The sequence below is a fragment of the Streptococcus nasisuis genome (assembly GCF_040836615.1).
GTDB lineage: Bacteria > Bacillota > Bacilli > Lactobacillales > Streptococcaceae > Streptococcus > Streptococcus suis_V.
The window spans coordinates 2,245,964-2,302,306 of sequence record NZ_CP162268.1 but is presented as its reverse complement, the minus strand read 5'-3'; the positions used below and the strand labels follow the sequence as shown (position 1 = coordinate 2,302,306).

Annotated in this window: 58 protein-coding genes and 4 pseudogenes (2 of these 62 only partly in view); 46 read left to right on the top strand and 16 right to left on the bottom strand. The window is 45.4% G+C overall.

Going from position 1 to position 56,343, the window contains the following annotated elements; genetic code table 11:
- From ilvC to AB1F57_RS11675, 4 genes are all read left to right on the top strand, one after another.
- Positions 1 to 541, top strand: partial view of a ketol-acid reductoisomerase gene (gene ilvC / locus AB1F57_RS11690; protein WP_105111536.1) — the 3' portion only. Its footprint begins 482 nt before the window's first position; the window shows 541 of its 1,023 coding nt (coding positions 483–1,023); its start codon lies beyond the left edge, outside the window; the stop codon is at positions 539 to 541.
- Between the two features lie 372 nt (positions 542 to 913).
- Positions 914 to 2,164, top strand: coding sequence for a threonine ammonia-lyase IlvA (gene ilvA / locus AB1F57_RS11685; protein ID WP_105111537.1), 1,251 nt, complete (start codon positions 914 to 916; stop codon positions 2,162 to 2,164).
- A 40-nt stretch (positions 2,165 to 2,204) separates the two neighbouring features.
- Complete coding sequence (locus AB1F57_RS11680) at positions 2,205 to 3,083, top strand: SPFH domain-containing protein (protein ID WP_105137729.1); 879 nt, start codon at positions 2,205 to 2,207, stop codon at positions 3,081 to 3,083.
- Between the two features lie 86 nt (positions 3,084 to 3,169).
- Positions 3,170 to 3,379: a hypothetical protein gene (locus AB1F57_RS11675; RefSeq protein ID WP_024391394.1), complete on the top strand. Its 210-nt coding sequence runs from the start codon at positions 3,170 to 3,172 to the stop codon at positions 3,377 to 3,379.
- Positions 3,380 to 3,728: 349 nt separating this feature from the next.
- Here AB1F57_RS11675 and AB1F57_RS11670 read toward each other — a convergent pair whose 3' ends face one another.
- Together AB1F57_RS11670 and AB1F57_RS11665 are read right to left on the bottom strand one after the other, a co-directional pair.
- Complete coding sequence (locus AB1F57_RS11670; RefSeq protein WP_105111539.1) at positions 3,729 to 4,469, bottom strand: amino acid ABC transporter ATP-binding protein; 741 nt, start codon at positions 4,467 to 4,469, stop codon at positions 3,729 to 3,731.
- Complete coding sequence (locus tag AB1F57_RS11665; RefSeq protein WP_170239360.1) at positions 4,462 to 6,027, bottom strand: ABC transporter substrate-binding protein/permease; 1,566 nt, start codon at positions 6,025 to 6,027, stop codon at positions 4,462 to 4,464. The genes AB1F57_RS11670 and AB1F57_RS11665 overlap by 8 nt, the downstream gene beginning before the upstream one ends.
- A gap of 292 nt (positions 6,028 to 6,319) precedes the next feature.
- On the opposite strand from AB1F57_RS11665, the gene AB1F57_RS11660 reads away from it, so the two are divergent.
- The 9 genes from AB1F57_RS11660 (at position 6,320) to sufB (ending at position 15,089) form a co-directional block, all read left to right on the top strand.
- Positions 6,320 to 7,156, top strand: a complete 837-nt coding sequence (locus AB1F57_RS11660; RefSeq protein WP_367985770.1) for an undecaprenyl-diphosphate phosphatase — start codon at positions 6,320 to 6,322, stop codon at positions 7,154 to 7,156.
- Between the two features lie 118 nt (positions 7,157 to 7,274).
- On the top strand, positions 7,275 to 7,982 hold the full coding sequence (gene mecA / locus AB1F57_RS11655) for an adaptor protein MecA (RefSeq protein WP_167785190.1): 708 nt from the start codon (positions 7,275 to 7,277) through the stop codon (positions 7,980 to 7,982).
- A complete protein-coding gene (locus AB1F57_RS11650) occupies positions 7,979 to 9,160 on the top strand; it encodes an MraY family glycosyltransferase (protein WP_167785191.1) in 1,182 nt (393 codons plus the stop codon). The genes mecA and AB1F57_RS11650 overlap by 4 nt, the downstream gene beginning before the upstream one ends.
- A gap of 168 nt (positions 9,161 to 9,328) precedes the next feature.
- Entirely contained in the window at positions 9,329 to 10,102 is a 774-nt protein-coding gene (gene sufC, locus AB1F57_RS11645; RefSeq protein ID WP_105111544.1) for a Fe-S cluster assembly ATPase SufC, read from the top strand.
- A 16-nt stretch (positions 10,103 to 10,118) separates the two neighbouring features.
- A complete protein-coding gene (gene sufD / locus AB1F57_RS11640) occupies positions 10,119 to 11,381 on the top strand; it encodes a Fe-S cluster assembly protein SufD (protein WP_167785192.1) in 1,263 nt (420 codons plus the stop codon).
- A gap of 1 nt (position 11,382) precedes the next feature.
- Complete coding sequence (locus AB1F57_RS11635; RefSeq protein ID WP_167785193.1) at positions 11,383 to 11,922, top strand: GNAT family N-acetyltransferase; 540 nt, start codon at positions 11,383 to 11,385, stop codon at positions 11,920 to 11,922.
- A 17-nt stretch (positions 11,923 to 11,939) separates the two neighbouring features.
- On the top strand, positions 11,940 to 13,160 hold the full coding sequence (locus tag AB1F57_RS11630; protein WP_170238718.1) for a cysteine desulfurase: 1,221 nt from the start codon (positions 11,940 to 11,942) through the stop codon (positions 13,158 to 13,160).
- On the top strand, positions 13,147 to 13,581 hold the full coding sequence (sufU, locus tag AB1F57_RS11625; protein ID WP_105137665.1) for a Fe-S cluster assembly sulfur transfer protein SufU: 435 nt from the start codon (positions 13,147 to 13,149) through the stop codon (positions 13,579 to 13,581). Before AB1F57_RS11630 ends, sufU begins: the two co-directional genes overlap by 14 nt.
- 92 nt (positions 13,582 to 13,673) lie before the next feature.
- Positions 13,674 to 15,089 carry a Fe-S cluster assembly protein SufB gene (gene sufB / locus AB1F57_RS11620; RefSeq protein WP_024379508.1) on the top strand — a complete coding sequence of 472 codons (1,416 nt, stop codon included), beginning with the start codon at positions 13,674 to 13,676 and terminating at the stop codon, positions 15,087 to 15,089.
- Positions 15,090 to 15,531: 442 nt separating this feature from the next.
- On the opposite strand, the gene AB1F57_RS11615 is transcribed toward sufB, so the two are convergent.
- Positions 15,532 to 16,272, bottom strand: a complete 741-nt coding sequence (locus AB1F57_RS11615) for a PHP domain-containing protein (protein ID WP_105137664.1) — start codon at positions 16,270 to 16,272, stop codon at positions 15,532 to 15,534.
- A gap of 399 nt (positions 16,273 to 16,671) precedes the next feature.
- Between AB1F57_RS11615 and hisC the strand changes: the two genes are divergently transcribed.
- From hisC to hisE, 11 genes are all read left to right on the top strand, one after another.
- Positions 16,672 to 17,724, top strand: a complete 1,053-nt coding sequence (gene hisC / locus AB1F57_RS11610) for a histidinol-phosphate transaminase (protein ID WP_170238717.1) — start codon at positions 16,672 to 16,674, stop codon at positions 17,722 to 17,724.
- The gene (locus AB1F57_RS11605; RefSeq protein WP_174852606.1) at positions 17,721 to 18,695 is read left to right on the top strand and encodes an ATP phosphoribosyltransferase regulatory subunit; all 975 of its coding nucleotides are present in this window, start codon (positions 17,721 to 17,723) and stop codon (positions 18,693 to 18,695) included. Before hisC ends, AB1F57_RS11605 begins: the two co-directional genes overlap by 4 nt.
- Positions 18,696 to 19,343, top strand: a complete 648-nt coding sequence (gene hisG, locus AB1F57_RS11600) for an ATP phosphoribosyltransferase (protein ID WP_174852605.1) — start codon at positions 18,696 to 18,698, stop codon at positions 19,341 to 19,343. It abuts the gene before it with no gap.
- Positions 19,340 to 20,623, top strand: a complete 1,284-nt coding sequence (gene hisD / locus AB1F57_RS11595; RefSeq protein ID WP_174852604.1) for a histidinol dehydrogenase — start codon at positions 19,340 to 19,342, stop codon at positions 20,621 to 20,623. The genes hisG and hisD overlap by 4 nt, the downstream gene beginning before the upstream one ends.
- The gene (gene serB / locus AB1F57_RS11590; protein ID WP_174852603.1) at positions 20,610 to 21,257 is read left to right on the top strand and encodes a phosphoserine phosphatase SerB; all 648 of its coding nucleotides are present in this window, start codon (positions 20,610 to 20,612) and stop codon (positions 21,255 to 21,257) included. The genes hisD and serB overlap by 14 nt, the downstream gene beginning before the upstream one ends.
- Before the next feature lie 71 nt (positions 21,258 to 21,328).
- Entirely contained in the window at positions 21,329 to 21,913 is a 585-nt protein-coding gene (gene hisB / locus AB1F57_RS11585) for an imidazoleglycerol-phosphate dehydratase HisB (RefSeq protein ID WP_125266140.1), read from the top strand.
- A 1-nt stretch (position 21,914) separates the two neighbouring features.
- Positions 21,915 to 22,523, top strand: a complete 609-nt coding sequence (gene hisH, locus AB1F57_RS11580) for an imidazole glycerol phosphate synthase subunit HisH (RefSeq protein WP_174852602.1) — start codon at positions 21,915 to 21,917, stop codon at positions 22,521 to 22,523.
- A gap of 11 nt (positions 22,524 to 22,534) precedes the next feature.
- Complete coding sequence (gene hisA / locus AB1F57_RS11575; protein WP_174852601.1) at positions 22,535 to 23,254, top strand: 1-(5-phosphoribosyl)-5-[(5-phosphoribosylamino)methylideneamino]imidazole-4-carboxamide isomerase; 720 nt, start codon at positions 22,535 to 22,537, stop codon at positions 23,252 to 23,254.
- 2 nt (positions 23,255 to 23,256) lie between these two features.
- Positions 23,257 to 24,012: an imidazole glycerol phosphate synthase subunit HisF gene (gene hisF / locus AB1F57_RS11570; protein WP_167785203.1), complete on the top strand. Its 756-nt coding sequence runs from the start codon at positions 23,257 to 23,259 to the stop codon at positions 24,010 to 24,012.
- A gap of 1 nt (position 24,013) precedes the next feature.
- Positions 24,014 to 24,328 carry a phosphoribosyl-AMP cyclohydrolase gene (gene hisI, locus AB1F57_RS11565; protein ID WP_167785204.1) on the top strand — a complete coding sequence of 105 codons (315 nt, stop codon included), beginning with the start codon at positions 24,014 to 24,016 and terminating at the stop codon, positions 24,326 to 24,328.
- Between the two features lie 14 nt (positions 24,329 to 24,342).
- Positions 24,343 to 24,657 carry a phosphoribosyl-ATP diphosphatase gene (gene hisE, locus AB1F57_RS11560; RefSeq protein WP_174852600.1) on the top strand — a complete coding sequence of 105 codons (315 nt, stop codon included), beginning with the start codon at positions 24,343 to 24,345 and terminating at the stop codon, positions 24,655 to 24,657.
- Between the two features lie 50 nt (positions 24,658 to 24,707).
- Here the strand turns inward: hisE and AB1F57_RS11555 are convergent, their stop codons facing one another.
- Together AB1F57_RS11555 and AB1F57_RS11550 are read right to left on the bottom strand one after the other, a co-directional pair.
- The gene (locus AB1F57_RS11555) at positions 24,708 to 25,349 is read right to left on the bottom strand and encodes an HAD family hydrolase (RefSeq protein ID WP_174852599.1); all 642 of its coding nucleotides are present in this window, start codon (positions 25,347 to 25,349) and stop codon (positions 24,708 to 24,710) included.
- A 36-nt stretch (positions 25,350 to 25,385) separates the two neighbouring features.
- Complete coding sequence (locus AB1F57_RS11550) at positions 25,386 to 26,345, bottom strand: asparaginase (RefSeq protein ID WP_105137652.1); 960 nt, start codon at positions 26,343 to 26,345, stop codon at positions 25,386 to 25,388.
- Between the two features lie 70 nt (positions 26,346 to 26,415).
- Here AB1F57_RS11550 and AB1F57_RS11545 point away from each other — a divergent pair.
- Positions 26,416 to 27,778 (top strand): annotated as a pseudogene (locus AB1F57_RS11545) (HAD-IIB family hydrolase).
- A 33-nt stretch (positions 27,779 to 27,811) separates the two neighbouring features.
- On the opposite strand, the gene AB1F57_RS11540 reads toward AB1F57_RS11545, so the two are convergent.
- A complete protein-coding gene (locus tag AB1F57_RS11540; protein ID WP_170238711.1) occupies positions 27,812 to 28,264 on the bottom strand; it encodes a universal stress protein in 453 nt (150 codons plus the stop codon).
- A 312-nt stretch (positions 28,265 to 28,576) separates the two neighbouring features.
- Here AB1F57_RS11540 and AB1F57_RS11535 point away from each other — a divergent pair, with 312 nt between their 5' ends.
- The gene (locus AB1F57_RS11535) at positions 28,577 to 29,791 is read left to right on the top strand and encodes a pyridoxal phosphate-dependent aminotransferase (RefSeq protein WP_105137648.1); all 1,215 of its coding nucleotides are present in this window, start codon (positions 28,577 to 28,579) and stop codon (positions 29,789 to 29,791) included.
- A gap of 145 nt (positions 29,792 to 29,936) precedes the next feature.
- Here the strand turns inward: AB1F57_RS11535 and AB1F57_RS11530 are convergent, their stop codons facing one another.
- Entirely contained in the window at positions 29,937 to 31,292 is a 1,356-nt protein-coding gene (locus AB1F57_RS11530) for an aspartate kinase (RefSeq protein ID WP_174852596.1), read from the bottom strand.
- A gap of 145 nt (positions 31,293 to 31,437) precedes the next feature.
- Here AB1F57_RS11530 and AB1F57_RS11525 point away from each other — a divergent pair, with 145 nt between their 5' ends.
- The 14 genes from AB1F57_RS11525 (at position 31,438) to AB1F57_RS11460 (ending at position 43,351) form a co-directional block, all read left to right on the top strand.
- Positions 31,438 to 32,082 carry an HAD family phosphatase gene (locus tag AB1F57_RS11525; RefSeq protein ID WP_174852595.1) on the top strand — a complete coding sequence of 215 codons (645 nt, stop codon included), beginning with the start codon at positions 31,438 to 31,440 and terminating at the stop codon, positions 32,080 to 32,082.
- 149 nt (positions 32,083 to 32,231) lie between these two features.
- Positions 32,232 to 33,023 (top strand): enoyl-CoA hydratase, encoded by a 792-nt coding sequence (locus AB1F57_RS11520; protein WP_105111599.1) that lies wholly within the window; start codon positions 32,232 to 32,234, stop codon positions 33,021 to 33,023.
- A gap of 240 nt (positions 33,024 to 33,263) precedes the next feature.
- Positions 33,264 to 33,698, top strand: coding sequence for a MarR family winged helix-turn-helix transcriptional regulator (locus tag AB1F57_RS11515; RefSeq protein WP_105137645.1), 435 nt, complete (start codon positions 33,264 to 33,266; stop codon positions 33,696 to 33,698).
- Positions 33,695 to 34,672, top strand: coding sequence for a beta-ketoacyl-ACP synthase III (locus AB1F57_RS11510; RefSeq protein ID WP_167785951.1), 978 nt, complete (start codon positions 33,695 to 33,697; stop codon positions 34,670 to 34,672). Before AB1F57_RS11515 ends, AB1F57_RS11510 begins: the two co-directional genes overlap by 4 nt.
- A 61-nt stretch (positions 34,673 to 34,733) precedes the next feature.
- Positions 34,734 to 34,958 carry an acyl carrier protein gene (locus AB1F57_RS11505; protein WP_105111570.1) on the top strand — a complete coding sequence of 75 codons (225 nt, stop codon included), beginning with the start codon at positions 34,734 to 34,736 and terminating at the stop codon, positions 34,956 to 34,958.
- A gap of 163 nt (positions 34,959 to 35,121) precedes the next feature.
- Positions 35,122 to 36,087 (top strand): enoyl-[acyl-carrier-protein] reductase FabK, encoded by a 966-nt coding sequence (gene fabK / locus AB1F57_RS11500; RefSeq protein ID WP_167785956.1) that lies wholly within the window; start codon positions 35,122 to 35,124, stop codon positions 36,085 to 36,087.
- Between the two features lies 1 nt (position 36,088).
- Positions 36,089 to 37,009 (top strand): ACP S-malonyltransferase, encoded by a 921-nt coding sequence (gene fabD, locus AB1F57_RS11495; RefSeq protein ID WP_367985769.1) that lies wholly within the window; start codon positions 36,089 to 36,091, stop codon positions 37,007 to 37,009.
- A 9-nt stretch (positions 37,010 to 37,018) separates the two neighbouring features.
- On the top strand, positions 37,019 to 37,753 hold the full coding sequence (gene fabG, locus AB1F57_RS11490; protein WP_170238706.1) for a 3-oxoacyl-[acyl-carrier-protein] reductase: 735 nt from the start codon (positions 37,019 to 37,021) through the stop codon (positions 37,751 to 37,753).
- Positions 37,754 to 37,915: 162 nt separating this feature from the next.
- Positions 37,916 to 39,151, top strand: a complete 1,236-nt coding sequence (gene fabF, locus AB1F57_RS11485; RefSeq protein ID WP_367985768.1) for a beta-ketoacyl-ACP synthase II — start codon at positions 37,916 to 37,918, stop codon at positions 39,149 to 39,151.
- Positions 39,152 to 39,619 carry an acetyl-CoA carboxylase biotin carboxyl carrier protein gene (gene accB / locus AB1F57_RS11480; RefSeq protein ID WP_167785947.1) on the top strand — a complete coding sequence of 156 codons (468 nt, stop codon included), beginning with the start codon at positions 39,152 to 39,154 and terminating at the stop codon, positions 39,617 to 39,619. It abuts the gene before it with no gap.
- Positions 39,616 to 40,038 (top strand): 3-hydroxyacyl-ACP dehydratase FabZ, encoded by a 423-nt coding sequence (gene fabZ / locus AB1F57_RS11475; RefSeq protein WP_367985767.1) that lies wholly within the window; start codon positions 39,616 to 39,618, stop codon positions 40,036 to 40,038. The genes accB and fabZ overlap by 4 nt, the downstream gene beginning before the upstream one ends.
- Positions 40,039 to 40,326: 288 nt before the next feature.
- Positions 40,327 to 41,700, top strand: coding sequence for an acetyl-CoA carboxylase biotin carboxylase subunit (locus tag AB1F57_RS11470; protein WP_170238704.1), 1,374 nt, complete (start codon positions 40,327 to 40,329; stop codon positions 41,698 to 41,700).
- 14 nt (positions 41,701 to 41,714) lie between these two features.
- Positions 41,715 to 42,581: an acetyl-CoA carboxylase, carboxyltransferase subunit beta gene (gene accD / locus AB1F57_RS11465; RefSeq protein WP_367985766.1), complete on the top strand. Its 867-nt coding sequence runs from the start codon at positions 41,715 to 41,717 to the stop codon at positions 42,579 to 42,581.
- Positions 42,578 to 43,351, top strand: a complete 774-nt coding sequence (locus AB1F57_RS11460; protein WP_367985765.1) for an acetyl-CoA carboxylase carboxyl transferase subunit alpha — start codon at positions 42,578 to 42,580, stop codon at positions 43,349 to 43,351. The genes accD and AB1F57_RS11460 overlap by 4 nt, the downstream gene beginning before the upstream one ends.
- Before the next feature lie 81 nt (positions 43,352 to 43,432).
- Here AB1F57_RS11460 and AB1F57_RS11455 read toward each other — a convergent pair whose 3' ends face one another.
- Positions 43,433 to 44,689, bottom strand: coding sequence for an ISL3 family transposase (locus AB1F57_RS11455; RefSeq protein WP_174853283.1), 1,257 nt, complete (start codon positions 44,687 to 44,689; stop codon positions 43,433 to 43,435).
- A gap of 200 nt (positions 44,690 to 44,889) precedes the next feature.
- Here AB1F57_RS11455 and AB1F57_RS11450 point away from each other — a divergent pair.
- The 4 genes from AB1F57_RS11450 to AB1F57_RS11435 all read left to right on the top strand — a co-directional run bounded on the left by AB1F57_RS11450 (position 44,890) and on the right by AB1F57_RS11435 (position 47,678).
- A protein-coding gene (locus tag AB1F57_RS11450) for an IS630 family transposase (protein WP_367985596.1) occupies positions 44,890 to 45,736 on the top strand; the annotation gives its coding sequence in 2 pieces (ribosomal slippage) (positions 44,890 to 45,197 and positions 45,196 to 45,736; 849 coding nt in all).
- A complete protein-coding gene (locus AB1F57_RS11445) occupies positions 45,733 to 46,209 on the top strand; it encodes a GNAT family N-acetyltransferase (protein WP_367985764.1) in 477 nt (158 codons plus the stop codon). The genes AB1F57_RS11450 and AB1F57_RS11445 overlap by 4 nt, the downstream gene beginning before the upstream one ends.
- Positions 46,202 to 46,834 (top strand): hypothetical protein, encoded by a 633-nt coding sequence (locus tag AB1F57_RS11440; protein WP_170238701.1) that lies wholly within the window; start codon positions 46,202 to 46,204, stop codon positions 46,832 to 46,834. Before AB1F57_RS11445 ends, AB1F57_RS11440 begins: the two co-directional genes overlap by 8 nt.
- Positions 46,835 to 47,012: 178 nt before the next feature.
- Positions 47,013 to 47,678, top strand: coding sequence for a lysostaphin resistance A-like protein (locus tag AB1F57_RS11435; RefSeq protein WP_367985763.1), 666 nt, complete (start codon positions 47,013 to 47,015; stop codon positions 47,676 to 47,678).
- 79 nt (positions 47,679 to 47,757) lie between these two features.
- Here the strand turns inward: AB1F57_RS11435 and AB1F57_RS11430 are convergent.
- A pseudogene (locus AB1F57_RS11430) lies at positions 47,758 to 48,222 on the bottom strand (site-specific integrase); the annotation flags it as partial.
- On the opposite strand from AB1F57_RS11430, the pseudogene AB1F57_RS11425 reads away from it, so the two are divergent.
- A pseudogene (locus AB1F57_RS11425) lies at positions 48,223 to 49,155 on the top strand (type I restriction-modification system subunit M); the annotation flags it as partial.
- Between the two features lie 199 nt (positions 49,156 to 49,354).
- On the opposite strand, the gene AB1F57_RS11420 reads toward AB1F57_RS11425, so the two are convergent.
- The 7 genes from AB1F57_RS11420 to AB1F57_RS11390 form a co-directional block, all read right to left on the bottom strand.
- Positions 49,355 to 49,570 (bottom strand): PspC domain-containing protein, encoded by a 216-nt coding sequence (locus AB1F57_RS11420; RefSeq protein ID WP_170238700.1) that lies wholly within the window; start codon positions 49,568 to 49,570, stop codon positions 49,355 to 49,357.
- Positions 49,571 to 49,588: 18 nt separating this feature from the next.
- On the bottom strand, positions 49,589 to 50,863 hold the full coding sequence (gene serS / locus AB1F57_RS11415) for a serine--tRNA ligase (RefSeq protein WP_367985762.1): 1,275 nt from the start codon (positions 50,861 to 50,863) through the stop codon (positions 49,589 to 49,591).
- 216 nt (positions 50,864 to 51,079) lie between these two features.
- Positions 51,080 to 51,454: a DUF956 family protein gene (locus AB1F57_RS11410; RefSeq protein ID WP_105137625.1), complete on the bottom strand. Its 375-nt coding sequence runs from the start codon at positions 51,452 to 51,454 to the stop codon at positions 51,080 to 51,082.
- Between the two features lie 91 nt (positions 51,455 to 51,545).
- Complete coding sequence (locus tag AB1F57_RS11405; RefSeq protein WP_105137624.1) at positions 51,546 to 52,457, bottom strand: PTS system mannose/fructose/sorbose family transporter subunit IID; 912 nt, start codon at positions 52,455 to 52,457, stop codon at positions 51,546 to 51,548.
- A gap of 21 nt (positions 52,458 to 52,478) precedes the next feature.
- On the bottom strand, positions 52,479 to 53,282 hold the full coding sequence (locus tag AB1F57_RS11400) for a mannose/fructose/sorbose family PTS transporter subunit IIC (protein WP_105137623.1): 804 nt from the start codon (positions 53,280 to 53,282) through the stop codon (positions 52,479 to 52,481).
- A 42-nt stretch (positions 53,283 to 53,324) separates the two neighbouring features.
- Positions 53,325 to 54,317: a mannose/fructose/sorbose PTS transporter subunit IIA gene (locus tag AB1F57_RS11395; RefSeq protein WP_367985761.1), complete on the bottom strand. Its 993-nt coding sequence runs from the start codon at positions 54,315 to 54,317 to the stop codon at positions 53,325 to 53,327.
- 249 nt (positions 54,318 to 54,566) lie between these two features.
- Positions 54,567 to 55,379, bottom strand: coding sequence for a Cof-type HAD-IIB family hydrolase (locus tag AB1F57_RS11390; protein ID WP_170238696.1), 813 nt, complete (start codon positions 55,377 to 55,379; stop codon positions 54,567 to 54,569).
- Positions 55,380 to 55,623: 244 nt separating this feature from the next.
- Here AB1F57_RS11390 and AB1F57_RS11385 point away from each other — a divergent pair.
- Positions 55,624 to 56,343, top strand: a pseudogene (locus AB1F57_RS11385) (NCS2 family permease); it runs 742 nt beyond the window's last position.

Below are 56,343 nucleotides of genomic sequence, written 5' to 3'. Positions count from 1 at the left end.
TAAACACATCGCTATGGACTGGGCAAAAGGTGTTGGTTCAGCCCGTGTTGGACTTTTGGAAACAACCTTTAAAGAAGAAACAGAAGAAGACTTGTTTGGTGAGCAAGCAGTGCTCTGCGGTGGTTTGACAGCTCTTATGCAAGCAGGTTTTGAAGTCTTGACTGAAGCTGGCTATGCACCAGAATTGGCTTACTTTGAAGTATTGCACGAAATGAAACTCATCGTTGACCTTGTTTACGAGGGTGGTTTCAAGAAAATGCGTCAGTCTATCTCAAACACTGCTGAATACGGTGACTACGTATCAGGTCCACGCGTGATTACTGACCAAGTTAAAGAAAACATGAAAGCTGTATTGGCAGACATCCAGTCTGGTAAATTTGCTAACGACTTCGTCAACGACTACAAGGCTGGTCGCCCACAAATGGAAGCCTTCCGTAAAGAAGCTGAAAACCTTGAAATCGAAAAAGTCGGTGCAGAACTCCGTAAAGCAATGCCATTCGTAGGCCGCAACGACGACGATGCGTTTAAGATTTATAATTAAAATAGTCCGGGGGACTATTTTAACCCGAGCTTGACAACAAGAGAGCGAGGTTAGCCTACGGATAGGCTATTCTAGCCCTCGCTTAGAAACTAGAAAGCGAGGACAGGGGAAGTTTGTCTACCGACAAACCCTATCTCCAACCTTCAACAGTTCCCCAAACTGTTGAAGCTCAATCTCGAAATCGTAGAGTTAGGTAACTCTACTTGAATTAGAAGTTTCGGGATTCTGTTCAAAGAATAGTAAAGAGCTGGCTTGCCAGCTCTTTTGACCATTCTGAAAAAATAAAAAATATTTGTGAATTTTGATTATAAATCCTATGTTTATTTCAGGATTTTTGGTACAATATTTATAATAGAAAGAAATAAGTGCAATATGATTTCAGCAAAGAATATCGAGCAGGCCTATTCTGTTCTCAAAAATGTGGTGGTTAAGACACCGCTAGATTATAATCGTTACCTGTCAGAGCGTTATGGAGCCGATATTTATATCAAACGGGAAAACGAGCAGCGGGTCCGTTCCTTCAAGATTCGAGGGGCTTATTACGCTATTTCCCAATTGACGGATGCGGAAAAAGAGCGAGGGGTTGTCTGTGCTTCAGCGGGCAACCATGCCCAGGGAGTAGCCTATACCTGCCAGGAAATGCAGATTCCTGCTACAATTTTCATGCCCATTACAACGCCGCAGCAGAAGATCGGTCAGGTCAAGTTCTTTGGTGGGGAATTTGTGGACATTCGCTTGGTGGGTGATACTTTTGATGAATCGGCTCAGGCTGCTCAAGACTATACCCAGGAAAGTGGAAAAACCTTCATCGATCCCTTTGATGATGATAATGTTCAGGCAGGTCAGGGGACTGTTGCCTACGAAATCTTGGACGAGGCCCAGGAACAATCGATTGATTTTGATCAGATTTTGGTTCCCGTTGGTGGTGGTGGTCTGATTGCAGGTGTTTCGGCTTATTTGAAGGAACAGGCACCAGGCATCAAGATTGTAGGTGTTGAGGCTAGCGGAGCACGTTCGATGAAGGCTGCTTTTGATAAGGGAAGACCTGTTAAGCTGGCTGAAATTGACAAGTTTGCGGACGGAATTGCTGTTCAAAAGGTCGGTGCAAGCACCTACGAAGTTGCTCGTAAACATGTAGATAAGCTGATTGGTGTTGATGAGGGGTGGATTTCAGAAACCATTCTGGACCTCTATTCTAAATTGGGAATTGTCGCTGAACCGGCTGGTGCTGCGACAATTGCTGCACTTGAGGTTGTCAAGGACCAAATCAAGGGGCAGACCATCTGTTGTATCATTTCAGGTGGTAACAATGACATCAACCGCATGCCAGAAATGGAAGAGCGAGCTCTGATTTACGAGGGAATCAAGCATTATTTCGTCGTCAATTTCCCCCAACGGCCGGGTGCCCTGCGCGAATTTGTAAACCATATTCTCGGACCGAATGATGACATTACACGGTTTGAGTATATCAAGCGGGCCAATAAGGGAACAGGTCCAGTTCTCATCGGGATTGCTTTGGGCGATAAGAATGACTATGCGGACTTTATTCAGCGCTTGGAAGATTTTGACCCACAATATATCAATTTGCACGAAAATGATTCACTCTATAAAATGTTGGTGTAAGATGCTAGCTTAGGAGGTTATTATGGCACCTATATTGTTTATGTTTACTCTCTTATTCGTCCTGCTTCTGGTCTTGATTTTGATTATTTCTGGCCTCTATGTGGTCAAGCAGCAGACGGTGGCTATTGTCGAGCGGTTTGGTAAGTACCAAAAAACGTCTACCTCAGGGATTAACTTTAAAATTCCTTTCGGTGTGGATGTCATTGCAGCTCGTATTCAGCTTCGGATGTTGCAAAGTGAAATCGTGGTTGAGACAAAGACCCAGGATAACGTATTTGTGACTATGAATGTGGCGACCCAATACCGGGTCAATGAAAATAACGTCACAGATGCCTACTACAAGCTCATGCACCCAGAGGCTCAAATCAAGTCCTATATTGAGGATGCCCTGCGCTCATCTGTGCCTAAATTGACTCTGGATGAATTGTTTGAGAAAAAAGATGAGATCGCCCTGGAAGTGCAGAAGCAGGTGGCAGAAGAGATGTCCACCTACGGCTACGTCATTGTCAAGACCCTGATTACCAAGGTTGAGCCAGATGCAGAGGTCAAGCAATCCATGAACGAAATCAACGCAGCCCAGCGGAAACGGGTTGCGGCACAAGAATTGGCAGAGGCAGACAAGATAAAAATTGTCACTGCTGCAGAGGCAGAAGCTGAAAAAGACCGCCTGCACGGTGTGGGTATTGCCCAACAGCGTAAGGCTATTGTTGACGGCTTGGCAGATTCTATCCGTGAATTGAAAGATTCCAACGTCAGTATGTCAGAAGAGCAGATTATGTCTATCTTGTTGACCAACCAATACTTGGATACCTTAAATAATTTTGCACAAGGAGGTAATAATACAATCTTCTTACCGGGCAATCCGGAGGGTGTTGAAGACATTCGCACTCAAATATTGTCAGCTCTTTCTGTCAAATAATTGGTAAAAACCGAATACTTTACTTGACAAAATGAGCATAGCTGTATTATACTTAATTGCACGAATAAAAAGGAAAGGGGTTTCTCATGACTAGTTACGAAAAAGTTGCCGCAGTTGTAAACTGGGTACGTGAAAAGAAAATCACTGGTTACCGTATCAGTAAAGAGACCAACGCTCGTGAAATGTCAGTTATCGCTCTTGCACAAGGACGTGCAAAAATCGACAACATCTCATTCGCGACAGCTTTGGGCTTGATTGATTTTTACGACAAAAACCATAAAAAATTTGAAAACTAATCTAGGTAAACTTACCTAGACAAACAAGGGAGAGAGGTCTATGCCTCTCTTTTTTATTTGAAAAGCAGTAAAAAAGCGCAAAAAATCACCACCTGTACTATACTGTTATTGAAATTTTTAAAGTTTAGGTGCTAGAACTGTTGCCTCAGTCCTAGCGCCTTTTCTTTTTGATTTTAGTTGAGTATAATACCGCAATCGGAGGAGTAGAGTAGGATGGAAAAAGTGGGTCAACAAGATGTGCCCTGAAGGCAGTGACTCCCAGGCTTCATACTGTGGCAACAGGGGCCTGGTTTGCTTTTGAAGTGTATAGAGCCCAAAAAAAAATACCAGCTAGAGCTGGTATAAAGGTTTAACCGAGGAAACGTTTCAAGAATTCTTTGGTTCGTTCTTCTTTTGGATTTTCGAAGATTTGTTGAGGTGTGCCTTCTTCGGCGATGACGCCCTTGTCCATGAAGATGACACGGTCTGAAACGTCGCGGGCAAATTCCATTTCGTGGGTCACGATGACCATGGTCAAGCCAGACTCGGCCAATTCTTTCATGGTTTTGAGAACTTCACCCACCATTTCTGGGTCAAGGGCAGAAGTTGGTTCGTCGAAGAGAATAACTTCTGGATCGACTGACAGGGCGCGTGCAATGGCTACCCGTTGCTTTTGTCCACCAGAGAGCTGGCTTGGTTTAGCGGCCCAGTATTGCTCAGTCATGCCGACCTTGTTGAGGTTGGCTTTGGCAATTTTCTCTGCTTCAGCGCGGTCACGTTTGAGAACGGTCGTTTGGGCCACGATAGCATTTTCCAAAACATTGAGGTTGTTGAAGAGATTAAAGGATTGGAAAACCATGCCTAATTTCTCACGGTAGGTGGTCAGGTCATAGCCCTTGGCCAAAACGTCTTGACCGTGGTAGAGGATGGTGCCTTCCGTCGGTGTTTCCAAAAGGTTGATAGAACGGAGGAAGGTTGATTTTCCAGAACCGGAAGAGCCGATAATGGAGATAACCTCGCCTTTTTCAACGGTTACTGAAATGTCCTTGAGGACTTGGTTTTGACCGTAGGATTTTTTCAGATTCTTGATTTCCAGGATGGTATTAGACATGTGGAACCTCCTCTATTTGCATTTGGTTGGCACCTGTCGTGTAATTGTCCATATCGAAACGTTTTTCAACAGAACGCAGGATGCGGGTTACAGTGAAGGTCAAGATGAAGTAGATAATGGCAATCACAGTAAAGGTTTGGAAATATTGGTAAGTCTGGGTCGCGACAGTATTTCCTGAAAAATAAAGCTCAACCACAGAGATAACGTTGAGGACAGATGTATCCTTGATATTGATGACAAATTCGTTACCAGTAGCTGGGAGAATGTTGCGGATAACCTGTGGCAAGACAATCTTACGCATGGTTTGGTTGTGGGTAAATCCAAGCGCAGTTGCTGCTTCAAATTGCCCCTTGTCAACAGCGAAGATACCACCGCGGACAATCTCACTCATGTAGGCACCAGTGTTGATAGAAACGATGAAAATAGCTGCCAGAGTGCGGTCTAGGTTAAGCCCAAAGGCCTGGGCGGTACCGTAGTAGATAACCATAGATTGTACAATCATTGGGGTACCACGGAATACCTCGATGTAGATATTAATCAGCCAACCGAGAACTTTTTGTCCCATAGCAGCGACCTTGTTTTCAGCTTTTGGAGCAGTGCGGAAAACACCAATCAAAAGACCAATCAGCGTACCGATGATGGTACCCAAGATGGAAATCAAGAGGGTCATACCAGTTCCGCGTAGGAGTTGTTGCCAGTTGTTGACGATGATGTTCCAGACCTGTGTAAAGAAGCTTGGTTGCGCGTCGGTTGCTTCTTCGACCGGCTGATTTTCAATCATATTGTCCATCAATGCAACTTGGTCGTCTTCAGAAATGGTCGCAAGGACTTGGTTGACCTGTGCAATTCGTGCATCATCCTTACGCATACCGACTGCAATGGTCACGTCCTCGGCATTGGTTTCAAAACCTTCTGAAAGCTCGACCATCTTGAAAGCCTTATTAGCAGCCTCAGCGGTACGGCCTTCCGGACGCTCAGACACGTAGGCATCAATAATACCAGCCTCCAGAGCCTGACGAATTTGCGAGAAATCCCCCATGGCTGTCTGCTTGTTTGCGCCTTCGATCTGGTCAATCAGGTCGTAGAGGTAGACACCTTGTTGCGCAGTGATTTTTGCACCTGCAAAGTCAGCCAGTTTGCTGGCTGTTGCATATTGACTATCTGCACGAACGACCAATGTCGGAGTGGAAGTGTAGTAGCTGTCAGAAAAGGCGATTTCTTTCTTGCGCTCTTCTGTTGGGCTCATCCCGGCGATGATCATGTCAATCTTACCAGAAGTCAATGCTGGAACCAGACCTTCCCACTTGGTTTTGACGACCAAGAGTTCCTTGTCCATGGATTCTGCAATCTTTTTGGCGATTTGCACGTCGTATCCGTTAGCGTATTGGTTGGTCCCTTCGATAGGAGCAGCACCGTTACTGTCGTCTTCCTGGGTCCAGTTGAAAGGTGCATAGGCAGCTTCCATCCCGACACGCAGGTATTCATCTGCACGAACGCCTGTAGTGACTGAAAAAACAGCCAGCAGGGTCAGCAGGAAAATACTGAGTTTATGTTTCATAATATCTCCTTATAAAATGTATTGTACCATTGTATAAAAAATTCTGAAAAATTTCAATACGATTGCTTTTTTATTCACAATTATTGTATAAATGTTCTTTGAGCGATAGCATCAAACTATATTTGGCTCTTTATTTCTCTCATCTTTCGTGGTATAATGTCTAAAGTATTTAGAGCATGATTGGTTTTAAAAAATTAAAAGTATCTTTTATAAAAAAGTCCCTGGCGAGCAAGTTATCTCTTTCCTACGGTATCACTCGCTGGTCAATGCAGGTTATTAAAAGGAGTATCCAATGTTTATCGAATTATTGAAAGCCATTTTTTTAGGCATTGTTGAAGGAATTACGGAATGGTTGCCAGTTTCCTCTACTGGTCATTTGATTTTGGTCCAGGAATTTATTAAGTTCAACCAGTCGGATAGCTTTGTGGAGATGTTCAACATTGTTATCCAGTTGGGGGCGATTTTGGCTGTTATGACCATCTATTTCAATCGCCTTAATCCTTTTCAGCCTGGCAAAAGCAAGCGTGAGATTCAGTTAACCTGGCAGCTATGGGCCAAGGTTGTCATTGCTTGTATTCCATCCATCTTGGTGGCCCTGCCCTTTGATAGCTGGTTTGAGGCCCACTTCAACTTTATGGTGCCCATCGCCATTGCCTTGATTGTCTATGGTATTGCCTTTATCTGGATTGAAGAGCGTAATAAGAGAGTCCAGCCTACAGTGACGGACTTGGCGTCCCTGCCTTATAAGACGGCTCTGTTTATCGGTCTCTTCCAGGTTTTGGCCATTATTCCAGGGACTAGCCGTTCTGGGGCGACGATTTTGGGGGCCATTATTCTTGGGACCAGTCGTTCGGTGGCGGCCGACTTTACCTTCTTCTTGGCTATTCCCACCATGTTTGGCTATAGCGGGCTCAAGGCGGTCAAATATTTTATCGACGGCAATACGCTCAACTTTGAACAGGTCTTGATTCTCTTGGTCGCATCGGTAACGGCCTATCTTGTTTCTGTCGTTGTCATCCAGATGCTGACAGATTATGTGAAGAAACATGATTTTACAGTGTTTGGTTACTATCGGATTATCCTGGGGGCCATTCTATTGGTTTATTCTTTCTTGAAGTTTATTTCCTAAAAGCAGGCTGTCCTGCTTTTCTTTTGTTTTTCCGACGGCAATTTAGTATAATGGTGAGAGATTTGTATGAGAATGTGGCCTATTTGTTGGAAAATCTAGGCAGATGTATGAGGTAAGTATGAAAGTAAAACAAATTAGTGATTCGACCTTGAAAATCACTATTCTATTAGATGATTTGGAAGAAAGAGGCATGGAGATTGCGGATTTTCTTATGCCTCATGAGAAGACGGAGGAATTCTTTTATTCTGTTTTAGATGAATTGGAGTTGCCCCTGACATTTCGAGAAAGTGGCATGCTCAGTTTTCGCGTAACGCCCAAGCCTGACAAGGTCGATATTTTTGTAACCAAGTCAGAGATTGATAAGCACATCAACTTTGAGGACTTGGCTGACTTTGACAATCTCGATGAGGTCAGTCAGATGACGCCGGCGGATTTTCTTCAGTCTTTGGAGAAAAACCTGAAAGATAAGAGCGCCTATGACAAGGATGCGGTACGGCGTCTGGCAGATATAGAGGCTGAAGAAGAGGCAGAACCCTATATCTACTACGTTCTGCACTTTGATCATTTGCACGAAGTGGTTCAATTCGCCCAGGCCATCGATGTGGATTTTGAAGAATCAGAGCTCTACAAGATGAACGATGACTACTTTATGACTGTCCTCTTGGATGTGAGTAACCGTTCCGCAGATTATCCAGATTACCTCCTGTCTAGAATGTTGGAGTACACGGACGACTCTACCGTGACCCGTCCTGTTCTGCAGGAGCATGGCCAGGTCTTGTTGTCTCTGGCCGCTGTTGAGGAATTGAAGAAGGTAAGTCTTGCATGATGCCTTTTGCTTTGAAATATGTCCTCATCCTGATTGGAACCTTGATTACCTCGGTCATTCTGACGCCTTTGATCCGTTTTCTGGCTTTTAAAATTGGGGCGGTGGACCATCCAAATGCCCGCAGAATTAATAAGGTACCCATGCCAACGGCTGGTGGCCTAGCTATTTTTATCACCTTTTCGGCTGCGGTTCTCTTCTTTCTACCGCAAATCGTTACCTATGTGAGCTATAAGGGAACCTATTTTGACTACGTTCTTCCTCTTGTTCTTGCAAGTGGTATGGTGGTGGTGACAGGGTTAGTGGATGATATCAAGGAGCTCAGTCCTTTGCCTAAATTCCTTGGGATAACAGCTGCGGCCCTGGTCATTTGGTTCTTCACGGATTTTCATTTTGATGCTTTTAAATTGCCTTTCGGTGGCCCCTATATTGAGTTTCCGATCTGGTTGTCCTTTTTCCTCACCGTGCTCTGGATTGTAGCCATTACCAATGCGGTCAATTTGATTGACGGCTTGGACGGGCTGGTTTCAGGGGTATCGATTATTTCGCTGACTACCATGGGCCTGGTCTCCTATTTCTTCCTAGTGGAAAGCGAGATTTATTTGACCTTGACCTTGTTTGTCTTGGTTGTCGCGATTGTCGGGTTTCTGCCCTATAATTACAATCCGGCCATTATCTATCTTGGTGATACGGGAGCCCTCTTTATTGGCTTCATGATTGGTGTTTTGTCCCTCCAAGGTCTGAAAAATTCGACCGCAGTAGCTGTTGTGACGCCTATGATTATTCTGGGAGTACCGATTACAGATACGGTTGTGGCCATTATTCGTCGAACCCTGTCGGGCAAGAAAATTTATGAAGCAGACCGGATGCATCTCCACCATCGCCTCCTGTCCCTGGGCTTGACCCATCGGGGAACAGTCTTGGTTATCTATGGGATTTCCTTTTTATTCTCATTGATTTCCCTCTTGTTCAATGTATCCAGTCGTGTCGGCGGTGTATTGTTGATTTTATCTGCAGGATTTGGCCTGGTTCTCTTTTGTGAACTCATCGGTATTTTCGGTGAAAATCGAACACCCCTCCTCAATCTTCTGCGCTTTATTGGCAACAGTGGTTATCGACAGGAACGGGTGGCTGACTGGAAAGAAAAACGAATTATTCGGAGAAATCAGAAGAAAGATTAAGTCTAGGAACATGGAAAGAGCCGATTGGCTCTTTTTTTGATATACTAGGATAGATACTGTTCATTAAAATTTCCAGACAATGAGATTTTAAATGCGTCAAGGGGGGCTGCTAGGGCAGTTTTTCTCAGCATGTATAAGGGACAGGACAGAAAAATAAAGGAGCATACCATGTCAGTATTAGAAATCAAAGACCTTCATGTGGAAATTGAAGGCAAAGAAATCCTCAAGGGTGTAAATTTGACCCTCAAAACAGGTGAAATTGCAGCCATCATGGGACCAAACGGTACCGGTAAATCAACCCTTTCAGCAGCCATCATGGGCAATCCAAGCTACGAAGTGACGCAAGGGGAAGTCCTCTTTGATGGTGTCAATATCTTGGAATTGGAAGTGGATGAGCGCGCTCGTATGGGTCTTTTCTTGGCCATGCAGTACCCATCTGAAATTCCGGGTATTACCAATGCAGAATTCCTCCGTGCAGCTATGAATGCTGGCAAGGAAGACGAGGACAAAATCAACGTCCGCGACTTCATCACCAAGTTGGATGAGAAAATGGAGCTCCTCAATATGAAAGAGGAAATGGCTGAGCGTTACCTCAACGAAGGTTTCTCTGGTGGTGAGAAAAAACGCAATGAAATCCTGCAATTGCTCATGTTGGAGCCAACTTTTGCCCTTCTGGACGAAATTGACTCAGGTTTGGATATTGACGCCCTCAAGGTCGTATCAAAAGGCATCAACGCTATGCGTGGCGAAGGTTTTGGTGCCATGATTATCACCCACTACCAACGCCTGCTTAACTATATCACTCCTGATGTGGTCCATGTCATGATGGAAGGTCGTGTCGTCCTGTCAGGCGGCCCTGAATTGGCGCAACGCTTGGAAAAAGAAGGCTATGTTAAGGTAGCTGCTGAGCTTGGCATCGACTACAAAGAAGATGACATTTAAGTCTTTGGAGGAACCTATGACCAAAGAATTGATACAAGAATTTTCACTCCAACAGGCAGAGCCAACATGGTTGACAGACCTACGTTTGGCGGCTTTTGGGAAAATAGCAGAGCTGGACTTGCCAGTTATCGAGCGGGTAAAATTTCACCGTTGGAATTTGGGTGACGGCAGTTTAGCCATCAACGATGCAGTCGGAAACGTACCGGATTTCACAGCTCTAGGTGATAATCCTATGCTGGTGCAAGTCGGTAGCCAGACGCTTTTGGAACAATTACCAGCAGACCTTGTCGAAAAAGGAGTAGTCTTTACAGACTTCACTTCGGCTTTGGAAGTCATTCCGGATGTCATCGAGAAATACTTGGGCTCAGCAGTAGCCTACGACGAGCACAAATTGGCTGCCTACAATACAGCCTATTTCAACTCGACAGCCGTTCTTTACATTCCGGATAATGTTGAAATTGACCAGCCTGTCGAAGGTATTTTCTACCAAGACGCGACAAGTGGCGTGGCTTTTAACAAGCGCGTACTGATTATCGCAGGCAAGAACACCAAGCTCAATTATTTAGAACGATTTGAGAGCCTTGGCGACGACGCGGTGAAAACCTCTGCCAACATTGTGGTCGAAGTGATTGCCCAGGCAGGAAGCCAGATTAAGTTCTCAGCCATTGACCGCTTGGGGCAGCACCTGGATACCTATTTGACTCGCCGTGCGACCATTGGCAACGATGCCAGCGTGGACTGGGCCATTGGCCTCCTTAACAAAGGAAATGTCGTCGCTGACTTGGATGCAGACCTCAAGGGAAATGGTAGCCATGCTAATCTCAAGGTGGTCGGCCTGTCAGCTGGCCGTCAGGTTCAGGGTGTCGATACCCGCGTGACTAACTACGGCAATAATTCGGTCGGTCATATCCTGCAACACGGGGTTATTTTGGAAAGTGGTACTCTTACCTTCAACGGTATTGGACACATTATTCGTGGTGCCAAGGGAGCAGATGCCCAGCAGGAAAGCCGAGTCCTTATGCTGTCTGACAAGGCGCGTTCCGACGCTAACCCAATCCTTCTCATTGATGAGAATGAAGTCACGGCCGGTCACGCAGCTTCTATCGGTCAGGTGGACCCAGAGGATATGTATTATCTCATGAGCCGTGGTTTGGATCGCGCGACAGCCGAGCGTCTGGTCATCCGTGGGTTCTTGGGAGCTGTTATCACAGAAATCCCAGTCAAGGAAGTCCGCGACCAGATGATTGCTGTGATTGAAGATAGCTTGTCAAAACGCTAAGATGAAACAAGGAAAGATTCAAGTTACATTAGAACTCCTTGCCAAGTCGGATTGGGATGCGTTTATCCTGGCAAATCAAGTATCGTTTAACTTCGGAGCTTTGGAAGAATTTGGAGAACGCCATGCCTTCTTCGAGGAGGAAGGCCAGGTCATAGCGCGTGAAACAGTTCTCATGTCTTTGGAACATGGACAAGCCTACTGGATAGTACTGGAAAATCAGCGAGTAGGCGGCCTTGTTCTCATCTTAGATGGTGAACAGGGAGAACTAGAAACCCTGTTTACTTCACCAGAAGTCCATGGCCGAGGTATTGGATTTGCGGCCTGGCAAGCGGTGGAAGCGACCTTTCCACAGGTCAAGGTTTGGCAAACCATCACACCTTACTATGACCAATGCAATATCCATTTCTATATCAATCGATGCGATTTTCGCATTGTTGAATACTTCAATGCCTTCCATAAAGTGATGTTTTTGGAAGGGAAAGGGGATCAGGATATGCTGGAACAATTTCCACAGGGAGTTTTTCGCTTTGAAAAAGGATAAGGAAGTGAGGGATAGTCATGTTAGAAGAGTGTAAATTAGATTTTCCCATTTTAGACCAAATTGTTAATGATGAGCCGCTGGTTTATCTGGATAATGCCGCAACGACGCAAAAGCCGCAGCAGGTATTGGATGTCTTGGCAGACTATTACCAGAAGGACAATGCCAATGTCCACCGCGGAGTGCATACCTTATCTGAGCGCTCGACGGCCCGTTATGAGGCGGCACGCCAGACGGTAGCTGATTTTATCCGTGCCAAGTCTAGCAAGGAAATCCTCTTTACCCGAGGAACGACGACGGGGATCAATTGGGTGGCTCAGTTTGCTAGAGATCTTCTCCAAGCAGACGACGAGGTCATCATTTCGGTTCAGGAGCACCATTCCAATATCATTCCTTGGCAGCAGGCCTGTCAGAAAACAGGGGCCAAGCTCCGCTATGTTACCTTGAAAAATGGCGAGCTCGACATGGACGTCCTGAAGGAAGTCCTGTCTGAAAAGACCAAGTTTGTCTCTCTAGCTCATATTTCCAATGTTTTGGGCTCAGTTGCGCCCATTAAGGAAATAGCAGAGCTGGTGCACGCGGTCGGTGCCTACTTGGTAGTGGACGGTGCCCAATCAACTCCGCATATGGCTATTGATGTGCAGGATTTGGACGTAGATTTCTTTGCCTTCTCAGGGCACAAGATGTTGGGACCAACTGGTGTTGGCGTCCTCTATGGCAAGCAAGAACTGCTAGAACAAATGTCTCCTGTTGAATTCGGGGGTGAAATGATTGAATTTGTCTATGAACAATCTGCAACTTGGAAGGAACTGCCTTGGAAATTCGAAGCGGGGACACCTAATATTGCGGGTGCTATCGGACTTGCAGCTGCCATTGATTACTTAAATGACATCGGCATGGAGCATGTCCAGCAGCACGAGGAAGAATTGATTGCTTACATCTGGCCAAAATTGCAGGCCATTCCCGGCTTGACCATTTACGGTAGCCAGGACGTCAGTAAGCGGACAGGTTTGATTGCCTTTAATCTGGATGATTTGCACCCACACGATGTGGCGACCGCCTTGGATTATGAAGGCGTTGCTGTTCGAGCAGGTCATCATTGTGCCCAACCGCTTCTCAGTTATCTGCAGGTGCCGGCGACTGTTCGGGCAAGTTTCTATATTTACAATACCAAGGCTGACTGCGACAAGCTGGTCGATGCCTTGCTCAAAACAAAGGAGTTTTTCAATGGCCCTATCTAGGTTAGACTCGCTCTATATGGCCGTTGTGTCAGAGCATTCCAAATCTCCTCGCCATCATGGTAGCCTCTCAGGAGTCGAAAAGCTTGAATTGCACAATCCCACCTGCGGCGATGTCATTGAATTGTCTGTCAAAATCGAGGATAATGTCATCACAGACATTGCCTTTGATGGTGTTGGCTGTACCATTTCCACAGCCTCGGCCTCTATGATGACAGAGGCCGTTCTCGGAAAGAGTCTGGACCAAGCCCAAGAACTGGCGGAAGTCTTTTCTCAAATGGTCCAAGGTCAGCAAAACGACAAGCAAAAAGAATTGGGAGATGCCGCGCTTCTAGCGGGTGTTGCCAAATTCCCACAGCGAATTAAATGTGCGACCCTATCCTGGAATGCCCTCAAAAAGGCAATGGATAGACATGTCAGCTAAGAATAAACAAATAATACAGAAAGGATTGTTTGGTTTAGTTAAGTAAACTAAACTGAACAGGCCCAAGATTTATAGGGCTGAGTATCTTAATTATGTCAGAAGAAAGAATTGAACCAACCCCGATTGATCTTGGGGAATACAAATTTGGTTTCCACGATGAAAACGTTGAGCTGGTTGCCTCGACTGGTAAGGGGTTGAGCGAAGAAGTCATTCGCGAAATGTCTCGTATCAAGGGCGAGCCAGAATGGATGCTGGAATTCCGTCTCAAGTCCTATGAGACCTTCAAGAAAATGCCTATGCAGACCTGGGGTGCAGACCTATCTGAACTGGATTTTGATGACATTGTTTATTATCAAAAACCATCGGACAAGCCAGCCCGCAGCTGGGATGATGTACCGGACAAAATCAAGGAAACCTTTGAACGCATCGGTATTCCTGAGGCTGAACGTGCCTACCTGGCTGGTGCTTCTGCCCAGTATGAGTCTGAGGTTGTCTACCACAACATGAAGGAAGAATATGACAAGCACGGCATCATCTTTACCGATACCGATACTGCTTTGAAGGAGCATCCAGAGCTCTTCAAAAAATACTTTGGAAAACTTGTCCCGCCTTCAGACAACAAATTGGCTGCCCTTAACTCTGCCGTTTGGTCAGGTGGTACCTTTATCTACGTACCAAAAGGCGTCAAGTTAGATATTCCACTTCAAACCTATTTCCGTATCAACAACGAAGGAACAGGTCAGTTTGAACGCACCCTCATCATCGTGGATGAAGGAGCAAGTGTTCACTACGTCGAAGGCTGTACAGCGCCGACCTATTCGACGGCTAGCCTGCACGCTGCCATCGTGGAAATCATTGCCCATGAAGGTGCCTACATGCGCTACACGACCATCCAGAACTGGTCTGACAATGTCTATAACCTCGTAACCAAGCGTGCTCGTGCAGAGAAAAATGCTACGGTCGAGTGGATTGACGGAAACCTCGGTGCCAAGACGACCATGAAATATCCGGCCGTTTATCTGGAAGGCGAAGGTGCGCGTGGTACTATGTTGTCCATTGCCTTTGCCAACAAGGGTCAGGTCCAAGACACGGGTGCCAAGATGATTCATAATGCTCCACGCACTTCATCATCTATCGTGTCTAAATCCATCGCCCGCGGTGGCGGTGAGGTTAACTATCGCGGTCAGGTCACATTTGCCAAAAACTCGGCAAAATCTATCAGCCACATCGAGTGTGATACCATCATCATGGACGACATTTCCAAGTCGGACACTATCCCGTTCAACGAAATCCACAACTCACAAGTGGCCCTGGAACACGAAGCCAAAGTCTCAAAAATCTCAGAGGAACAACTCTATTACCTCATGAGCCGCGGCCTCTCCGAATCCGAAGCCACCGAAATGATTGTCATGGGCTTTGTCGAACCATTCACCAAAGAACTCCCAATGGAATACGCAGTCGAACTCAACAGACTGATTGCCTATGAGATGGAGGGGAGCGTTGGCTAATTTGTGTAGCTCCACATAGCTAAGAAGCTATTTGGAGCACACAAATGCCAACGCTCGTTGGAAATAGAGAGCGACGGCAGTCGCTCTTCTTTGTAATCTTATAACAATTCCATTCCTTCCACGCTCGTCGTTTTCTGTAAGAAAACGATATGTAGCTAGAAGTTTCGTAGAAACTCTCTCCAACTGAAGTTGGAAATAAGGACTTGTGGTAGCGAGTCCACATTATAATAGAGTATACAACACATACAAAGTAGCTTTAGGGCTACTTTTTGCATTGGTCCTCCCACCAAGGATTCTTAAAATAGGGAATCCTATCTAGCAATCATTAAAATTCAAAAAGCGAACAAGTTAGTATTCTGATAGTCAGAAAATCTAATCTTGATCGCTTTTTATTCTATATATGATTGAGACAGGCTCTTTTTCAGCCGAGATTTGCCAATAATTATAAATTTATAATCTCTTCTTCTGGAATTCCGTAGTCTTCTAGCATCTGCAGCATCTTCTCGAAGCCCAGTTGAAAATGTTCCAAGACATGACCGTCGGAGCCGAGTGAATAGCGGTGGCAACCTAGTTCTTTGACCAATTGAAGAGCATAACGGTACAGTTCTTCGTGGTGATAGAGGTAGATGCTCTTGGCATTGAGTTCAAAGGCTAAATCATGCGCTATCATTTTCTTGAAAATGCGGATGAGCTGGGGCTCAAAAGTCTCTAGTTCTTGAACAGTCACATCAAAGAGGCGGAAACCGTAGTCAAAATGCGCCAAGACGTCAGCTGGAACCCGTCCAACGGCATATTCCAAGCGGTCCAAATAATCGGTCATGACCGCCATCTTGTCCATATCTGCCACTTCTTCGTCTAGATAATCGTTAACTCCGTTGTGATGGACGGATAATAATTTGAGGTCGAAGTCTTTGTCTGCTAAGTAGGCTAGAATATCGGTTTCCCGCGGTTGGAAATAGCCGATTTCAATGCCTTTCTTGATGCGCTTACCATAGTCTTCATTAAGCACAGCAATTTCTTGGGAATAGGCCTCATAATCAGGAATGTCATCCTGCTTGCTGTAGGGATTGGACAAATCAAAATGCTCCGTCGTCACGATTTCGCCGCTATAATGCTCAAGATAATCTTGAAATCGCGCTTTAGAATCATAGGAGTAGTGAGTATGCAAGTGGTTGTCTCTCATGGTAATTCTCCTTTCTTTCTATTGTAACAAAATCGCTTTTGAGCGACAAGTTCGGAAATCAAGGGAAATGGAATAAAAAAATCTGATAATTCTTGCAATTTATCAAAAATTTGGTAAAATAGTACAAAATAAAAAGCGATGAGAGAAACAATCTCAGACCATTTTTCAGAGAGTATCTAGTTGCTGAAAGGATACATCGGTTTGGGCACACATTCTTGAGTGCAATTGCCAACGGTGTTGAACCTAGTAGTGATTGACGTCTGTCTACGTTACGGACTGAAGTCTTTGACTTCCTGAGGGATATACGGCGACGTATGTCTGAATGAAGGTGGAACCACGTGTAAGCGTCCTGAAACAAGGATCTTGCGCGTGTTTTTTTATCGTTTGAGAGGTAATGACATGGAAATAAAAGGGCTTAGAAAGATTATGCCTTATGTGGCTGGAGCGCAACCACAGGTGGCCAATATGATTAAACTCAATACCAACGAGAATGCCTATGGACCAAGTCCAGCGGTAGTTGCGGCTTTGGCTGATTTTGATGCGACAAACCTACGTCGCTATTCGAGTCTGGATCAGGCGGAACTTCGTCAGGCCTTGGCGGAGCAACATGGTTTGGAGGCAGACCAATTTGTCATTGGCAATGGTTCGGATGACGTCTTGTCTATGGCTTTTCTGTCCTTCTTTCAAACGGAGCAACCGATTTTGTTTCCAGATTTGACCTACGGCTTTTACAAGGTCTGGGCTGATTTGTATCAGGTGCCTTTTAAAGAGATACCGCTGGCGGAGGATTTTAGCTGGCGAGTGGCAGATTATCAGAGAGAATGTGGGGGAGTGATTTTGACCAATCCCAACGCTCCGACGGGATGCTTCCAGTCTCTGGGCGATATTGAGGAGGTTCTGAAGGCTAATCCGCAGGTCGTTGTCATCGTTGATGAGGCATATGTCAATTTCGGCGGGCAGACAGCTGTTCCGCTTTTGGATAAATACCCCAATCTCTTCATTACACGGACCTTCTCCAAGGATGCATCACTAGCGGGTTTGCGTGTCGGATACGGCATAGGTTCCAAAGAGCTGATAGGCGTTATTCAAGCGGTGCGCAATGCCATCAATCCTTACAATGTGGATGCCATTTCGGAAGCTTTGGCTTTGGCCGCGGTCAAGGATTGGGCCTATTACGAAGAAACCTGCCGGAAGATTATGGCAACGCGCGATTGGTTTGCGGAAGAATTGACCAGACTTGGCTTTGATGTTTTGCCGTCAGCAACCAATTTCCTCCTAGTGCGACCATCTCGTGTTAGTGCGGGAGAACTGTTCAAGCACTTGGAAGAGGAGCAGATTTATGTCCGGTATTTTCCAAACCAAGAACGCATAAAAGATAGACTACGCATCTCCATCGGCACACAAGAGGAGATGGAGCAGGTCTTAGCAAGGATAAAGGAAGGGTGCCTATGAACAATCGAACATTGCCACAAGGACTGCACGACAAGCTTTTCAAACGCGCCCGTGCTACTTATGAAATTGAGCGGACGGTCAGCGATCTCCTGATAGAGTGCGGTTTTCACCGGATTGAAACGCCGACCTTAGAGCATTTTGAAGTCTTTTCAGATACGATTGATACCAATAATTACCAACTCTTTGACAAGAGAGGCCATCTTCTGAGCTTGCGGCCGGATATTACCAGTCAAGTAGCGCGTGTCATTTCATCAACTCGGGTGCAGACGCCTATTAAATTTTCTTATTCGGGCAAGGTCTTTCGCAGTCAAGAAGCCATGCGGGGCTTGGAAAATGAGCGTACTCAAGCTGGTATTGAAATCATTGGCTATCCTGTACAAGAGGCCTATGCTGAAGCCATTTCTAGTGCCAAACAAGCCTTGGAACGTTCGGGTTTGAAAGACTACACATTTGAGTTTTCGCATGCAGCCATCCTCAAGACGATTTTTCAGCAATTGGAGTTGACATCGGAGGTGGCGGATGATTTGTCTCTCCATATTCGGGATAAAAATATTACCAAGCTCCACGAATTTACCAAGCAGCATCCGAGTGAATTTGATGGTTTCATCAGTCGTTTGCCTTACTTGTTTGGAGAGGCAGAGGCGGTCTTGGCAGCAGCCCGGCAGGTGTCGCAGAACGCGCAATTATTGCAGGCTTTTGACCAATTAGAAGCATTTATCGCCATGGCAGAAACTGATTTGGGACCTGTCACAGTGGATTTGGCGCAACTTCCGACGGTCCCTTACTATACAGGCATGATGTTTAAGGTTTTTGACCAGCAATTGCCGGACGCCTTTTTATCAGGTGGGCGGTATGACAAGCTCTTTGAGCGGTTTGGAGCCAAGGAGCTGACGGCTATCGGTTGGGCCTTGGAAATTGATGCCATTTACCAAGCCATTCGACAGGATTTAGACTATCAAGGAGGGAAGTAAATGGGTGAGCAGATTACCATTGCCTTGACCAAGGGGCGGATTGAGAAGGAAACCTTGGCTCTTCTGGAAAAGTCAGGCTTTGATATGTCTTTCATGGCAGATAAGGGGCGGAATTTGATTTTTGAAAGTCCTGATGGGCAATTTCGCTTTTTGCTGGTTAAGGCACCGGATGTGACAACCTACGTTCGCCACGGGGTGGCAGATATGGGGGTTGTCGGCAAGGATGTCTTGATTGAGCATCCTGCAGGATTTTTAGAAATGCTGGATTTGAACTTTGGCTTGTGTAAATTCTCAGTTGCCTCTGTTCCGACTTACAATCCTAGCGACCACAAGCGGAAACGGATTGCGACCAAGTATCCAAGAGTTGCTATGGAACATTTTAAGCAAAAGGGCGAGGATGTTGAGATTATCTCCATTCAAGGTAGTGTGGAAATTGCTCCTGTTTTGGGGCTGGCCGATGCCATTGTCGATATTGTGGAGACAGGAAATACCTTGGTAGCCAATGGTTTAGTGGTCTTTGAAGATATTTGTCGGATTTCCTCGCGTTTGATTGTCAATAAAGCCAGCATCAAGAATAAGCCTCAAGTGCTGACCTTTATCAAGAAATTAGAAGACATTGTCGGAAATGAGGAGGTACCTTTTAGATGAAACGCTTAAGTGGAACAAGTCAAGACATTGCGGCCTTGCTCTATCAAGAACAAGTGGCGCTGAATGCAGAAACGGTCTCCGTAGAAGAGACCGTCAAGGAAATCATGGCACAGGTCGCTCGTGAAGGAGATGCAGCTCTGAAAGCCTACAATCTCCAGTTTGATGGCATTGGGATCGATAACTTAGAAGTCAGCCAAGCGCAAATAAATGCAGCTTTTGAGCAGATTGATCCAGACATTCTCTCAGCCTTAGAAGGTGCCAAAGCCAATATTGCTTCCTACCACCAGCAACAGGTGGAAGAGGGTTTTGAGGACCAACCGTCTGAAGGCGTCCTTCGTGGGCAACTCATTCGTCCCTTAGAACGAGTGGGCGTCTATGTTCCGGGAGGAACAGCCGCCTATCCTTCGTCGGTCTTGATGAATGTTATCCCCGCAAAAATTGCTGGTGTGGAGGAAATCATCATGATTACCCCGCCACAGGAGACTTACAATCCAGCGATTTTGGTGGCAGCAAGATTGGCTGGAGTGGATAAGATTTATCAGGTTGGCGGAGCCCACGGGATTGCGGCGCTAGCTTATGGAACGCAGACCATTCCCAAGGTGGATAAAATTACCGGGCCGGGCAATATTTATGTCGCAACGGCCAAGAAATTGGTCTATGGCTTGGTTGGAATTGATATGATTGCCGGTCCATCTGAGATTGGTGTTATCGCAGACGAGACGGCAAATCCTGTTTTTGTAGCGGCGGATTTGTTGTCACAGGCGGAGCACGATCGCTTGGCGCGTGCGATTTTGGTAACCAATTCGGAAGTCTTGGCTGAGCAAGTCGAGCTAGAAATCGAGCGGCAATTGCAGACCTTGCCGCGTGAGGAAATTGCGCGGGCATCCATTGAACAGAACGGACGCATTATCGTGACAGACACGATAGAAGCCATGTTTGACTTGATGAATTTGGTGGCACCTGAGCATTTGGAAATTGCTATGGAAGATGCCTATGATTATCTTCCCTTGGTCAAGCATACGGGGTCCATTTTCTTGGGTCATTATACCAGTGAGCCGATTGGGGATTATTATGCAGGAACCAACCATGTTCTGCCAACTTCAGGCACCAGCCGTTTTTATTCGGCACTGGGTGTCCATGATTTTATCAAACGAATACAATACACACAATATAGTAAGAAAGCCGTGCAAGAGGCTAGTCAGGCCATTACGAATTTGGCCTATTCAGAAGGATTGGCTGCCCATGCACGGGCCATTGAGGTGAGAAATGAAGGAAGTTAAGGGATTATTGGTCATGGATGTGGACAGCACCTTGATCATGGAAGAAGGCATTGACCTGCTGGGCGAAGAAGCTGGTCTCGGTCAGCGAGTTGCGGACATTACCGAGCGCGCCATGCGGGGGGAATTGGATTTTAAAGAAGCCTTGCGTGAACGCGTTGGTTTGCTGGCGGGCTTACCCGAAACGGTTTTGGACCGCATTTTAGGGCGCATTCATTTCACACCGGGAGCAGAAGAATTGGTGGCAGAACTCCACAAGCGTGGCTATAAGGTAGCCGTCGTGTCGGGTGGTTTTCATCAGACGGTCAATGTGTTGGCGGAACGGCTCAATTTGGACTATGTTAAGGCCAATATGCTAGAAATTGTCAATGGTGTTTTGACAGGACGTGTGACCGGGGACATTGTGACCAAGGATGTTAAGGAAACCATGCTCAGAACTTGGGCGGCGGAAAATGGTCTCGACATGCAAGATACGATTGCAGTGGGCGATGGTGCCAACGATCTGCCTATGATTCAGGCAGCTGGTATCGGCATCGCCTTTTGCGCCAAACCCATTGTGCAGGAACAGGCTCCTTATCAAATCAATGAGAAAAATTTGTATCAGGTCATTGAGATTTTGGATAGAGTGAAGAAATAAGAGACAGTATTCACACGACAGGTACCGATCTGCGAATACAGCTTCTAATATAGTAAAGAAAGAAGAACATCATGAGAACAGCAAGCATTGAACGCAATACCTTTGAAACAAAAATTAAGTTGACGGTTAATTTGGATGTGCAGGATCCGGTTGAGATTGTGACGGGTGTAGGCTTTTTTGACCACATGTTGACCCTTTTTGCCCGCCACAGCCGCATGTCTCTAGTTGTCCATGTAGACGGCGATACGTGGGTGGACAGTCATCATACGGTTGAGGATGTCGGGATTGTTCTTGGACAAGCCATCAAGGAGGCTCTGGGCGACAAGGTCGGTATCAATCGTTACGGGACTTCTTTTGTGCCTATGGATGAGACGCTGGGAATGTCTAGTCTAGACTTGTCTGGACGCTCTTATTTGGTCTTCGATGCGACTTTTGACAATCCAAAATTGGGCGATTTTGATACGGAATTGGTCGAAGAATTCTTCCAAGCCTTGGCTTTCAACCTGCAGATGAATCTGCATTTGAAGATTTTACACGGGAAAAATAGTCATCATAAGGCTGAAAGTCTTTTCAAGGCAACGGGTCGAGCTCTTCGCGAAGCCATTACCATCAACCCTGACATTAAGGGTGTTAATTCAACAAAAGGACTCTTGTAATATGATACGAGTGATTGATTACGATGCGGGAAATACAGCTAATGTTCTGCGGGCTTTGGAAAAAATCGGTGTAGCTGCGGAATTGACGGCGGATCCTGAGAAAATTTTGTCGGCTACAGGTTTGATTTTACCAGGAGTCGGTGCCTTTCCGTCGGCTATGGCTGAATTAGAAAAACGCCAACTGCTACCAGCTATTCAGACAGCTGTGGCCGCTGGCAAGCCTTTTTTGGGCATTTGCTTAGGTATGCATTTGCTCTTGGACCAAGGTTTGGAACACCAGCCGACCAAGGGTTTGTGTCTCATTCCCGGTGTTTGTCGTCCTATTCCAGCTAAAGACGGATATCCTGTGCCCCACATGGGCTGGAATCAGTTGGAAGTCAAGCAGAAAAATCCACTGACAGATGGACTTGATGACCAGTCGGTTTACTTTGTTCACAGTTATTTTACCGATGTAGAACCTGAATATATCGACGCGACAGCAGATTATAGCAGGGAAATTCCGGCCATGATTTCAAAAGGAAAAGTCTTTGGGGCGCAGTTTCACCCTGAAAAATCAGGTCAGGTTGGGCTAGGCATTTTGACAAAGTTTGCGGCATTATGTCAGAAATAGTGAGGGAAGATATGCAGATTTATCCAGCGATTGATATTCGAAATGGGAAGGCAGTGCGTCTCTTTAAAGGAGACTTTAATCAGGAGACCGTTGTTAACCCAGATGTATTAGACCAAGCCAAAACATTTGCGGCTGCGGGAATTGACTTTATTCACGTGGTGGATTTGGACGGTGCTTTAGTGGGACGTGCGACTAATAGGGATTTGATTGCTAGTTTGAAAAGTAAGACCGGCCTCCGCATTCAAGTTGGGGGCGGTATTCGCACTTTGGACCAGATTGAGGACTATCTGGCTGCCGGCATTGACCGTGTCATTATTGGGTCTATGGCTGTTAAAAACCCAGATTTTGTCAAGCAAGCCTTGGAGCGTTTTGGAAGTCAGGCCATTGTCGTGGGCATCGATGCCAAAAATGGCTTTGTCGCAACAGAAGGCTGGCTAGAGACCAGTCAAGTAGACTATCTGAGCTTGGCCAAGGAGATGGAAAAAATTGGTGTGCGCCTCTTTGTTTACACTGATGTGGACCGCGACGGTACCCTGACAGGTCCTAATTTTGACCATTATAGAAAATTGAAGGCGACCTTGACAGAGGCAGATGTCATTGCTTCTGGTGGTATCCATTCCATGAGCGACTTAGTGGAGCTGGCGCAAATCGGTGTTTCTGGAACCATTGTCGGCAAGGCTTATTACAGCGGCAAGGTCAGCTTGGACGAATTGCAGCAATTTGGAGGTTGAACATGTTAGCAAAACGCATTATTCCCTGTCTGGACGTCAAGAACGGTCGGGTAGTCAAGGGGGTCAATTTTGTCAACTTGACGGATGTGGGAGACCCTGTGGACACAGCAAAAGCCTACTACGAGGCAGGCTGTGATGAATTGGTTTTTCTTGATATTACGGCGACGCATGAAGAACGCGAAACGACTGTGGACATGGTGCGGCGCGTGGCAGACCAAGTCTTTATTCCTTTTACCGTTGGCGGTGGCATTCGTTCCGTCGATGATATGAACAAGATGCTCAAGGCAGGGGCTGACAAGGTATCGGTCAATTCATCGGCGGTGGCCAATCCATCCTTGATCAAAGAATGTGCTGAAAAATTCGGCAGCCAATGCGTTGTGGTTGCTATTGATGCGCGCAAGGAGGTAGATGGAACTTGGCATGTCTACGTGGCTGGCGGTCGCAAGGATACCGGTCTAGATTTATTAGATTGGGCTAAGAAGGTCGTCGAGCTCGGAGCTGGCGAAATCCTTTTGACCAGCATGGACAAAGACGGGACTAAGTCTGGCTTTGATGTGGACATGCTCAATGCTGTGGCGAGCGTGGTGACGGTTCCCATCATTGCATCGGGTGGCGCTGGTAATACGAACCATATCCTTGAGGTATTTGAACAGACACCGGCGACTGGAGCACTGGCAGCATCCATCTTTCATTATGGCCAAGTCAGCATTGCTGAAACCAAATCAGCTATGCGCCAGAATGGAATTGAGGTACGATGAAATGATTAGTATTGATTTTGCCAAGCAAGATGGATTGGTGCCTGTGATTGTCACTGACCATGAGACAGGTCTGGTCTTGATGCTGGCTTATATGAATGAAGAATCCTATCAAAGGACCTTGGAAACCAAGCAGATGCATTACTGGAGCCGGTCGCGTCAGGAATTGTGGCACAAGGGTGCAACCAGTGGGCATTTTCAGACGGTTAAATCTATCAAAACAGATTGTGACCGCGACACCCTGCTCATTTCCGTCGAGCAAGTAGGGGCTGCCTGTCATACGGGCGCCTATAGTTGCTTTTTTGAAAACATACTCTAAGAAAGGAACAGGATATGCTAGAAACCTTGTATTATGAGGCCCTGAACCGTAAGCGTAATCCAAAAGAAGGGTCCTATACTAACTACTTGTACGGCAAAGGCTTGGATAAAATTCTCAAGAAAGTTGGGGAAGAGGCAACAGAAGTCGTGATTGCAGCTAAAAATGCCGACAAGAAAGAAATTGCTAATGAAACAGCTGATTTGCTCTATCATCTGGCTGTTCTCTTGGTAGAAACGGGCGTGAGTTTAGAAAAAATCGAAGATATTCTACAGGCCCGCCAAGGAAAAGTCAGTAAAACCAGCGACCGCAGAGAAATTAGTGACTACTAAAAAAGCTCATCACGAGCTTTTTAGTTTGTGAAAAAATCCGAAAAAAATATCTACCCCAACAAATCTCCCAGTTCTTCCACCGTTTGGACAATGTGGCTGGCACCAGCAGTTGTCAATTCCTCTCGGTCACCATAGCCATACAGGACACCGATACTGTCGAGCTGGTGTTGCTTGGCACCGATGACATCATGTTTACGGTCACCAATCATGACAGCTTTGCCATTGATTTTTTCCAGTTGGTCCAGCGCATAGGCAATAATCTGCCCCTTCTTGATGCGCGTGTCATCCAAACTTGCGCCTGCAATTACTGTAAAATAGCGGTCCAATTCAAAATGGGTCAATATTTGTTTGGCAAAGATTTCTGGTTTTGAAGTGGCGATGTGGAGTGTTTTCCCTTGCTCTTGCAATTTGCCCAACAATTCCGGAATACCGGGATAGGGATGGTTTTCAAACATTCCCTTGCTGGTAAAATATTCCCGAAAATAATCGACTGCCTGCTGGGTTTCTGCCGCATTCAGTCCATAAAACTGGGCAAACGATTCGTAGAGAGGTGGCCCGATAAAGCGAGACAAGTGACTGGAATTGTCATCAGCAATGCCCATTTTTTCCAAGGCATAGGCAGCCGAATGGATAATGCCGGGACCAGAATCGGTCAATGTTCCGTCTAAGTCGAAGAGAAGCGTTTGGTACATAGGAACCTCCATTTTTATTGGTCCGTAAGACAAGTGTTACCCCTGTATATAGTCAGCCAATTCCTGATCCTTCAGACCTGCATTTAAGGCAATCAAGAGCTTGATTCTGGCTTTTTGAGCATTCAGCTCCTTGACAAAGAGGATACCTTCTTGCTCTAGTTGGATGCCGCCTCCCTGGTAGGCGTAGACAGGCTCGGCAATACCGTTAAAGCAACGAGAAACCAGCACAATCGGAATTCCTGCTGCCAGCAAGCGGTGAATCGCTAGCAAGATAGATGGAGGCAGATTTCCAGCTCCCAGGGCCTCAATCACAAGCCCGGAAAGTTTACCAGGGTCTAGAGAATCAAGGAGAATGGTCTCCATATCTGCATAAGCTTTGATGATAGGAATGGTTCCTGCAATCTCTGACAAATCAAAGCGAACACGTGGCTCAGCAGTTTTGAAAAAGAGAATTTCCCGCTTGGTTACAAGCCCCAGAGGACCGTGGGTCGGAGTCTGGAAAGTAGAAACATTTGTCGTATGGGTCTTGGTCACATATTTTGCGGCATGGATTTCATCGTTCATGACCAGCAAAACCCCCTTATCTGCCGCCTTTTCATCTGCGGCGACACGCAGGGCTGTAAGATAATTATAGACACCATCACTACCCAAATCATTGGAGGAGCGCATGGCCCCTGTGATAACAATCGGCTTTTGAGGAATGGCCATGGTATCTAAGAAATAGGCTGTCTCTTCCAAGGTATCGGTGCCATGAGTGATGACAAAGCCGTCAAATTCATCTGCCTGGCGCTTGATTTCTTGGTAGAGCTCCATCATGTGTTCCAATCGAATATGGGGGCTTGGCAGGTTCAAAAAATCAATAGACACTACCTGAATAGTGTCTAAGGGAGTAGAAAGACTGGCCATAGGATTGTGGGAACTAGAAGAGACGCTCCCCTGATTGTCGGTCCGCATAGAAATGGTTCCTCCAGTGTGGAGGGCTAGAATTTTTTTCATAAGTTTTCAGTTTCTTTCAAATCTGTGATATACTAATTGTAACATAATTCCAGGGAAGTAGGTGAGCTAGATGGCGGTAAAGGCAGTGTTTTTTGATATTGACGGAACCCTTCTGACCGATAATCGAACAGTCAGCAAATCCACCATCCAGGCCATCAATGCCCTCAAGAAAAATGGCATTCTCGTGGGCTTGGCAACAGGCAGAGACCCCAACTTTGTCCTGAAATACATGGCCGGCCTATCGCTGGATCTGGCCATCACCTACAATGGCCAATATATTTTTTCAAGAGACCAGGTCCACTTTGCCCAAGCCTTGGATAGGGGAACATTGGAGACCTTTCTTGATTTGGTGGAGAGCAATCATTGGGACTATTCACTTGGGTTGGGGACAGGAGTTGTAGGCAGTGGTATTATGAACGTAGGCACTGGTCACCTGGTCTACAGATTGACACGCATGATACCGAGCGCCTGGGCTGGTGGCATCAACTTCCTGATTAACCGCCTGGTTCGCAAGTTCCGTCCTAAGGATACAGATAAGATTCGTTCCTATCTGGATCAACCGGTTTATCAAGTCTTATTGTTGGCTACTGAGTCAGTGACCCAGCGCCTGGCCCTTCAATTCCCAACTCTTGGTTTTACCAGGTCCAGTGTCTATGCGGCAGATGTCATCAGCAAGGGCAATTCCAAACTGCAAGGCATCCAAAAATTGGGAGAAATCTATGGCTTTAATACGGAAGAAGTGATGGTTTTTGGGGATTCAAACAATGATTTGGAAATGTTAGCCGGTGTTCAGTATGCCATTGCCATGGGAAATGCTACCCAACAGGCCAAAGGGACGGCGACCTATGTGACAGATACCAATAATAAGGATGGTATTTATAAGGCCTTGGTGCACTTTGGTCTCGTGGAGGAGAAGAATGTTGACTAGTAAGGATGCCAATGTTAATGCTGTTCGTGACTTTCACAAGGCTATGGATGGCACACTTCAGGAAATTCCCCAGGCATTTGATGGGAATACGGCCTTTTACAGGGCTAGTTTCAAGTTGGAGGAGCTGGTCGAATTTTTACAGGCAGCCTCATCGGACCAGGCAGATTTTGACCGTAAGGTCCAGGGCCTGCACCAGCAACTCGACAAGGCAATGGCAAAAGTTACCAGTAAAGGCAGTCCAGGTCTCTCCTTGGTTGGTCAGGTCGATGCCCTGATGGACTTGCTCTATTTTACTTACGGTTCCTTTGTTTTGGTAGGAGTTGACCCCAAACCCATTTTCGATATTGTCCACCAGGCTAATATGGGTAAGTATTTTCCGGATGGTAAGGCCCATTACGACCCTGTTTCCCACAAAATATTGAAGCCAGAGGGCTGGGAGGAGCGTTTTGCACCAGAAGGGAAAATTCAAGACGAATTAGACAGACAAAAAGGCAGAAAATCCTAATGCGATTCTCTGCCTTTCAATTTATCTAGATGTTTATAGACTTTTTTCTGGATTGCGCACAATCAAGATGTCAATGTCTGTGTGGCGCATGATGTATTCAGAAGAAGAGCCGATGAGCAGGCGCTCGAAGGTGTTGAGACCAGTCGCTCCCAGTAGCATCAAATCGGCACCAGCCTCATGTGGAATGTCTGTGGAGAGCAAGGTCTTGGGATTGCCAAACTCAACGATAGTGGCAATGTCTGTCAAGCCTGCATCGGTAGCCCACTTTTTATAATTTCCTAAAAGAGTTTCAGCTTCTTTTTCAAGAGATTCGTAGATGGATGCGTCAAAAGCCACGACATTATGTAGGGCTCTGGTGTCGATGACATGGGCAATGGTCAATTTTGCCTGATTGCGCTTAGCAACTTGAATGGCTTTTTGCAAAGCAATTTCGGCATTTGTTGAACCATCAACAGCAACTAAAATAGATTGATAGGTTTGTGACATGATCCTTACCTCCTTTTAGACAATTTTTATAAGGGAATATTCTACATTTATATTATAAGGTGTTTTACAAAAAATGTAAAGTATTTATTGATAGATGGAGAAAAATAATATAAGCAACCGTAAATGATAGTCAGATTGCAGTGTCCAGAGACAGATAGAGTGTTCATGTCATTCTAGTAGTATCATTTCCCTACATTTCCTGCTATTTATAACATTTAGTGATATATTTGCTATGAAAATGATTGCTAAAATGACCAAATTCCATTATGATAGTAGTATTCATAGACTCAAGAAAGTTGAGGAGGTATAGTCATGAGACAATTTGAAAAGTCAACAAAGCTCGAACATGTTGCATACGATATCCGTGGTCCAGTATTGGAGGAAGCTATGCGCATGCGGGCAAATGGTGAGAAGATTCTCCGCTTGAACACAGGAAATCCAGCTGAATTTGGTTTTACGGCGCCAGATGAGGTTATTCACGACTTGATTCACAATGCCCGTAAATCAGAAGGCTATTCCGACAGTAAGGGGATTTTTTCTGCCCGTAAGGCCATCATGCAGTATTGCCAGGTCAAGAAGTTTCCAAATGTTGACATCGATGACATTTACATCGGAAATGGAGTTAGTGAACTGATTACCATGTCTATGCAGGGCTTGCTAGACAATGGAGACCAGGTCCTGGTGCCAATGCCCGACTATCCACTTTGGACAGCGGCAGTTAGCCTGGCAGGTGGCGATGCGGTCCATTATCTCTGTGACGAGGGGGCAGATTGGTATCCAGATTTGGACGATATTCGTTCAAAAATCACCAGCCGCACCAAGGCGATTGTCCTGATTAACCCCAATAACCCAACAGGTGCCCTTTATCCAAAAGAATTATTGTTGGAGATTGTAGAGATTGCCCGCCAGCATGAGCTCATCATTTTCTCGGATGAAATATATGACCGCATGGTTTTTGACGGCGCAGTCCATATCCCAATCGCTTCATTGGCACCAGATGTCTTTGTCGTGACTATGAATGGTCTGTCCAAATCCCATCGTATCTGTGGCTTCCGTGTGGGCTGGATGGTCCTATCAGGTCCTAAAAAGCATGTGAAAGGCTATATCGAGGGTCTCAATATGTTGTCCAACATGCGGCTCTGTTCCAATGTCCTGGCCCAGCAAGTTGTCCAAACTTCGCTTGGAGGTTACCAATCAGTCGATGAATTGTTGGTACCTGGTGGCCGACTTTATGAGCAGAGAGAATTCATCACCAAGGCTATCCAAGATATTCCAGGGCTTTCAGCTGTCAAGCCTAAGGCAGGCCTCTATATCTTCCCAAAAATTGACCGTGAAATGTACCAGATTGATGATGACGAGCAGTTTGTATTGGACTTCCTCAAGCAAGAAAAGGTTCTCTTGGTCCATGGTCGTGGATTTAACTGGAAGGACCCAGACCACTTCCGTATTGTCTACCTTCCACGTGTAGACGAACTAGCAGAAATCCAAGAAAAAATGACCCGCTTCTTGGCCCAATATCGTAGATAAAAAATAAGCTCAAACCGTTTAGGTGAGAGCTTATTTTTATGGGATGATGTGAGAGGGATTAGGTAGAATCCTTGCGGCGACTAAAATAAATTTGATTCATACACTACCTGTTTCATTTGTATATCCAGTATGGAACTGAAAAAACTTATTTACCCTCAAAAAATGCTGTGTAAAGTGCCTGTAGGGCCTGCTCTTTTTGTTCTGTTTTGACAACAAACATGACAGAAACTTCGCTGGCACCTTGTGAAATCATGGCCAGGTTGACATTCTGGTTAGATAGGGCAGTCGTTGCTGCGGCTGTTACACCGACGTGGCTCTTCATGTTCTCACCAACAATCATGATGGTGGATAGGCCACGCTCAATTTCAGCCTTATCAACCTCCAGCTGCGTTTTGAGCTGGCGAAGGATTTCAGCTTCCTTGATAGGGGTCAATTCGCGGCCACGGAGTACGATGGACAGGTCGTCGATACCAGTCGGCATGTGCTCGAAACGAATATTCAAGTCTTCTAAAATTTGCAGGACCTTGCGACCAAAACCAACCTCACGGTTCATCAGGTACTTGGAAATGTTGATACTTGCGAAATCATCATCTGCTGCAATTCCGACAACAGGCAGGGTCTGGTCAGTATGCTCCAGGACGATTTGGGTGCCTGGGTGGCTAGGGTTATTTGTATTTTTGATAACCAAAGGAATGCGTCCACGGTAGGCAGGTAGGAGGGCTTCGTCATGAAGGACAGAGAAACCTGCATAGGCCAATTCACGCATCTCACGGTAAGTTAATTCCTTGATAGAATGTGGATTTTTGATGATACCAGGATGGGCAGCAAAAATGCCGTCAACATCGGTAAAGTTCTCGTAGAGGTCAGCTTTGACACCGGCCGCTACGATAGAGCCTGTAATGTCCGAACCACCACGGGAGAAGGTACAGATTTGATTGTCTATGGTCACACCGAAAAAGCCAGGGATAATCAAGACCTCATCCGCATCGCGCAATTCTTCAATCTTATCATAGCTAGACGGTAGGATACGGGCATTTCCAGGTTCTGAGCTGACAATGATACCAGCTTTCTTAGGGTGGACATAGCGGGCAGGCAGTCCTTTTTGGGTAAAATATTCTGCAATCAGCTTGGCATTGTTGTCCTCGCCGGCCGCTAGGAATGCGTCGTAAAGAAATTCATTATTTTCAATCGGCAGGGTCGCCAGGGCCTTGATGCTGTCAGCAATCTTCGTCATGCTTTTAGCTGTAAAACCAAGCTCGTCAACCATAGCCTTGTAACGATTGATAATCCATTCTTGGCTGGCTGTCACATCCTTGCCACTTGTATATTCCTTGTAGTATTTAATCAGAGCGTCTGTCACTTTCGTATCTTCGGCATTGCGTTTACCTGGTGCTGATACGACAACAAAACGGCGCTCAGGGTCCGATTGAACGATGCTAAATACTTTTTCTAATTGGCTGGCAGACGCGAGCGAGCTACCTCCAAATTTGGTTACTTTCATAAGAATCTCCTCAGATATTTTTTACTATTATAGCAGAAGATGGGGGCTTTGTCAGTATTTTCTGGGAAATTTTCAGAATTTATTGAAAATTAAATTCATGAAACTTTCTGGGAATTGTGGTAAACTGGTGGAAAGAGGAGAAAGCATGGCAAAAGCAATTATTTTTGATATGGATGGAGTCCTGTTTGATACAGAGACCTTTTATTTCCAGAGACGCATCGATTTTTTATCGACCAAGGGACTGTCGGTCGATCACCTGGACCCAAGTATTTTTGTGGGTGGCAGGGCCAGTCAAATGTGGCGTCGGATTTTGGCGAATGACTTTGACAAGTGGGATGTGCCTGCCTTGGAAAAGGAGTACCGTATCTATAAGGAAAACCGGCCGACACCCTATGGTCAGCGGCTTTTTCCTGATGTCAAACAAGTCTTGCAGGCTTTGACAGACAAGAGCTTACCTCTGGTATTGGCCTCCAATACGGACAGGGAAGAAATCGAACGTGCCTTGGAAGAAGCTGGAATTAGACCTTATTTTAAACAGGTCTTTTCAGCCATGGAATGCGGAGCGCCCAAGCCAGCTCCGGATGTCTACAATCTCGCAGCCCAGGCGACTGGGGTGGACAAATCAGAGATTGTGGTCTTTGAAGACAGCGCAAAAGGCATCGCGGCAGCAAAAGCAGCAGGCTTGACTGTCTGGGCCATCCGAGACCAGCATTATGGCATTGACCAGAGTCAAGCAGATCGCTTGGTGGACAATTTGAGCCAAGGATTGAGAGAATTGGACAAGATGTAAGAGGGTTGGCGAGAGCCAGCCTTTTTCCGATGTCACACTTCTTTTCTGGTAAGGACGTGACAAAATGATTTTCTGTGCTAGAATGGATAACAAGAAAGATGTGGTTTGCTTTTCAAACTATTTCATCTTCAAATGAAGTGGAGCAGGCGATGACCTATCAAACAATTACCTATGATGTTCGGGACGGAATAGCCCTTCTGACCCTCAATCGTCCAGATGTGGCCAATGGCTTTAACATTCCCATGTGTGAGGAAATTTTGGCAGCGATTGACGCAGTTGATCGAGATGCTACTGTGAAAATCCTGCAAATTCAGGCCCAGGGCTCTGTTTTCTCGGTCGGTGGCGACTTGGTCGAGATGAAGCGGGCAGTGGATGAGGATGATATTCCTTCTCTTGTAAAAATAGCAGAGCTGGTCAATGACATCTCATTCGCTATCAAGAAATTGCCCAAGATTGTCATTATGGTGACCGATGGAGCTGTCGCTGGTGCAGCGGCCAACATGTCAGTAGCAGCAGATTTCGTGATTGCCTCTACTAAAACAAAATTTATCCAGGCCTTTGTCGGAGTGGGTCTGGCACCTGATGCCGGTGGGCTCTTTCTCCTCAGTCGGGCAATTGGTGCCAATCGGGCTAGCCAATTAGCCATGACAGGCCAAGGCTTGTCTGCTGATAAGGCCCTGGACTACGGCATCGTTTACAAATTGTCCGAACCTGAAAAGCTGGAAAAAACAGTCGCTCAGGTCATCAAAAAACTGTTACGAGGCTCTGTTAACTCTTACGCCGCCATCAAGCAGCTGGTCTGGGAAAGCCAGTTCAAGGACTGGGAAACCTATCGCAAGTTAGAATTGCAGTTGCAGGAGGAATTGGCCTTCAAGGAAGATTTCAAGGAAGGTGTCCGAGCCCATGCCGAACGCCGAAGACCAGTATTTACCGGTCAATGAGCTAAAATTTATTACCGAATACGTCTATTTGTTTTCTTTTAGTACTAGGTAACGAGCCAAAGGCGTAACTGAAGTTAGGCGAGGTGAGCTCAAATAATATTGATTGTTTGAGGTTCGAAATTCAGAAACGAAGTTTCCTCGGTCGTCGAAGCAATAAAAGAAAAACAAAATGACAAAAAATATTTGACAATCAAAGTTTTTTGCTCTATACTTTGACTATCAAAGTTAAGGAGGCCTGTTTTGGAAGATCAAAAAGTAAATGATTACCTAACAGCTATATTTAATAATGTACTGGTGATTGAAGAAACAAGTCTACGGGGGAGCCGATTTAAGGATATTTCTATCAAGGAGATGCACACCATTGATGTGATTGGAAGTAAACCGGATGCGACACCCACAGATGTCTCCCGCGCTTTGATGGTGACCTTGGGAACTGTCACAACCAGTCTGAATAATCTGGAGCGAAAGGGCTACGTGGAGCGTGTGCGTTCGACCAGAGACAGGCGGATCATTCATCTCTACTTAACCAAAAAGGGACGCTTGGTCTATCGGCTGCATCAGCGTTTCCACAATGAAATGGTCAAGCAGATTACGGATGGCATGGATGAGACGGAATACCAGGTCATGAAGAAAGGGCTCATGAAACTCTATCACTTTTTGGAGGATTTGAAATGAGAACCCATGCTAAAATAAGTCAGGTGGCACACTATCTTCCAGAAAAGATTGTGACCAATGACGATTTGGCTCAGATAATGGATACCACTGACGACTGGGTCCACAGTCGGACAGGAATTGGTCAACGACATGTTGTCACAGACCAGACGACAAGTGATTTGGCCACTGCCGTGGCGGAGGACTTGCTGGAGAAGGCGCAGATTGGTGCGGAGGAGATTGATTTTATCATCCTGGCCACCATGACACCCGATTCGGTGATGCCATCCACAGCAGCTTTGGTTCAAGCTAAAATCGGAGCGACCAAGGCTTTTGCCTACGACTTGGTGGCGGCCTGTTCGGGCTTTGTCTATGCCTTGTCGACAGCAGAAAAGTTGATTGCATCGGGCCGTTATCAGAAAGGGATGGTCATCGGTGCGGAGACCTTGTCGCGCGTGGTCGATTGGACGGACCGCTCGACAGCAGTGCTCTTTGGAGACGGTGCCGGCGGCGTCTTACTTGAAGCTTGCGTTCAGCCTAGCTTTCTGGGGGAAATTCTCCGGACTGATGGCAGTCGTGGAGCGAGTTTGACTGCAGGTATTGACCAGAAATGCACCCCATTTTCTGATGCTACTTGTTCCCAACCCTACATCCAGATGGAGGGGCGCGCGATTTTTGAATTTGCGACTCGGGATGTGACGGGAACCATAGCAGAGCTGCTCAGTCAGCAAGGTCTGCTAGCAGACCGGATTGATTTCTACCTGCTTCACCAAGCCAATAGCCGAATCTTGGATAAGATGGCTAGAAAGCTGGGTGTGGCATCGGAAAAGTTCCCAGCCAATATGGACAAATATGGCAATACCAGTGCAGCCAGCATTCCTATTCTCCTATCGGAGTGTGTGGAGGCAGGTACTCTGCGGTTGGACGGTAGCCAGACAGTCTTGATGGCCGGATTTGGCGGAGGTCTCACTTGGGGAGCCCTTCTACTTAAAATTTAGTTAATCCCTTGCCTTTGGCAAGATTAAAAAAATATTTATTTAAATAAAGGAGACACATATCATGGCAGTATTTGAAAAAGTACAAGAAATTATCGTTGAGGAATTGGGTAAGGACGCTGAGGAAGTAACCCTTACAACAACTTTTGAAGATTTGGACGCAGATTCATTGGATCTTTTCCAAGTTATCTCTGAAATCGAAGATGCGTTTGACATCCAAATCGACACAGAAGAAGGTTTGACTACAGTAGCTGATTTGGTTGCTTACGTTGAAGAAAAAACAAAATAAATGTTATTAGAAAGATGCGATAAGCATTTTTCTTAGAGTCAATACTTTGATAATCAAAACATTGAACTGTCAAAGTAATTTATGTGAGGGAGAAGTCCCTCTCTTGTTTAGGTGATTGTTTGAAGGTCAAAGGATGACCTAAGCAATGTAGGAAGAGGAAATGATGAAAACTAAAATTACAGAATTACTCAATATTCAATATCCGATTTTCCAAGGTGGTATGGCTTGGGTAGCGGACGGTGATTTGGCTGGCGCAGTGTCAAATGCTGGTGGTCTGGGCATCATCGGCGGAGGAAATGCTCCCAAGGAAGTTGTCAAGGCAAACATTGATAGAGTCAAGTCCATCACAGACAAGCCTTTCGGTGTCAATATCATGCTCCTATCGCCTTTTGCAGATGACATTGTTGACCTAGTTATCGAAGAAGGTGTCAAAGTGGTGACGACAGGTGCGGGGAACCCTGGTAAATACATGGAGCGTCTGCATGCGGCTGGTATCACGATTATCCCCGTTGTCCCTAGCGTGGCTCTGGCCAAGCGGATGGAAAAATTGGGTGTGGATGCCGTTATCGCAGAGGGAATGGAAGCAGGTGGTCACATCGGTAAATTGACTACCATGACCCTGGTTCGTCAGGTTGTTGATGCCGTATCTATTCCTGTGATCGCAGCAGGAGGTATCGCAGACGGTGCAGGTGCTGCCGCGGCATTTATGTTGGGAGCAGAGGCGATTCAGGTAGGAACGCGTTTTGTTGTAGCCAGGGAGTCAAATGCCCACCCAGCCTACAAGGAAAAGGTTCTCAAGGCCAAGGATATTGACACAACCGTATCGGCATCCGTTGTAGGACACTCGGTGCGTGCGATTAAGAACAAGCTTTCGACAGCCTATGCGGCTGCGGAAAAAGACTTCTTAGCTGGGAAAATTTCTGCAGAATCCATTGAGAAATTGGGTGCAGGCGCCCTTCGCAATGCCGTTGTAGATGGTGATGTGGTCAATGGTTCGGTCATGGCAGGTCAGATTGCTGGCTTGGTGACCAAGGAAGAAACCTGTGAAGAAATTTTGAAAGATTTATATTTCGGAGCTGCTAAGGTAATTCGTGAAGAGGCGAATCGCTGGGCCTCTGTTGGAGAATAAGATGACAAAAACAGCCTTTCTATTTGCAGGTCAAGGGGCTCAGACACTCGGTATGGCCCGTGACCTCTATGATACCTATCCCATTGTCAAGGAAACTTACGACCAGGCTAGTCAGATTCTGGGATATGATGTGCGGGACTTGATTGACCACCAAGAAGACAAGCTCAACCAGACCCGCTATACCCAGCCTGCGATTTTGACAACTTCCCTTGCCATTTATCGTTTGTTGGCTGAAAAAGGAATTGAGCCAGACATGGTGGCTGGTTTGTCCTTGGGAGAATACGCTGCCTTGGTTGCCTCAGGTGCTCTGGCCTTTGAAGATGCGATTGCCTTGATTGCCAAACGAGGTGAGTTTATGGAAACGGCTGCACCAGCAGGGACTGGTAAGATGGTCGCTGTCCTCAATGCAGATGCCAGCTTAATCGAAGAGGTCTGTTCGTCAGTTACCTCTGGGATTGTTTCCCCAGCCAACTACAACACACCAGCCCAAATCGTTATCGGTGGTGAGGTGATAGCTGTTGATGAGGCGGTGGAAGCCTTGAAGGCGGCGGGTGTCAAACGCATGATTCCCCTCAATGTGTCGGGGCCTTTCCATACGGCTCTCTTGCGTCCAGCTTCGGAGCAATTGGCTCAGGCTCTGAAAGAGGTGGAGTTCGCAGACTTCCAAGTAGAATTAGTTGGCAATACGGAAGCCAAGGTCATGAAACAAGAGGACATCAAGTCTCTCTTGCCCCGTCAGGTCATGGAGCCTGTTCGCTTTTACGAGTCCATTGCAACCATGCAGGCGGCTGGTGTGACCAAGTTTATCGAAATTGGTCCAGGCAAGGTCTTGGCAGGCTTTATCAAGAAAATTGATAAGACAGCCGAGGTGGTGACAGTAGAAGATGTGGCTAGTCTAGCCGACTTGTCGACTAGTCAATAAGGAGAAATCATGGAACTTACCAATAAAAATGTTTTTGTAACGGGTTCAAGTCGTGGAATTGGCTTGGCCATTGCCCATAAGTTTGCTAGCCTTGGTGCCAATGTGGTGTTGAATGGTCGTGGTCAGCTGGGGCAGGACTTGCTAGACAGCTTTTCAAGCTACGGTGTCAAAGTGGTGGCGATTTCAGGCGATATTTCCAGCTCGGCAGATGCTAAACGGATGGTGGCTGAGGCAGTTGAGGCTCTTGGTAGCGTCGATATCTTAGTCAACAATGCAGGGATTACCAAAGACGGTATGGCCTTGCGAATGACGGAAGAGGATTTCGAGAGCGTTTTGAGTATCAATCTAACAGGTACCTTTAACATGACCCAGGCTGTTTTGAAACCAATGACCAAGGCACGTGAAGGGGCTATTATCAACCTTTCCAGTGTGGTCGGTTTGACAGGAAATGCTGGTCAGGCCAACTATGCCGCTTCTAAGGCAGGTGTTATCGGTTTTACAAAATCCATTGCCCGTGAAGTCGCTGGTCGCAATGTCCGTGTCAATGCTATCGCACCAGGCTTTATCCAGTCAGATATGACAGATGTTCTGTCTGATAAAATCAAGGATGCCATGTTGGGACAAATTCCTATGAAACGCTTTGGATTGACAGAAGAAGTAGCGGATGTAGCAGTGTTTTTGGCTAAGCAAGAATATCTAACTGGACAAGTGATTGCGGTTGACGGCGGCTTGACCATGCAGTAATCCAGTCTTCCAGTTTATCTTTTATTACTTCGTTAATTCGCTTTGCCGTACTCCAGTACTGTCTGCAGCTCGTTGCCTAGTACTAAAAGCAAACTGAAAGACTGCAATGACGCACTTTGAATTCAATATTGTTTTGTGTGTTGTTTTAAGAGAGGTTTGAAAATGACAAAATTAAATCGTGTAGTAGTTACAGGCTACGGTCTGACATCTCCAATTGGAAATACGCCAGAAGAATTCTGGGATAGCTTGGTCAATGGCAAGATTGGTATCGGAAAGATTACCAAGTTTGACACTAGTGAATACACTGTCCATAATGCAGCGGAAATCAAGGATTTTCCTTTTGACAAATACTTTGTTAAAAAAGATACCAACCGTTATGACAACTACTCCCTCTATGCTCTCTATGCAGCTCGTGAGGCAGTAACTAATGCTGGTCTGGATACAGAAGCGGTTGATAGTGATCGTTTTGGTGTTATCTTGTCAACTGGTATCGGTGGGATTTTGGAAATTGAAGAACAAGTTGCTCGCATGAACGAAAAAGGACCAAAACGGATTCGTCCGATGGCACTTCCGAAGGCTTTGCCCAACATGGCGGCTGGAAATATTGCCATGCAGGTCGGTGCCAATGGTGTCTGCAAGTGTGTCATCACAGCCTGTGCTTCGTCAAATGATGCCTTGGGTGAAGCCTTCCGTGAAATCAAGTTTGGCTTCCAAGATGTCATGCTGGCAGGTGGCTCAGAAGCAGCTATTACGCCATTTGCAATTGGTGGTTTCCAGGCTTTGACAGCTATGTCGACGACTGAGGAACCAGAACGAGCTTCCATTCCATTTGATAAGGACCGCAATGGTTTTGTCATGGGAGAGGGTGCTGCGGTCTTGGTCTTGGAAAGTTTGGAACACGCAGAAGCACGTGGGGCAACGATTTTGGCAGAGATTGTTGGTTACGGAAATACCTGCGATGCCCACCACATGACTTCTCCACACCCAGAAGGTTTGGGTGCGATTAAAGCTATGAAGTTGGCGATTTCTGAAGCAGGTTTGGAGCCAGCTGATATTGACTACATCAATGCCCATGGAACTTCGACACCGGCTAATGAAAAAGGGGAAAGTCAAGCTATCGTATCCGTCTTCGGCAAGAACACGCCAGTTTCTTCCACCAAGTCCTTCACGGGTCACTTGTTGGGGGCGGCGGGTGCCGTTGAAGCAGCAGCTGTTATTGAGGCGATGCGTCATTCTCATGCACCTAAGACAGCTGGTACGACAGAATTGTCTGACTACATTGAGGTGGATGTCATCTACGGTCAAGGTCGTGACATGGAAATCCGTCATGCCATTTCAAATACATTTGGCTTTGGAGGTCACAACTCGGTGATTGCCTTCAAGCGTTGGGAGGCTTAAGTGAATATTACAGAAATAAAGGACTTGATGAGTCAGTTTGACCAGTCAAGTTTGCGAGAATTTTCATATAGCAATGCTGGGGAGACCTTGTATTTTAGTAAAAACCAGCAGGCGATAGCATCTCCGAGTCCAATCGTAGAAGCTCCGCTTGCTCCAGTAACTCCAGCACCTGTGCCAGCTGTTGAAACCAGTGAGCCAGCTCCAGTAGAAGCCAGCTCAGCCCCTGCGGCAGAAGGTGCGGTAGTGGAAAGTCCACTTGTTGGTGTGGCCTATTTGTCACCAGCTCCAGACAAACCAGCCTTTGTAGCAGTTGGCGATACGGTTAAAAAAGGGCAAACCCTCATGATTATCGAAGCCATGAAGGTCATGAACGAAGTGCCAGCAGACCGTGACGGTGTGGTCACAGAAATTTTGGTGGCCAACCAAGATGTTGTAGAATTTGGACAAGGATTGGTACGCATCAAATGATTGATATTTTGAAAATTAAAGAGGCTCTTCCTCATCGCTATCCTATGCTCTTGGTCGATCGTGTCCTTGAAGTATCAGAAGATGAGATTGTCGCCCTTAAAAATGTGACCATAAACGAGCCCTTCTTCAACGGGCATTTCCCAGACTATCCTGTTATGCCAGGTGTTCTCATCATGGAGGCTTTGGCTCAAACCGCAGGTGTCTTGGAGTTATCCAAAGAAGAAAACAGGGGCAAGCTGGTTTTTTATGCTGGCATGGATAAGGTCAAATTTAAGAAGCAAGTTGTACCTGGTGACCAGTTGATCATGACCGCTACATTTGTCAAACGCCGTGGAACCATTGCGGTTGTTGAGGCAAAGGCAGAGGTGGACGACAAACTGGCTGCGTCGGGGGTGTTGACTTTTGCTATTGGAAAATAATACTCTTCGAAAATCAAACTCAGCCGTTGTTAACTTGATTTGATGAGTGTCAAGCTCCAGTGGAGCTTGACAGCCTGCTACCATAAGATAAGAAAGTAGCAGGAGTATATCTGCTCTTGGAGAAACGAACTTCGTTCGCTCTATCTCCAACCTCCAAAGGTTTCCCAAACCTTTGGAGCAAGCACTAAAAGTAAAATGAAGAACTGCTATTGATAACCGTTATTTAATATTCTCACCTTGAGATTGTTATAACAATTACTCTATGTTAAAAAGGAGATAGGATTCATCATGTTTGAGAAGATTTTGATTGCCAATCGTGGTGAGATTGCGGTGCGGATTATTCGTGCGGCCAGAGAGTTGGGGATTGCGACGGTGGCTGTCTATTCAGAGGCGGACAAGGAAGCTCTCCATACCATGTTGGCAGATGAGGCTGTCTGTATCGGCCCGGCCCGTTCGACAGACTCCTATCTCAATATGCAGGCGGTCATCTCGGCGGCTGTTGTGACAGGTGCCCAGGCTATTCACCCAGGTTTTGGTTTTTTGAGTGAAAACTCTAAGTTCGCTACCCTCTGTGAAGAGGTCGGTATCAAATTTATCGGGCCTTCTGGAGCGGTCATGGATACAATGGGCGATAAAATCAATGCTCGGGCAGAGATGATGAAGGCTCAAGTGCCTGTTATTCCAGGATCAGACGGTGAAGTCTTAACAAGCCAAGAAGCCCTTGAAATCGCTGAGAAGATTGGCTACCCCGTCATGCTCAAGGCATCGGCAGGTGGTGGCGGTAAGGGGATTCGTAAGGTGGAAAAAGCCGAAGACCTAGTGCCTGCCTTTGAATCAGCTTCCAGCGAAGCCAAGGCAGCTTTTGGCAACGGAGCCATGTATATGGAACGTGTTGTCTATCCAGCCCGGCATATCGAGGTACAGATTTTAGCGGACCAGCATGGTCATGTCATCCATCTGGGAGAACGGGATTGTTCCCTTCAACGCAATAACCAAAAAGTTTTAGAAGAAGCTCCGTCTATTGCTATCGGTAAGACCATGCGGGAACGTATCGGTCAAGCAGCAGTGCGGGCTGCCCAGTCAGTCGGCTATGAAAATGCAGGAACCATTGAGTTCCTTTTGGACGAAGCCAAGGGCGAATTCTACTTCATGGAAATGAACACACGGGTGCAGGTGGAACATCCTGTTACCGAATTTGTCACTGGTGTGGATATTGTCAAGGAGCAGATCAAGATTGCGGCTGGGCAGGAACTCAGTGTCCGCCAAGAAGATGTGAAGATTACTGGTCATGCTATTGAATGCCGCATCAATGCTGAAAATCCAGCCTTCAACTTCGCCCCAAGTCCAGGTAAGATTTCCAATCTCTACCTACCAAGCGGAGGGGTCGGTCTGCGTGTAGATTCAGCTGTTTACCCAGGCTACACCATTCCGCCATACTATGATTCGATGATAGCCAAGGTCATCGTGCACGGGGAAAATCGTTTTGAAGCCCTGATGAAGATGCAGCGGGCTCTCTATGAATTAGAAATTGAAGGAGTGGTAACCAATACGGACTTCCAGCTGGACTTGATTTCCGACAAGCGAGTGGTGGCTGGTGATTACGACACTGCCTACCTGATGGAAGAATTTTTACCCCGCTATCAGGAAGAATTAAGAAAGTAAACTAGGAGAATGCTATGGCTTTGTTTCGCAAAAAGGACAAATATATCCGCATCAATCCCAATCGTTCGCGGATAGAGTCGGCACCTCAAGCAAAGCCAGAGGTGCCAGATGAACTCTTTTCCAAATGTCCTGCTTGTAAGGTCATCCTTTACAAAAATGATTTGGGATTAGAGAAAACCTGTCAGCACTGTTCCTATAATTTTCGGATTACAGCTCAGGAACGCCTGGCTTTGACAGTCGATGACAGTTCGTTTGAGGAATTGTTTACAGGGATTAAAACCAAAAATCCCTTGGACTTCCCCAATTATTTAGAGAAATTAGCAGCTATCCGTCAAAAAACGGGCTTGGATGAAGCTGTTTTGACAGGCAAGGCAACCATCGGCGGTCAGCCAGCTGCCATTGGCATCATGGATTCGCACTTTATCATGGCCTCTATGGGAACGGTAGTTGGTGAGAAAATCACCCGCCTCTTTGAGTTGGCGATTCAAGAGCGTTTGCCAGTTGTCCTCTTTACTGCTTCTGGAGGTGCTCGCATGCAGGAAGGTATTATGAGCCTGATGCAAATGGCCAAGATTTCAGCGGCAGTGAAACGCCATTCCAATGCTGGTCTCTTTTACCTGACGGTCTTGACGGACCCCACAACAGGAGGTGTGACAGCTAGTTTTGCTATGGAAGGAGATATTATCCTAGCTGAACCGCAGACCTTGGTTGGTTTTGCAGGACGACGGGTTATTGAGTCAACCGTTCGGGAAAATCTGCCTGACGATTTCCAGAAGGCTGAATTTTTACAGGAACACGGCTTTGTCGATGCTATTGTCAAACGCCAAGACCTGCCAGCGACCATTAGTCGCTTGCTGAGAATGCATGGAGGTGTCAGATGACCAGTGATGTAGCACGTATGATCCGTTTGGCACGTGACCAGGCTCGCCTGACGACCTTGGACTATGCCAATCAACTCTTTGATGACTTTATGGAATTGCATGGTGATCGGAATTTCCGCGATGACGGAGCGGTTGTCGGTGGTATCGGCTTTTTAGCAGGTCAGCCTGTGACAGTTATCGGTATCCAAAAAGGCAAGAACCTCCAGGACAATCTCAAGCGTAACTTCGGTCAACCCCACCCAGAAGGCTACCGAAAGGCCCTTCGCCTTATGAAGCAGGCTGAAAAGTTTGGTCGCCCCGTTGTCACCTTCATCAATACTGCTGGAGCCTATCCCGGTGTCGGTGCCGAGGAGCGAGGACAGGGTGAGGCCATTGCCCGTAACCTTATGGAGATGAGTGACCTCAAGGTACCCATTATCGCTATTATCATCGGCGAGGGAGGATCTGGTGGAGCTCTGGCTCTAGCAGTTGCAGACCAGGTCTGGATGCTGGAAAACTCCATGTACGCCGTCCTCAGTCCCGAAGGGTTCGCCTCTATCCTCTGGAAAGACGGCAGTCGGGCCATGGAAGCGGCAGAACTCATGAAGATCACTTCTTATGAGTTGGAGAAGCTCCAAGTGGTCGATCGGGTGGTTTTGGAAAATGGCAGAGCGACCAAGGAAGTTTTGGCTGACATCAAGGAAAACTTGGTCAGCCAGTTGGCTCAACTACAAGCCTTGCCACTTGAACAACTACTCGAAAACCGCTATCAACGCTTTAGAAAATACTAGGAAGACCTAGTATTTTTTTGCTAGATTTGATACAATGGATAAAATAAGGCTCTTTGTCAACTGTAGTGGGTAGATGAAAAGCTAACACCTAGAGAGGACGAACTTCGTTCTCTCTTTCTTTATGTTCAAAGCAATCAAAATGCGTTTTTTAAAGTTCTCAAAGTTCCTGAAACCAAAGGCATTTCTTTTAATGACTTTGATGAGATTATTGGTAGCTTCCAGTTTGGCGTTGGAATAAGGCAATTCTAGGGCATTCAAAACCTTGTCTTTATCCTTTAGAAATGTCTTAAATACCGTCTGGAAAATAGGATTAACAGTGGTTATTTCTTGTTCAATTAGGTCAAAGAAATGGTCTGAGTTCTTCTCTTGGAAATGGAATAAGAGAAGCTGATAGAGTTCATAGTGCTGTCGTAGTTCCTCAGAGAAAGACAAGAGTTTTTCCAGGATTTCCTTGTTAGTCAAATGCATTCGAAACATAGGGCGATAAAATCGTTTATCATTGATTTTACGGCTATCTTGTTGTATCAATTTCCAGTAGCGTTTCAAAGCACGGTATTCCTGCGATTTTCTGTCGAATTGATTCATGATTTGAATACGGACACGGTTCATAGCACGGCTAAGGTGTTGAACAATATGAAAGCGGTCGAGTACAATTTTTGCATTCGGAAAAAGCTGTTTAGCAAGTTGATAATAGGGACTAAACATATCCATGGTAATCACTTTGACTCGATTTCTAACCTTTCTAGGATAGCGTAGAAAGTGGTTTCGGATGGTTGCTTGAGTTCTTCCGTCGAGAATGGTGATGACATTTAGGGAGTCGAAATCTTGAGCGATGAAGCTCATTTTCCCCTTCTTGAAGGCATACTCGTCCCAACTCATCACCTCAGGTAGGGTATTCCAATCCGTTTCAAACTTGAACTCATTGAGCTTTCTCATAACTGATGATGTTGAGATAGCTAGCCTGTGTGCAATATGTGTCATTGCTTGATTTTCGATGAGTAACTGGGCGATCTTCTGACTAACAGCGACAGATATTTGATGGTTTTTCTTAACAAGAGGAGTTTCAGCGACAGCCATTTTCCCACATTCTTTACACTTGAAACGACGCTTTTTAAGGCGGATAAGGAGTGGGTAACCAGCAGTTTCTAGGTAAGGGATTTTTGATGCTTTCTGGTAGTCGTACTTAGCCATTTGTCCCTTGCATTCTGGACATTTAGGAGCCATGTAATCCAAGTAACCGTGGAGTTCTAAGTGAGTTCCCATATCATATTCATCAGTGATAGTAATATTTTTGTCTTTAATTCTGAGAAAATTAGTGATAAGATTTAGTTGTTCCATATGAGTCTTTCTAAAATGATAGTTTGAGCACTTTTCATTATAGGTCATATGGGACTTTTTGTATATACTCAAAAAGGCTCCATAATTTCCATGGTGGTTTTACCCACTACAGAAATTATAGAGCCTAAAATAATTTCAGGAGGTTTTCCATGTTATAGCACAATGAAACAAAAACAGTACATTTGTGGTATAATGTACTTATGGCATATTCATTAGATTTTCGTAAAAAAGTTCTCGCATACTGTCAGAAAACCGGCAGTATTACTGAAGCATCTGTTGTTTTCGATATTTCACGCAACACCATCTATCAATGGCTAAAATTAATGGAGACTACTGGCGAGCTTCATCACCAAGTTAAGGGAACCAAACCAAGAAAAGTTGATAGAGAAAAATTAAAGAACTATCTTGAAGCTCATCCAGATGCTTTTTTGACTGAAATAGCTTCTGAATTTGGCTGTCATCCAACAGCTATTCATTACGCTCTCAAAGCTATGGGATATACTCGAAAAAAAGAGCTGTACCTACTATGAACAAGACCCTGAGAAAGTAAATCAGTTCCTTAAAGAATTTAATAACTTAAGTCACTTGACACCTGTTTATATTGACGAGACAGGGTTTGAGACATATTTTCATCGAGAATATGGTCGATCTTTGAAAGGTCAGTTGATCACAGGTCAGGTCTCTGGAAGAAGATTCCAGCGGCTATCTTTAGTCGCAGGTCTTATAAACGGTGAGATTATAGCCCCAATGACCTACAGAGAAACCATGACGAGTGACTTTTTCGAAGCTTGGTTTAAAACATTCTTACTACCCACTTTAGATAGACCATCTGTTATCATTATGGACAATGCAAGGTTTCATCGGATGAGTAAGCTAAAAGAGTTATGCAAGGAGCAGGGTCATAGACTTTTACCACTTCCTCCTTACTCACCTGAGTATAATCCCATTGAGAAAACATGGGCTCAAATGAAAAAACACCTCAGAAAAGTATTGCCAAATTGTGATACTTTTCTTGAGGCACTTTTGTCCTGCTCTTGTTTCAATTGACTATAGTAAAGGCAGATATATCAAACGCAGAAGAATTGCTGCCCGTTCAGCACCGATCCTTTGTAGCTCTCTATGAAACCTATCAGGACCAGTACAACCCTGCCATTGAAACTATGGACTATTTCCAATCACGCTTTGCACGACCAAATTGCACCTACTACAAGATTGTTGAGGAAGGGCACGCAGTCAGTTTAGTGCGAACAACGGTCGCTGAAGATGCAGACCGGGGCTGGGTAGGATTGATTGGCATTGATCCAGACTACAGAGGAAAAGGCTATGGTCATAAGGCTATGCTAGAATTAGAAAGTCTTTATCCGACAGTTAACCGTTGGCTACTCTGTACCGTTTTGCAGGAGCCTAGATTGGTCGCTTTCTATGAAAAACTTGGCTATAAGGCCATCAAAACAGAGCCTGAGCAGGAAGGCATGGATATGGTCTATTTGGAGAAAAGGTTAGGAGATTCAGATGCTTGAACAGTGTCGCAGATACCTGGATTATCAAGGGGTTCATTATTGCAAGCCTGAAAAAGCAGGAGCTTTGGCAGGCGATATGATAGCCTTAAGAAATGTAGCACAGGCAGCACGCAAGGAGTTTCAGACATTAAGTTTAGTCTTAGCTGAGCACGTCAGTCCCTTTGTGCCTGAGAGGGTCAGTCAATGGATGAATCAAGCCCAAATTTGCAGACCACATTTTTGGACCTATTACCGTTTGCCCTCTGCCAGTCTAACGGACTCAGCTCTAGCTATTCGCCTGTATGGTAAGGGAGTTGAGGCAGGGATTTCAGTAGAAGTCAGTTTTATTGAGCGAAAGAAAGTGGAGACCTCTCTGCTTCAGCAAAATCGCGTTCTGAACTGCTCGATTGCGGCACCGCTTTATTATTGGGTGCAAGAGGGACAGGTATTTTATCGCCTGGATGGAACGGAGGAGAATAGACAGAGCCTATTACAAGCCGTTGAAGCAGGACGGATTCGTAAAGTATTGGTCAAGTATGATGTACCGTTTAGAACCGTTGCCTCCGAGGAGGAACTGCTGGAACGCTTGATTCAGGGTTTTTCTCTACTAGAACCCTACTTGAAGATGACACACCCCGCTGGATAATCAGTGGGGTGATGGCAACAAACATCGTAAGGGTATTTGTTTTTTTAGTGTATATTGACAAATTCATTGAATTTTTGTAAAATTGCATTACAACAACAGAACAGATTGATTGACATTGCGTGAAATCCTATAATAGATTGAAGGCACTCTATATGATGGAGCAGAAGAGGAGAAGAGTATGGAGAAACTGGGTCAAGGTTTGGAATGGATTGGTCGGAAGATTTGGGTTTTGCTGCGAGTTTTTATATTTTTGGTATTTTGTGTGATTCCAGATATGATTTTGGAAGAGTCCAAGTCACAAACTGCCTTGGTAATGGCTGGACTGGTGACACTGGGTCTTCTGGTCTTCTTCTGGTGGCGGGCTGAGAAAAATAATCTACCTATCTGGGACAAAAACGTTCTTTCTTGGGACGGTCTGGCAATAGTCATACTAGCCTTTGCTACCATGCAACTGACAGACATGCTTGTTTTCTATTTGTTGGAATTGCAGGGGGCTACGACGACAGCTAACGACGCCTTCATTATCGAATCTTTGAAGGGAGTTCCTTTTGGGCTGGCACTCTTGACAACAGCATTTTTGCCAGCAATTGCAGAAGAGGTTATATTGCGGGGTTATTTCTTTAAGAAATTGTTTGGGTCGCAAGCAGTTGTTGGAATCATTGTTTCAAGCTTGCTTTTCGGAGCCCTTCATGGACCGACCGATCTTGCCTCTTGGCTGATTTATGGGGGAGGTGGCCTCATCTTTTGTATCCTCTATCATAAGACAGGCTACTTGATTTATCCTATTGCTGTTCATTTTATCAACAATGCTTGGTCGGTAGTGGCACTCTACTATTTTCAATAAGCAACAGAAAAGACGATTCCAAGTGGAGTCGTCTTTTGCAATGACCAGTACAAGCCTTGTCACGATAGAGATAGGAATGTCAACAAAGTCCTGACAGTGACCGCATAATTAAATCAACATCTTGGTTTTCCAACTCACGAATGATATGAAGATAGGTTTTCTGGGTCGTTGTTATGCTTGCATGACCAAGTCGTCTAGCAACACTTGCGATAGAGACTTCGGCAAATAATAAAATAGATGCATGGGTGTGTCGCAGGGCGTGAATGGTGACGACAGGAAGATTTGCACTTAGGCAACGCTTTTCAAGAATGGCATTGATGGTAGAGTTGTAAATCCGCTCTTTCTTCACGAAAAGTAGGTCATCGGGTTAGGCGTGCTGCAATAAGTTGGCGAATTGGGTACTGGTTTGCCAGTCGAGTTGGATTTTTCGAATTGAAGATTTATTTTTTGTAGGTAAAAATCCGCCGTCTCCTTTATAATTCCATGTTTTATCAATGGTCAATAGCTGTCGGTGAAAATCAAAATCTTGAGTAGTGAGAGCAAGGGTTTGGAAAAATCAGATACTAGCTTCTCTGTTTACGATCCAACCATGGGTTCAGGATCTTTGCTGTTAACGGTGCGTAATCAACTACCTCAGGGCCAGCATATCAAATTCTATGGTCAAGAAATGAACACAACTACTTATAACCTGGCACGGATGAACCTGATGATGCATCAAGTTGGCTACAGCAATATGATTTTGAATAATGCTGATACCTTAGAAAGTGACTGGCCGGACGGGGTCGATGAAATTGGAATCGATCAGCCACGTAGTTTTGATGCAGTCGTCGCAAACCCACCCTACTCTGCTAAATGGGACAATCGTGAGTCCAAATTGAAGGATCCACGGTTTATGGAATACGGTAAGCTAGCACCAGCCTCTAAAGCGGACTTTGCCTTTATCTTGCATAGTCTTTATCATCTGAATAATACAGGGACCATGGCCATTGTTTTACCACACGGAGTGCTCTTTAGGGGAGCAGCAGAAGGTCATATTCGCAAACTGATTATTGAGAAAAATTACCTGGATGCAGTTATTGGCTTGCCAGCTAACCTGTTTTATGGCACAGGCATTCCAACGACTATCCTTGTCTTCAAAAAAAATCGTCAGACCAAGGATGTCCTCTTTATCGATGCGAGCAAGGAGTTCGAAAAAGGGAAGAACCAGAATCACCTTTCCGATGATATGGTAGAAAAAATTGTAGAGACCTATCATAATCGTCAGTCTGTTGACAAATATGCTCATTTGGCTTCAATAGAAGAAATTATAGAAAATGATTACAATCTAAATATTCCTCGCTATGTCGATACCTTTGAGGAAGAGGAAGAGATTGATCTTGGGCAAGTAACGCAGCAACTAGAACAAGATAGACTAGAGATTCGGGCTCTAGAAGATAAGATTCGTCAACAATTAAAGACTTTGGGAGTGGATTTTTAGATAAACGAAAAGAGCGAGTAGGGTCACTACTTGCTTTTTGAATATTCATAATTGCAATATAAATATAAAATTTGCTTCAACCTGTTGATAGTTTCTATGGTTGTTCCGAATATAAAAAAACGCATAAAATCAAGTTTTTACCACATGATTTTATGCGTTTCTGATTTTGAAGTCTATATCCAACCACTGTTTATTGGCTTTAATTAACTTCGGATTTATCAGGTAATAGCAAAGCCAAAATAACATAAGCAATAAAGAAGGGAAAATTTGTGACAATCGCCAAGAAAACAACAGCCCAGCGAACGTTTTCTAATTTCCAACCATAGTTTTCATATAGGTCAAAATAATCATAAAGCCCAGCAATGACACCAGCAAATTCCTTGCGGCTCTTATCTTTATACAATTTCTTTTTCATACTCTTGTCCTCCAGATGCTAAGGTTTGATAACTTCTACTCCACCCATGTATGGACGGAGAACTTCTGGAATAGTCACTGAACCGTCTTCATTTTGGTAGTTTTCAAGGATAGCCGCAACAGTACGACCAACTGCTAGGCCAGAACCGTTGAGGGTGTGGAGCAATTTGACTTTACCGTCAGCAGCATCGCGGTAGCGGATTTGGGCACGGCGAGCTTGGAAATCTTCAGTGTTTGAACAGCTTGAGATTTCACAGTAGGCATTTTGGGCAGGAATCCAAACTTCCAAGTCATAGGTCTTAGCGGCAGAGAAGCCCATGTCCCCTGTACAGAGAGCCAAAACGCGGTAAGGCAAGCCTAATTTTTGAAGGATATTTTCTGCGTTTGCTGTCATTTTTTCCAATTCATCATAAGATTGCTCTGGTGAGGCAAATTTGACCATTTCAACCTTGTGGAATTGGTGGAGGCGGATAAGACCACGGGTATCACGACCAGCAGAACCTGCTTCGGAACGGAAAGATGGACTCATGGCTGTGAAGTAGATTGGCAAGTCTTTTTCTTCCAAAATCTCGTTGCGGTAGTAGTTGGTTAATGGCACTTCCGCAGTTGGGATGAGGACGAAGTTGGTATCAGCCAACTCAAAAGTATCTTCCTTGAATTTCGGATATTGTCCAGTACCAAACATAGAGTCATGGTTGACCATGTAAGGTGTGATGATTTCCTGGTAGCCTTCTGCGATATGCTCGTCCAGCATGAAGTTGTAGAGGGCACGTTCTAAGCGAGCACCTAAGTTCTTATAGAAGAGGAAGCGTGCACCAGTTACTTTTGCGCCACGTTCCCAGTCCAGAATATCTAGGTCTTCGCCCAAATCCCAGTGAGCTTTTGGCTCGAAAGTGAACTCACGAGGTATTCCCCAACGGCGAACCTCCACGTTTTCTTCTTCATCTGCACCAACAGGGACAGAATCGTGCGGCGTATTTGGAAGAACTGTAAGAATGGCATTTAGTTTTTCATCAATTTCTAAGAGTTCAGCATCCAAGTTTTTTACATCGGTAGACAGTTTTTGCATGGCAGCAATCTTGTCGTCAGCATTTTCCTTGTTGCGTTTTGCTTGGGCAATCTCTGCTGAAACCGTATTGCGCTCAGCCTTGAGCTCCTCAACCGTCACCAAAATCTGACGACGTTTTGCATCCAATTCCTTGATTTCCTCAAGACTGTCAGCAGCCACACCACGTGTCGCCAATTTGGCAGCCACTCCGTCAAAATCAGTACGAATACGTTTGATATCTAGCATAGATGTCTCCTTTAGAATAAAAAACACAGAATGAGAGATGCTGGAGCGATATTTACCGCGGTTCCATCCAGCTTCACATTCTGTGCACTTGATTGTATGTTGATAATTTCATAACGGTAGAATTTCACAACTTTTTCCTATCTGCTCACAGCGACCGCAGACTTTCTGGAAGGAGCCAGATGCTACTTATCCGTTGCTACTATTATACTTGAATTTTTATTTTTTGGCAAATAGATTAGAAATTTTTCTTCCAATTGTTTGAATGAGGGTTGGTAATTTGACGACTTTCTCATTACCGATATGCTCACGAGCAATTTTCAAAATAGCCCCTGAATCCTTGGAAGCAAAGAGAAACTTACCTTTGTTAGTATAGACTTCAAAGTGGCGACTGATTTTTTTACCCGAGACATTGGCTCCGATGGAATCAATCGTTTCCCAGGGAATTTGGACATAGTTTTCAACGTTATTGTCAGCGTAAAATTCCAAAGCATTGTCGCCCAGTAGGAATTTTCCAACCGTGCTACCAGCAAGACTGAGATAGGAAACGCCTGTTGTAGATAATTCTACGCTTGTATTGAGAGAGTGTGCCATAGATACCTCATTTCTTGCTTTATTATACCATATTTCCAGTCAGATTGGAGGACTAGAAAACCCCGCAAGAGCGGGGTCATTTTCAAGAGAATTACATAATTCCAAAGACACGAGCAAGGATACCAAAGGCAAACAAACCAACGATGATGGTGATTGGAGAAACTTTTTTCTTCAGCAACCACATACATAGGAAGGTAAGGAGCAAGCTCATGAATCCTGGAATCAGGCCGTCCAAGTTTTGTTGGAAGGTTGTAACCTTAGTAGGTGTTTGTGACAAACCTTGACCTACTAATTCAAAGGCTTTTTGAATACCTTCGTAGCCTTCTGGGAGTTTGTCCCACTCGATGTAAGCACCTTCTGAAAGAGGAACTTCAGAAACGTTGAAGTTGAATCCGATGGATACCCAGCGTTGTGCAAGGACCGCTAGGATGAACATACCGAGGATAGAAGCACCTTTGGTAATGTCTTGGAGGATACCACCAGACATATCTTTGGTGATTTCTTTACCAGACTTGTAACCAAATTCTTGTGTGTACCATAGGAAGCCCATACGGATAGCGTTCCATAGTCCGAAGAAGAGGATTGGACCAAGGATGTTGCCTGAAACGGCCAGTGATGCACCAAGGGCACCAAGAATCGGACGAACAGTAAACCAGAAGACTGGGTCACCGATACCGGCAAGAGGTCCCATCATACCAATTTTCACACCTTGGATAGCAGCGTCATCGATGTCAGCACCGTTAGCACGCTCTTCTTCAAGGGCAAGGGTTACCCCAACGATTGGTGCGGCAACGTATGGGTGCGTGTTGAAGAATTCCATATGGCGTTTGAGGGCCGCAATTTGGTCTTCTTTTTTAGTGTAGAGTTTTTTGATAGCTGGGACCATGGTATAAGCCCAACCCAAGTTTTGCATCCGTTCAAAGTTCCAAGAAGCTTGAAGGAAGGTTGAACGCCAGCAGATTGCCTTGCGATCTTTTACTGAAAGTTGAATTTTCTCTGTCATGATTGTCGTCTTCCTTTCTTCTTAATAATCTTCTAGTATGTCGCCGATTGGATCATTGGATCCACCACCGCCATTTCCACCTTTTTTAGAAAGGTTAAGGTAGATGAAGGCGATTGCGACACCAATGGTACCAAGTGCAATCAGTGTCAATTCGCTGACAGCAGCAAGGGCAAAACCGATTGCGAAGAATGGCCATACTTCGCGGGTAGCCATCATGTTGATAACCATAGCGAAACCTACGGCAACAACCATGCCACCACCGACGTTCATACCGCCTACCAACCAAGCTGGCATTGCTTCAAGAGCAGAGCGAACAGCTTCTGTAGGGATGGCAAGAAGGGCAGCAGCAGGAATAGCGATACGCAAACCTTGAAGTGAGAGAGCAATCAAGTGATAGCGTTCAAGAGCAGCAAAGTTTCCTTTGGCAGCCGCAGCGTCTGCACCGTGTACAAGGGCAACAGAAGCGGTACGAACCAGCATGGTCAAGAAGAGACCAGCAACGGCAAGCGGAATCGCAAGACCTTGAGCAACGGCAATAGCATCTGTTGAGAAATCGCCACCCTTAATCAAGATAATAGCAGCCGCTACAGAAGCAAGAGCCGCATCGGGAGCGATAGCTGCACCGATGTTTGACCAACCCAGTGCGACAAGTTGGAGAGTACCACCAAGCATAACACCAGCAGTCAAGTTACCAGTCACAAGACCGATCAGGGTACAAGCAACGATTGGTTGATGGAATTGGAATTGGTCCAAGACCCCTTCCATACCTGCAAGGAAGGCTACTACGATAACCAAAATTGCAGAGATAATTGTAATTTCTGTCATGAGGATAATCCTTTCATATTTTATCTATCACACATAGAGAATCTATTTGATGTCGACTTTTTTAATCAACTCAAACAAGTCTTTCTTAGAATCATTTGGAACTTTACGTACGTCGAATGCAACACCCAAGTCACGCAAACGTTCGAATGTTGCAACATCGTCCTTGTCCATTGACAATACGTTATTGACCATGGTTTTCCCTGTTGAGTGAGCCATAGAACCGACGTTGAGTTCCTTGATTTCCACACCACCTTCGATAGCTTCAAGAGCTTCTTGTGGTGTTTCAAAGAGAATCAAGGCATGTGTGTTACCGAAGCGAGGATCTTTTGCAGCCTCAATCAATTTCTTGATTGGTACAACGTTGGCCTTGACATTACCTGGTGCAGCTTGCTTGATCAATTGTTTGCGAAGGTCATCTTGTGCAACAGTGTCAGACGCAACGATAATACGGTCTGCTTTGGAAGCAGGTGTCCATGCAGTAGCAACTTGTCCATGCAAGAGACGGGTATCGATACGGGCCAGGTTGATTTTCAACTTGCCGTCACCGATAACTGTACCTGGTGGGATAGCACCTTGAGGAGCAGCAGGAGCGGGAGTGGTAAGAGGTGCAGCTTCAGCAGGTTGCAATTCCTCAGGAAGGACTTTCACGCCATCCTTGGCTTCCTTGATGATATTTGCGGCAACTTCTTCAACACCTGCACCAGCGTTAATCAAACGCTCTGTGTAGGCTTGAATCAGCATTGGCAAATTGAGACCGGTGATGATGGCTACTTTGCGCTCTGGATGTTCCCCAGCTAAGCGGCTAGCTTGGTTAAATGGCGAACCACTCCAAAGGTCAGCCAGCACCAAGATTTCATCATCTGCGTCGAACGCGTCAAGGGCGTTATTGAGCTTGGCATAGAGATCATCTGGACCTTCACTTGGCATAAAAGTAACAACTTGTACTTTTTCTTGTTCGCCAAAGATCATGGAGCCAGACTGATGGATGCCAGCTGCAAATTCGCCATGACTTGCAATAATGATTCCAATACTCATTATTGTACCCCCTAAAATTTTTCTTGTTCTATGGTAGCGATTGGAAAAGGCTTTCATAGAAATAACTTACTTATTATAAATCGCTTTCATTGCTTTGTCAAGTAATCTTGTGATAATTTTTGCGATCTTTCTGAAAAGTTACACATTATTTCTTGTATATTATAATGATATAAAATTGATAAAACTTGCTTCATACAAGGAATAAAAGAAAAAGGATTAGAAATATAAACTTTTCAAACCTTTTTATCCTTATAAAAATAATTTTTCCAATTCTCTGGCAACACCGTCTTCAAAATTAGCGAATTCGGTCAATCGATCGGCATGGGGGCGTAGTGTGTCGCTGGCATTTTTCATGGCGTAGGCCGTTCCGGCCAAGTCCAGCATCTCTATGTCATTGTGTTCATCACCAAAGGCAACCAAATCTCTTGGACTGGCCTGCATCTGGTCGAGCAGATAGGTTAGGGCAGTGGCCTTGTTTACTCCCTTGGCACAGGTTTCTAGGATATTGAGCGGACCGCCCCAGGTATTGATTTCTAGTTCGTTATGGAAGTGGGCCTTCATTTCCTTGGCCAGTTGATATTTGTCAGCTGCCCTAGTCTGCATGAGGATAGAGTGGGGGTCGCTGGTAATCAACTCTGGCCTAATCAGGGTTTCAGGGGTGATTTGCTCAACTCCCATTAAAGCTGGGTCAATCTTGTCCAGATGATCCTGGGTAATAAAGAATTTATTCTTGTATTCGCCTGCGATGAAGTCCGCCTCAAAGGTAGACTCTTCCTTTAAAAATTCCAATAGGTATTTTTTATCAATCAGAATATTCTTTTCCCAAGCCCATTTTTTCTCCGGAATATGGATGAGGGAACCATTGAAGTTAATCATGGGTGTATCCAGCTTGAGCTGATGGTAAAATTGGTCAGCCATACGGTAAGGGCGACCTGTTGCGATGATGACGATATGGCCAGCTTGGCGTACTTTTTGGATGGTCGCAATGGTGTAGTCAGATAGCTGACTTTCCTTGTTTAAGAGCGTTCCATCCAAGTCCAGAGCGATGATTTTTTTGGTCATACCGGCCACTTCCTTCTAGCATAAAATAGGTACTGTTCAGTATAACAGAATCAGGAACTATTTGCAAAAATACTTATCTTTTAGATGAGACAGGATTATACCGCTTAGAATGTTCGTTATTTGCGAATGAATAACTGTAATTTTACAAAAAATAACGCTTTCAACATTAAAATTCTTGAATTGTGAATATTTTTTGTTTATAATTCAAGTATCGTTCGTAAATAAAAAGGAGAGAAACGAAAAAATGGATAAATTTTTCAAACTTAAAGATCATGGGACGACTGTTTCAACTGAAATCATGGCAGGTCTTACGACATTCTTCGCTATGTCTTATATCTTGTTTGTGAACCCTAGCATCCTCAGTGTTGCAGGTATGCCTTCTCAGGCAGTTTTCTTGGCAACCATTATCGCTAGTGCGGTGTCAACTTTGGTTATGGGTCTCTTTGCTAATGTACCTTATGCCTTGGCGCCAGGTATGGGTCTCAATGCCTTCTTTACTTAGTACTGTTGTTATTGGACTTGGTTTCACCTGGCAGGAAGCTTTGGCAATGGTATTCCTTTGCGGACTCTTCAACGTCTTTATCACAGTGACCAAGGTTCGTAAGAGCATCATCAAGGCTATTCCAATTAGCTTACAACATGCTATCGGTGGTGGTATCGGGGTTTTCGTAGCCTACCTTGGCTTCAAAAATTCAAACCTGATTACCTTCCTGACGTCAGCTTCGGATATCATCACAGTTAATGGTGTTGCTCCTGCTGATGCGACAGCTGAAACCTTCTCAAACGGGGTCTTCTCCGTGTTTGCAGGTGGTGGCGTTGTTCCAGCCATCTCAACCTTTACAGATCCAAGCGTTCTATTGACTGTTTTTGGTCTTCTCTTGACTGCTGTCTTGGTCATTAAAAATGTTCGCGGTGCGATTTTGATTGGTATCATTGCTACGACTCTTGCGGGGATTCCAGCTGG

Bases quoted from the DNA above. Each gene is read 5' to 3' on its own strand.
- sufU (WP_105137665.1), top strand. From the start codon at position 13,147: ATGGCCCTATCTAGGTTAGACTCGCTCTATATGGCCGTTGTGTCAGAG.
- accD (WP_367985766.1), top strand. From the start codon at position 41,715: ATGGCTTTGTTTCGCAAAAAGGACAAATATATCCGCATCAATCCCAAT.
- AB1F57_RS11505 (WP_105111570.1), top strand. From the start codon at position 34,734: ATGGCAGTATTTGAAAAAGTACAAGAAATTATCGTTGAGGAATTGGGT.
- AB1F57_RS11630 (WP_170238718.1), top strand. From the start codon at position 11,940: ATGTTAGAAGAGTGTAAATTAGATTTTCCCATTTTAGACCAAATTGTT.
- AB1F57_RS11660 (WP_367985770.1), top strand. From the start codon at position 6,320: ATGTTTATCGAATTATTGAAAGCCATTTTTTTAGGCATTGTTGAAGGA.
- AB1F57_RS11665 (WP_170239360.1), bottom strand. From the start codon at position 6,027: ATGAAACATAAACTCAGTATTTTCCTGCTGACCCTGCTGGCTGTTTTT.
- fabZ (WP_367985767.1), top strand. From the start codon at position 39,616: ATGATTGATATTTTGAAAATTAAAGAGGCTCTTCCTCATCGCTATCCT.
- fabD (WP_367985769.1), top strand. From the start codon at position 36,089: ATGACAAAAACAGCCTTTCTATTTGCAGGTCAAGGGGCTCAGACACTC.
- hisC (WP_170238717.1), top strand. From the start codon at position 16,672: ATGGAAATAAAAGGGCTTAGAAAGATTATGCCTTATGTGGCTGGAGCG.
- hisI (WP_167785204.1), top strand. From the start codon at position 24,014: ATGATTAGTATTGATTTTGCCAAGCAAGATGGATTGGTGCCTGTGATT.
- hisG (WP_174852605.1), top strand. From the start codon at position 18,696: ATGGGTGAGCAGATTACCATTGCCTTGACCAAGGGGCGGATTGAGAAG.
- fabF (WP_367985768.1), top strand. From the start codon at position 37,916: ATGACAAAATTAAATCGTGTAGTAGTTACAGGCTACGGTCTGACATCT.
- AB1F57_RS11435 (WP_367985763.1), top strand. From the start codon at position 47,013: ATGGAGAAACTGGGTCAAGGTTTGGAATGGATTGGTCGGAAGATTTGG.
- AB1F57_RS11540 (WP_170238711.1), bottom strand. From the start codon at position 28,264: ATGTCACAAACCTATCAATCTATTTTAGTTGCTGTTGATGGTTCAACA.
- sufC (WP_105111544.1), top strand. From the start codon at position 9,329: ATGTCAGTATTAGAAATCAAAGACCTTCATGTGGAAATTGAAGGCAAA.
- AB1F57_RS11535 (WP_105137648.1), top strand. From the start codon at position 28,577: ATGAGACAATTTGAAAAGTCAACAAAGCTCGAACATGTTGCATACGAT.
- AB1F57_RS11675 (WP_024391394.1), top strand. From the start codon at position 3,170: ATGACTAGTTACGAAAAAGTTGCCGCAGTTGTAAACTGGGTACGTGAA.
- AB1F57_RS11460 (WP_367985765.1), top strand. From the start codon at position 42,578: ATGACCAGTGATGTAGCACGTATGATCCGTTTGGCACGTGACCAGGCT.
- AB1F57_RS11390 (WP_170238696.1), bottom strand. From the start codon at position 55,379: ATGACCAAAAAAATCATCGCTCTGGACTTGGATGGAACGCTCTTAAAC.
- serB (WP_174852603.1), top strand. From the start codon at position 20,610: ATGAAGGAAGTTAAGGGATTATTGGTCATGGATGTGGACAGCACCTTG.
- AB1F57_RS11405 (WP_105137624.1), bottom strand. From the start codon at position 52,457: ATGACAGAGAAAATTCAACTTTCAGTAAAAGATCGCAAGGCAATCTGC.
- AB1F57_RS11650 (WP_167785191.1), top strand. From the start codon at position 7,979: ATGATGCCTTTTGCTTTGAAATATGTCCTCATCCTGATTGGAACCTTG.
- hisH (WP_174852602.1), top strand. From the start codon at position 21,915: ATGATACGAGTGATTGATTACGATGCGGGAAATACAGCTAATGTTCTG.
- AB1F57_RS11440 (WP_170238701.1), top strand. From the start codon at position 46,202: ATGCTTGAACAGTGTCGCAGATACCTGGATTATCAAGGGGTTCATTAT.
- serS (WP_367985762.1), bottom strand. From the start codon at position 50,863: ATGCTAGATATCAAACGTATTCGTACTGATTTTGACGGAGTGGCTGCC.
- AB1F57_RS11470 (WP_170238704.1), top strand. From the start codon at position 40,327: ATGTTTGAGAAGATTTTGATTGCCAATCGTGGTGAGATTGCGGTGCGG.
- hisB (WP_125266140.1), top strand. From the start codon at position 21,329: ATGAGAACAGCAAGCATTGAACGCAATACCTTTGAAACAAAAATTAAG.
- AB1F57_RS11400 (WP_105137623.1), bottom strand. From the start codon at position 53,282: ATGACAGAAATTACAATTATCTCTGCAATTTTGGTTATCGTAGTAGCC.
- sufD (WP_167785192.1), top strand. From the start codon at position 10,119: ATGACCAAAGAATTGATACAAGAATTTTCACTCCAACAGGCAGAGCCA.
- hisF (WP_167785203.1), top strand. From the start codon at position 23,257: ATGTTAGCAAAACGCATTATTCCCTGTCTGGACGTCAAGAACGGTCGG.
- fabK (WP_167785956.1), top strand. From the start codon at position 35,122: ATGAAAACTAAAATTACAGAATTACTCAATATTCAATATCCGATTTTC.
- AB1F57_RS11680 (WP_105137729.1), top strand. From the start codon at position 2,205: ATGTTTACTCTCTTATTCGTCCTGCTTCTGGTCTTGATTTTGATTATT.
- AB1F57_RS11530 (WP_174852596.1), bottom strand. From the start codon at position 31,292: ATGAAAGTAACCAAATTTGGAGGTAGCTCGCTCGCGTCTGCCAGCCAA.
- ilvA (WP_105111537.1), top strand. From the start codon at position 914: ATGATTTCAGCAAAGAATATCGAGCAGGCCTATTCTGTTCTCAAAAAT.
- AB1F57_RS11635 (WP_167785193.1), top strand. From the start codon at position 11,383: ATGAAACAAGGAAAGATTCAAGTTACATTAGAACTCCTTGCCAAGTCG.
- AB1F57_RS11455 (WP_174853283.1), bottom strand. From the start codon at position 44,689: ATGGAACAACTAAATCTTATCACTAATTTTCTCAGAATTAAAGACAAA.
- hisD (WP_174852604.1), top strand. From the start codon at position 19,340: ATGAAACGCTTAAGTGGAACAAGTCAAGACATTGCGGCCTTGCTCTAT.
- AB1F57_RS11420 (WP_170238700.1), bottom strand. From the start codon at position 49,570: ATGAAAAAGAAATTGTATAAAGATAAGAGCCGCAAGGAATTTGCTGGT.
- AB1F57_RS11550 (WP_105137652.1), bottom strand. From the start codon at position 26,345: ATGAAAAAAATTCTAGCCCTCCACACTGGAGGAACCATTTCTATGCGG.
- hisA (WP_174852601.1), top strand. From the start codon at position 22,535: ATGCAGATTTATCCAGCGATTGATATTCGAAATGGGAAGGCAGTGCGT.
- AB1F57_RS11615 (WP_105137664.1), bottom strand. From the start codon at position 16,272: ATGAGAGACAACCACTTGCATACTCACTACTCCTATGATTCTAAAGCG.
- AB1F57_RS11605 (WP_174852606.1), top strand. From the start codon at position 17,721: ATGAACAATCGAACATTGCCACAAGGACTGCACGACAAGCTTTTCAAA.
- AB1F57_RS11510 (WP_167785951.1), top strand. From the start codon at position 33,695: ATGAGAACCCATGCTAAAATAAGTCAGGTGGCACACTATCTTCCAGAA.
- AB1F57_RS11410 (WP_105137625.1), bottom strand. From the start codon at position 51,454: ATGGCACACTCTCTCAATACAAGCGTAGAATTATCTACAACAGGCGTT.
- AB1F57_RS11525 (WP_174852595.1), top strand. From the start codon at position 31,438: ATGGCAAAAGCAATTATTTTTGATATGGATGGAGTCCTGTTTGATACA.
- sufB (WP_024379508.1), top strand. From the start codon at position 13,674: ATGTCAGAAGAAAGAATTGAACCAACCCCGATTGATCTTGGGGAATAC.
- AB1F57_RS11520 (WP_105111599.1), top strand. From the start codon at position 32,232: ATGACCTATCAAACAATTACCTATGATGTTCGGGACGGAATAGCCCTT.
- fabG (WP_170238706.1), top strand. From the start codon at position 37,019: ATGGAACTTACCAATAAAAATGTTTTTGTAACGGGTTCAAGTCGTGGA.
- AB1F57_RS11555 (WP_174852599.1), bottom strand. From the start codon at position 25,349: ATGTACCAAACGCTTCTCTTCGACTTAGACGGAACATTGACCGATTCT.
- AB1F57_RS11670 (WP_105111539.1), bottom strand. From the start codon at position 4,469: ATGTCTAATACCATCCTGGAAATCAAGAATCTGAAAAAATCCTACGGT.
- hisE (WP_174852600.1), top strand. From the start codon at position 24,343: ATGCTAGAAACCTTGTATTATGAGGCCCTGAACCGTAAGCGTAATCCA.
- AB1F57_RS11395 (WP_367985761.1), bottom strand. From the start codon at position 54,317: ATGAGTATTGGAATCATTATTGCAAGTCATGGCGAATTTGCAGCTGGC.
- mecA (WP_167785190.1), top strand. From the start codon at position 7,275: ATGAAAGTAAAACAAATTAGTGATTCGACCTTGAAAATCACTATTCTA.